This is a genomic window from Paenirhodobacter sp., assembly GCF_041916475.1.
Lineage (GTDB): Bacteria > Pseudomonadota > Alphaproteobacteria > Rhodobacterales > Rhodobacteraceae > Rhodobacter.
This window is the reverse complement of the sequence record NZ_JAYRZN010000015.1, coordinates 37586-81799: the sequence shown is the minus strand read 5'-3', so window position 1 is coordinate 81799 and position 44214 is coordinate 37586. Positions and strand designations below refer to the sequence as shown.

44 protein-coding genes and 3 pseudogenes are annotated in these 44214 nt (G+C 66.7%); 34 read left to right on the top strand and 13 right to left on the bottom strand.

The features are described from left to right. The coding region (locus ACOMG5_RS08485; RefSeq protein ID WP_420343359.1) for an integrase core domain-containing protein at window positions 1–265 on the top strand (265 nt) is incomplete at its 5' end. A 40-nt stretch (window positions 266–305) separates the two neighbouring features. Continuing rightward, window positions 306–431: a Mu transposase domain-containing protein gene (locus ACOMG5_RS08480; RefSeq protein WP_420343363.1), complete on the top strand. Its 126-nt coding sequence runs from the start codon at window positions 306–308 to the stop codon at window positions 429–431. On the opposite strand, the gene ACOMG5_RS08475 is transcribed toward ACOMG5_RS08480, so the two are convergent. From ACOMG5_RS08475 to ACOMG5_RS08455, 5 genes are all read right to left on the bottom strand, one after another. Then, a complete protein-coding gene (locus ACOMG5_RS08475) occupies window positions 410–532 on the bottom strand; it encodes an HTH domain-containing protein (RefSeq protein WP_420343358.1) in 123 nt (40 codons plus the stop codon). The genes ACOMG5_RS08480 and ACOMG5_RS08475 overlap by 22 nt on opposite strands. A gap of 816 nt (window positions 533–1348) precedes the next feature. Continuing rightward, window positions 1349–1555, bottom strand: coding sequence for a cold-shock protein (locus ACOMG5_RS08470; RefSeq protein WP_420343357.1), 207 nt, complete (start codon window positions 1553–1555; stop codon window positions 1349–1351). Window positions 1556–1668: 113 nt separating this feature from the next. Next, window positions 1669–1890 (bottom strand): hypothetical protein, encoded by a 222-nt coding sequence (locus ACOMG5_RS08465; protein ID WP_420343356.1) that lies wholly within the window; start codon window positions 1888–1890, stop codon window positions 1669–1671. A 106-nt stretch (window positions 1891–1996) separates the two neighbouring features. Continuing rightward, window positions 1997–4411 (bottom strand): endopeptidase La, encoded by a 2415-nt coding sequence (lon, locus tag ACOMG5_RS08460; RefSeq protein ID WP_420343355.1) that lies wholly within the window; start codon window positions 4409–4411, stop codon window positions 1997–1999. A gap of 168 nt (window positions 4412–4579) precedes the next feature. Continuing rightward, window positions 4580–5923, bottom strand: a complete 1344-nt coding sequence (locus tag ACOMG5_RS08455; protein ID WP_420343354.1) for an ATP-binding protein — start codon at window positions 5921–5923, stop codon at window positions 4580–4582. Window positions 5924–5966: 43 nt separating this feature from the next. Between ACOMG5_RS08455 and ACOMG5_RS08450 the strand changes: the two genes are divergently transcribed. The 4 genes from ACOMG5_RS08450 to ACOMG5_RS08435 all read left to right on the top strand — a co-directional run bounded on the left by ACOMG5_RS08450 (window position 5967) and on the right by ACOMG5_RS08435 (window position 9641). Beyond that, window positions 5967–6866: an MBL fold metallo-hydrolase gene (locus ACOMG5_RS08450; RefSeq protein WP_420343362.1), complete on the top strand. Its 900-nt coding sequence runs from the start codon at window positions 5967–5969 to the stop codon at window positions 6864–6866. A gap of 448 nt (window positions 6867–7314) precedes the next feature. Further along, the gene (locus ACOMG5_RS08445) at window positions 7315–8343 is read left to right on the top strand and encodes an IS110 family transposase (protein WP_420343353.1); all 1029 of its coding nucleotides are present in this window, start codon (window positions 7315–7317) and stop codon (window positions 8341–8343) included. 648 nt (window positions 8344–8991) lie between these two features. Then, window positions 8992–9258, top strand: coding sequence for a DUF6429 family protein (locus ACOMG5_RS08440; RefSeq protein ID WP_062563512.1), 267 nt, complete (start codon window positions 8992–8994; stop codon window positions 9256–9258). Beyond that, complete coding sequence (locus tag ACOMG5_RS08435) at window positions 9255–9641, top strand: hypothetical protein (protein ID WP_420343352.1); 387 nt, start codon at window positions 9255–9257, stop codon at window positions 9639–9641. The genes ACOMG5_RS08440 and ACOMG5_RS08435 overlap by 4 nt, the downstream gene beginning before the upstream one ends. A 46-nt stretch (window positions 9642–9687) precedes the next feature. Here ACOMG5_RS08435 and ACOMG5_RS08430 read toward each other — a convergent pair. Then, window positions 9688–11474: pseudogene (locus ACOMG5_RS08430) on the bottom strand (restriction endonuclease); the annotation flags it as partial. A gap of 304 nt (window positions 11475–11778) precedes the next feature. Here ACOMG5_RS08430 and ACOMG5_RS08425 point away from each other — a divergent pair. The 4 genes and pseudogenes from ACOMG5_RS08425 to ACOMG5_RS08410 all read left to right on the top strand — a co-directional run bounded on the left by ACOMG5_RS08425 (window position 11779) and on the right by ACOMG5_RS08410 (window position 16945). After that, a complete protein-coding gene (locus ACOMG5_RS08425; RefSeq protein ID WP_420343351.1) occupies window positions 11779–12078 on the top strand; it encodes a transposase in 300 nt (99 codons plus the stop codon). A gap of 399 nt (window positions 12079–12477) precedes the next feature. Beyond that, window positions 12478–13809, top strand: a complete 1332-nt coding sequence (locus tag ACOMG5_RS08420; protein WP_420343350.1) for a capsule biosynthesis protein — start codon at window positions 12478–12480, stop codon at window positions 13807–13809. Between the two features lie 111 nt (window positions 13810–13920). Continuing rightward, a pseudogene (locus tag ACOMG5_RS08415) lies at window positions 13921–14993 on the top strand (polysaccharide biosynthesis/export family protein). Continuing rightward, window positions 14993–16945, top strand: a complete 1953-nt coding sequence (locus ACOMG5_RS08410) for a capsular polysaccharide biosynthesis protein (RefSeq protein ID WP_420343349.1) — start codon at window positions 14993–14995, stop codon at window positions 16943–16945. Before ACOMG5_RS08415 ends, ACOMG5_RS08410 begins: the two are co-directional and overlap by 1 nt. Here ACOMG5_RS08410 and ribD read toward each other — a convergent pair. Together ribD and nrdR are read right to left on the bottom strand one after the other, a co-directional pair. Next, the gene (ribD, locus tag ACOMG5_RS08405) at window positions 16942–18030 is read right to left on the bottom strand and encodes a bifunctional diaminohydroxyphosphoribosylaminopyrimidine deaminase/5-amino-6-(5-phosphoribosylamino)uracil reductase RibD (RefSeq protein ID WP_420343348.1); all 1089 of its coding nucleotides are present in this window, start codon (window positions 18028–18030) and stop codon (window positions 16942–16944) included. The two genes, ACOMG5_RS08410 and ribD, sit on opposite strands and share 4 nt — an antisense overlap. After that, a complete protein-coding gene (gene nrdR, locus ACOMG5_RS08400; RefSeq protein ID WP_420343347.1) occupies window positions 18027–18494 on the bottom strand; it encodes a transcriptional regulator NrdR in 468 nt (155 codons plus the stop codon). Before nrdR ends, ribD begins: the two co-directional genes overlap by 4 nt. 321 nt (window positions 18495–18815) lie before the next feature. On the opposite strand from nrdR, the gene ACOMG5_RS08395 reads away from it, so the two are divergent. Further along, the gene (locus tag ACOMG5_RS08395) at window positions 18816–20357 is read left to right on the top strand and encodes a glucan biosynthesis protein (RefSeq protein ID WP_420343346.1); all 1542 of its coding nucleotides are present in this window, start codon (window positions 18816–18818) and stop codon (window positions 20355–20357) included. Here the strand turns inward: ACOMG5_RS08395 and ACOMG5_RS08390 are convergent. Next, a complete protein-coding gene (locus tag ACOMG5_RS08390) occupies window positions 20324–20713 on the bottom strand; it encodes an ArsR/SmtB family transcription factor (RefSeq protein ID WP_420343345.1) in 390 nt (129 codons plus the stop codon). The genes ACOMG5_RS08395 and ACOMG5_RS08390 overlap by 34 nt on opposite strands. A gap of 216 nt (window positions 20714–20929) precedes the next feature. Here ACOMG5_RS08390 and ACOMG5_RS08385 point away from each other — a divergent pair, with 216 nt between their 5' ends. From ACOMG5_RS08385 to ACOMG5_RS08360, 6 genes are all read left to right on the top strand, one after another. Then, on the top strand, window positions 20930–21271 hold the full coding sequence (locus tag ACOMG5_RS08385) for an AtpZ/AtpI family protein (protein ID WP_420343344.1): 342 nt from the start codon (window positions 20930–20932) through the stop codon (window positions 21269–21271). A 2-nt stretch (window positions 21272–21273) separates the two neighbouring features. Further along, window positions 21274–22038, top strand: coding sequence for a F0F1 ATP synthase subunit A (locus ACOMG5_RS08380; protein WP_420343343.1), 765 nt, complete (start codon window positions 21274–21276; stop codon window positions 22036–22038). A gap of 53 nt (window positions 22039–22091) precedes the next feature. Beyond that, entirely contained in the window at window positions 22092–22328 is a 237-nt protein-coding gene (locus ACOMG5_RS08375; RefSeq protein ID WP_420343342.1) for a F0F1 ATP synthase subunit C, read from the top strand. A 74-nt stretch (window positions 22329–22402) separates the two neighbouring features. After that, window positions 22403–22939, top strand: coding sequence for a F0F1 ATP synthase subunit B' (locus ACOMG5_RS08370; RefSeq protein ID WP_420343341.1), 537 nt, complete (start codon window positions 22403–22405; stop codon window positions 22937–22939). A 4-nt stretch (window positions 22940–22943) separates the two neighbouring features. Next, complete coding sequence (locus tag ACOMG5_RS08365) at window positions 22944–23498, top strand: F0F1 ATP synthase subunit B (RefSeq protein WP_420343340.1); 555 nt, start codon at window positions 22944–22946, stop codon at window positions 23496–23498. Window positions 23499–23659: 161 nt separating this feature from the next. After that, entirely contained in the window at window positions 23660–24346 is a 687-nt protein-coding gene (locus ACOMG5_RS08360) for a GntR family transcriptional regulator (RefSeq protein WP_420343339.1), read from the top strand. A gap of 1 nt (window position 24347) precedes the next feature. On the opposite strand, the gene ACOMG5_RS08355 is transcribed toward ACOMG5_RS08360, so the two are convergent. Beyond that, window positions 24348–25661 carry an amidohydrolase family protein gene (locus tag ACOMG5_RS08355; RefSeq protein WP_420343338.1) on the bottom strand — a complete coding sequence of 438 codons (1314 nt, stop codon included), beginning with the start codon at window positions 25659–25661 and terminating at the stop codon, window positions 24348–24350. 194 nt (window positions 25662–25855) lie between these two features. Here ACOMG5_RS08355 and ACOMG5_RS08350 point away from each other — a divergent pair, with 194 nt between their 5' ends. From ACOMG5_RS08350 to ACOMG5_RS08300, 11 genes are read left to right on the top strand one after another with little or no spacing between them, the layout of a single operon-like run. Then, on the top strand, window positions 25856–26896 hold the full coding sequence (locus ACOMG5_RS08350) for an extracellular solute-binding protein (RefSeq protein WP_420343337.1): 1041 nt from the start codon (window positions 25856–25858) through the stop codon (window positions 26894–26896). Next, entirely contained in the window at window positions 26896–27993 is a 1098-nt protein-coding gene (locus tag ACOMG5_RS08345) for an ABC transporter ATP-binding protein (protein WP_420343336.1), read from the top strand. Before ACOMG5_RS08350 ends, ACOMG5_RS08345 begins: the two co-directional genes overlap by 1 nt. After that, window positions 27983–28807, top strand: a complete 825-nt coding sequence (locus ACOMG5_RS08340) for an ABC transporter permease (protein ID WP_420343335.1) — start codon at window positions 27983–27985, stop codon at window positions 28805–28807. The genes ACOMG5_RS08345 and ACOMG5_RS08340 overlap by 11 nt, the downstream gene beginning before the upstream one ends. Further along, the gene (locus ACOMG5_RS08335; RefSeq protein WP_420343334.1) at window positions 28804–29601 is read left to right on the top strand and encodes an ABC transporter permease; all 798 of its coding nucleotides are present in this window, start codon (window positions 28804–28806) and stop codon (window positions 29599–29601) included. Before ACOMG5_RS08340 ends, ACOMG5_RS08335 begins: the two co-directional genes overlap by 4 nt. Next, a complete protein-coding gene (locus ACOMG5_RS08330; RefSeq protein WP_420343333.1) occupies window positions 29598–30470 on the top strand; it encodes a polysaccharide deacetylase family protein in 873 nt (290 codons plus the stop codon). Before ACOMG5_RS08335 ends, ACOMG5_RS08330 begins: the two co-directional genes overlap by 4 nt. Beyond that, a complete protein-coding gene (locus tag ACOMG5_RS08325) occupies window positions 30467–31816 on the top strand; it encodes an amidase (RefSeq protein WP_420343332.1) in 1350 nt (449 codons plus the stop codon). Before ACOMG5_RS08330 ends, ACOMG5_RS08325 begins: the two co-directional genes overlap by 4 nt. Before the next feature lie 10 nt (window positions 31817–31826). Further along, window positions 31827–32576, top strand: a complete 750-nt coding sequence (locus ACOMG5_RS08320; protein ID WP_420343331.1) for an aspartate/glutamate racemase family protein — start codon at window positions 31827–31829, stop codon at window positions 32574–32576. Further along, window positions 32573–33430, top strand: coding sequence for a peptidase (locus tag ACOMG5_RS08315; RefSeq protein ID WP_420343330.1), 858 nt, complete (start codon window positions 32573–32575; stop codon window positions 33428–33430). Before ACOMG5_RS08320 ends, ACOMG5_RS08315 begins: the two co-directional genes overlap by 4 nt. Continuing rightward, on the top strand, window positions 33420–34817 hold the full coding sequence (gene hydA / locus ACOMG5_RS08310; protein WP_420343329.1) for a dihydropyrimidinase: 1398 nt from the start codon (window positions 33420–33422) through the stop codon (window positions 34815–34817). The genes ACOMG5_RS08315 and hydA overlap by 11 nt, the downstream gene beginning before the upstream one ends. A gap of 53 nt (window positions 34818–34870) precedes the next feature. Beyond that, window positions 34871–36052, top strand: coding sequence for an FAD-dependent oxidoreductase (locus ACOMG5_RS08305; protein ID WP_420343328.1), 1182 nt, complete (start codon window positions 34871–34873; stop codon window positions 36050–36052). After that, a complete protein-coding gene (locus tag ACOMG5_RS08300) occupies window positions 36049–36423 on the top strand; it encodes a YbaN family protein (protein WP_420343327.1) in 375 nt (124 codons plus the stop codon). Before ACOMG5_RS08305 ends, ACOMG5_RS08300 begins: the two co-directional genes overlap by 4 nt. Here ACOMG5_RS08300 and ACOMG5_RS08295 read toward each other — a convergent pair. Further along, a complete protein-coding gene (locus ACOMG5_RS08295; RefSeq protein ID WP_420343326.1) occupies window positions 36420–37103 on the bottom strand; it encodes a GntR family transcriptional regulator in 684 nt (227 codons plus the stop codon). The genes ACOMG5_RS08300 and ACOMG5_RS08295 overlap by 4 nt on opposite strands. A gap of 226 nt (window positions 37104–37329) precedes the next feature. Here ACOMG5_RS08295 and ACOMG5_RS08290 point away from each other — a divergent pair. From ACOMG5_RS08290 to ACOMG5_RS08270, 5 genes and pseudogenes are all read left to right on the top strand, one after another. Beyond that, a pseudogene (locus ACOMG5_RS08290) lies at window positions 37330–38304 on the top strand (ABC transporter ATP-binding protein). A gap of 25 nt (window positions 38305–38329) precedes the next feature. Beyond that, the gene (locus ACOMG5_RS08285) at window positions 38330–39595 is read left to right on the top strand and encodes an ABC transporter substrate-binding protein (protein WP_420343325.1); all 1266 of its coding nucleotides are present in this window, start codon (window positions 38330–38332) and stop codon (window positions 39593–39595) included. Between the two features lie 94 nt (window positions 39596–39689). Further along, complete coding sequence (locus tag ACOMG5_RS08280; protein ID WP_420343324.1) at window positions 39690–40544, top strand: ABC transporter permease; 855 nt, start codon at window positions 39690–39692, stop codon at window positions 40542–40544. Beyond that, a complete protein-coding gene (locus ACOMG5_RS08275; RefSeq protein ID WP_420343323.1) occupies window positions 40545–41354 on the top strand; it encodes an ABC transporter permease in 810 nt (269 codons plus the stop codon). Then, entirely contained in the window at window positions 41351–41992 is a 642-nt protein-coding gene (locus ACOMG5_RS08270; RefSeq protein WP_420343322.1) for an aspartate/glutamate racemase family protein, read from the top strand. The genes ACOMG5_RS08275 and ACOMG5_RS08270 overlap by 4 nt, the downstream gene beginning before the upstream one ends. Window positions 41993–41999: 7 nt before the next feature. Here the strand turns inward: ACOMG5_RS08270 and ACOMG5_RS08265 are convergent, their stop codons facing one another. Then, a complete protein-coding gene (locus ACOMG5_RS08265; RefSeq protein ID WP_420343321.1) occupies window positions 42000–42164 on the bottom strand; it encodes a hypothetical protein in 165 nt (54 codons plus the stop codon). 114 nt (window positions 42165–42278) lie between these two features. Then, complete coding sequence (locus tag ACOMG5_RS08260; RefSeq protein WP_420343320.1) at window positions 42279–43193, bottom strand: O-antigen ligase family protein; 915 nt, start codon at window positions 43191–43193, stop codon at window positions 42279–42281. 594 nt (window positions 43194–43787) lie between these two features. On the opposite strand from ACOMG5_RS08260, the gene ACOMG5_RS08255 reads away from it, so the two are divergent. Further along, window positions 43788–44214: LacI family DNA-binding transcriptional regulator (locus ACOMG5_RS08255; protein WP_420343319.1), on the top strand; the 427-nt coding region annotated here is incomplete at its 3' end.

The window sequence follows — 44214 nt, the reverse complement described above, 5'->3', positions numbered from 1 at the left end:
CAGGATGCGGGACGAGTTCTTGAACGAGACGCTGTTCCGCAACCTTCCCCATGCCCGTGATATGATCGCGGCCTGGGTCACCGACTACAACACCGCAAGGCCCCACTCGGCCCTCGGCTACCAGACCTCCGCAGGCTTCGCCCGGCACCTGACCACCGCAATCGCCCGACCCGCTGCACGCGATGAGGGTTCCGCGCGCCGGGCGATTGCTCATCCCACGCCGAAAGGCGTAAATCAGCTACCGGCTCCGGTCGCGGCTGGATGAAAGACCAGTGGCAGGTCACGAACGCTTCCGAACCCGCGAAATGGCGTGTCTGCAGCCGCTGCCCGCAACCTCTTACGATTATGGCAGCTGGCGCCTCGGCCTCAGGATCCAGCGTCACTACCACGTCAACGTCGAAGGGCGGGATTACAGCGTGCCTTCCACCTGATCGGTGACCCCTGTCTCCTCGGCCAGAATCCGGCCGCTCACCGGCCGCCGATGCCGGCGCAGGGCTTGCAAGAGGTCGAAGAGGCGCTCAGAGCGGGACATGCGACACCAACGAAATATCTCGCCGGATAATGCCAGTATGGCGGCCCATTGTCTTTAGCCGCGCAGCCGGGGGTTTCCGATTGCGCTCGCCTTTAGCCCTTGCGGGGATGTCTGGTATATCCCGTGTATCATTTGCGAGCATCTCGCAAGACAGGGAGGCCATGGCGTCCTTCTAACGAGAAACCCGTGTGAGGGCCGATACCAGCTCAAGAAGCGCAGCTGAAGCCGCGCATTTTGATGCTTGCGCCCCAAGGCGAGGAAGACGATAGGCTCCGAATGCCGCGATAAGGAATCCGCCAATGCCGCTGCGAGACCGGCGATAAGGCTGAATTGGGGAAGCCAGAGCGGCGATTTAACCCTTGCATGAATGAATGCGGCGGGAAGGCCGAAGCGGGCGGACATTCAAGCCGGGAAGAAGAAGACGCCGGAGCGAGAGGCCTGCGGCAGGTGCGCGAGATCCCGCGCGAGGCGCCGTCTGCTCTTGCCGTGATCGAAGGCACGGCTTTGGCACTGCCGGAGACCCTTGGATTTGGCCGACTTGGAGGGTGAATCTATCTCTGCCCGGGAGGCCCGTCATGATCATCAGGCCGGAACCGATTTGGCAGATCTTGAAAAGCCCGCCGTGAGGGAAGGCGCTCTCTTCCAAGATATCCATGGCGCAAAATCAGCGTCAGGTGACCACTAAAGATCAGGCGGTCCTCCAACACTCGCAGGCCTCCCTCCCGCACGGAAGGCTTGCCTCGAGGCCAAACAGCAAGTCTAATGGAAATGGTGAGGCAAAACGCCGCCCGCCTCACCGGTCGCTGTGGAAAGCGCTCAGGCCAGAGCCAGATTGACCGCCGAAACCTTGCCATTGCGGCCGGTTTCCGCATCGTAGGTGATCTTCTGACCGTCGTTCAGACCACGGAGGCCAGCACGCTCAACCGCCGAGATGTGAACGAAAACGTCAGCGCCACCGGCTTCCGGCGCGATGAAACCATAACCCTTGGTTGCGTTGAACCATTTCACGGTGCCTGCGGCCATCGTGATATCCTTTTTTAATCATGCCGCCCGCGACATTGCGGCGGCCCGGCACAGCGAGAAATCGAAGCTGGCCGTGAAGGATCAGAGACGAGATTGGCGATGCACCGCTATCCTTAGCATAACTGTTCGCTGAAGGCAAAATCTCCGCTGCCTTCCGGAACCGCATCGCGCGAAACATCAGGAATGCCCTGCAAGCCATAGTTAAAACAGCATTTTATTCGCTTGCGCAGGGCAAAAACCAACCCGCGCCGCACAGAAACGTGAGACATGGCCCCGCGAATCTGCAGCGGCCTGGCCACCTCTAGAGCGTAGCGATTCAGCTTGCACGCCGCCATCTGTCGGCGCATTCGGTGAAGCGAATCCGGCGCAATGGCCAGCTTTCCGCCAGCCATACAGGCCGCAAACACAAACGCGCCCCGGAGGGCGCGTTCAGGTTTTTCATCAGTGGGCTACGGCGCCCAATCCCTCGCGGGCCGCGGCGGCCCTGGCGGCCGCGGCAGCCTCCTCGGCCGCCTCATCCCACTCGACCGGCTCCGGCATCCGCACCAGCGCGCGCGGCAACACCTCGCGCACATGGCTCACCGGGATGATCTCGAGGCCCTGCTTCACATTCTCCGGAATATCCGCCAGATCCTTGGCGTTCTCATCCGGGATGAGCACGGTCTTGATCCCGCCTCGCAGCGCGGCCAGCAGCTTCTCCTTCAGCCCGCCGATCGGCAGCACATTGCCGCGCAGCGTCACCTCGCCGGTCATCGCCACGTCCTTGTGCACCGGGATCCCGGTCAGGACGGAGACGATGGAGGTGACCATCGCGATGCCCGCGCTCGGCCCGTCCTTGGGCGTTGCGCCTTCGGGGACGTGCACGTGGATGTCCAGCGCCTCGAATTTCGGCGGCTTGATGCCCAGATCCGGCGAGACCGAACGCACGTAGCTCGACGCAGCCTCGATCGATTCCTTCATCACCTCACCGAGCTTGCCGGTGGTCTTCATCCGGCCCTTGCCCGGCAGGCGCAAGGCTTCGATCTGCAGCAGGTCGCCCCCGACCGAGGTCCAGGCGAGGCCGGTGACGACACCCACCTGATCCTCCTTCTCGGCCAGACCGTAGCGGAACTTCTTCACGCCCAGATAGTCCTCGGCCTTGGCAGCATCCACCGAGACATGCTTGACCGCACCCTTGGATTTCAGGATCTCGGTCACCGCCTTGCGCGCCAGCTTCGCGATCGAGCGCTCCAGCGACCGCACCCCCGCCTCGCGGGTATAGTAGCGGACGATGTCGCGCAGCGCGGCTTCGGAAACGTCGAATTCCGCGGCCTTCAGGCCATTGGCCTTCATCTCCTTCGCCACCAGGTGCTGCTTGGCGATCTCGATCTTCTCGTCCTCGGTATAGCCCGAGAGCGGGATGATCTCCATCCGGTCCATCAGCGGCTCCGGCATGTTGTAGCTGTTCGCCGTGGTGATGAACATCACGTTGGACAGGTCGTATTCGACCTCCAGGTAATGGTCGACGAAGGTCCCGTTCTGTTCCGGATCCAGCACCTCCAGCAGCGCCGAAGCCGGATCGCCGCGGAAATCCTGCCCCATCTTGTCGATTTCATCGAGCAGAATGAGCGGATTGGTGGTCTTGGCCTTCTTCAGCGCCTGGATGATCTTGCCGGGCATGGAGCCGATATAGGTGCGCCGGTGGCCGCGGATCTCGCTCTCGTCGCGCACACCGCCAAGGGCGATGCGGATGAACTCGCGCCCCGTGGCCTTCGCCACGCTGCGCCCGAGCGAGGTCTTGCCAACGCCGGGCGGGCCGACGAGGCACAGGATCGGGCCCTTCAGCTTGTCCGACCGCGCCTGCACCGCCAGATACTCGACGATCCGCTCCTTGACCTTGTCGAGGCCATAGTGATCGGCATCCAGTACGGTTTCGGCCGCCGTCAGGTCTTTCTTGACCCGCGACTTGATCCCCCACGGCAGGCTCAGCAGCCAGTCGAGGTAATTGCGCACCACGGTGGCCTCGGCCGACATCGGCGACATCGTGCGCAGCTTCTTCAGCTCGCCCTCGGCCTTTTCCCGCGCCTCCTTGGAGAATTTGGTCTTGCGGATCCGCTCCTCGAGCTCGGTCAGCTCGTTCTGGCCATCGTCGCCATCGCCGAGCTCCTTCTGAATGGCCTTCATCTGCTCATTCAGATAGTACTCGCGCTGCGTCTTCTCCATCTGGCTCTTGACGCGCGATTTGATCTTCTTCTCCACCTGCAGGACAGATACCTCGCCCTGCATCAGGCCATAGACCTTCTCCAGCCGCTCCGAAACGTCGAGCGTCTCCAGAAGCTCCTGCTTCGCCTTCACATCGAGCCCGAGATGCCCGGCGACGAGATCCGCCAGCTTCTCGGCCTCCTTCGTCTCGGCCACGGCGGCCAGCGCCTCCTCGGGCACGTTCTTCTTGATCTTCGCGTACCGCTCGAATTCCTCGGCGACAGACCGCAGCAGCGCCCGGATCGTGTCCTGATCGCCCTCGGTTTCGGTCAGCGGCTCCACATGCGCCTCGAAATAGGCGTCATTGGGCAGGAATTCGGTGATCTGCACCCGCGTCTTGCCCTCGACGAGCACCTTCACGGTGCCATCGGGCAGCTTCAGCAGCTGCAGCACATTGGCGAGAACGCCGGTGCGGTAGATGCCGTCCTCGCTCGGCTCGTCCACGGACGGGTCGATCTGGCTCGCCAGAAGGATCTGACGATCGTCCGACATCACCTCTTCCAGCGCGCGGACGGATTTCTCCCGGCCCACGAACAGCGGCACGATCATGTGGGGGAACACCACGATGTCGCGCAGCGGGAGGACCGGATAGGTGGTCGAGAGGGTCTCGGTCATATGTTTTCCTCTGTGGCGAAAGGGCGGGGCCCCGCCCCTGCGGCAGCCATGTCCCTTCCCGGTTTGACGATATCTAGGGGGTGTGCGCCCCCCGTTCAACCAGTGCTCCCACCGGCGCTGTCATCTTGACTTCACATTGACGGCGACTCGATGCGGGGGCAAGCCCCCTCAACGTGGCAACACCAGCTCTGCCAGCAGCCCGCCCATCCGGGCACTCTCGCCGAGCTTCAGCCCGCCTCCGTGGCGGCGCAGGATATCGGCCGCGATCGCGAGGCCGAGACCGACCCCCTGCCCCCGGTTCTGGTTGCGCGACGGATCGAGCCGGGTGAAGGGCTTCATCGCCTCCTCGCGCTGCCCGGGCGGGATCCCGGGCCCATCGTCCTCCACCAGGATCCGGACGGATTTCGCCGAGACCAGCAGCGAGACTTCGGCCCGCGTGCCATAGCGCACGGCATTGCCGATCAGGTTTTCCATCACCCGGCGGATGCCATCGGGCCGCACTGCGATCACGACCTCCTCCTCCGGCGCCGCGGCCAGCGTGACCGGCTTGCCCGCGCGCTGCGCATCCTCGACAAGGCGCCGCACGAAAGCACGCAGGGGCACCGGCTCCGGATCGCCCGCGATCGCGCCCTCGCGCGAGAACTCCAGGAAAGCGTCGATCATCTTGCCCATCTCGGACACGTCGCGCTCCATCGCCTGGATCTCGTCGCGGGTCTCGGCATCTTCGGGCAGCATCGAAAGCCCGAGCCGCAGCCGCGTCAGCGGCGTGCGCAGATCGTGGCTGATCCCCGACAGCATCAATGTGCGCTGCTCGATCTGCCGCTCGATGCGCGCGCGCATATCGTTGAAGGCCCGCCCGGCGGTGCGCACCTCCGCCGCCCCCGACGGATGATAGGGCAGGTTCTGGCCCTTGCCGAAAGCCTCCGCCGCCCGCGCGAGCCGCATGATCGGGCGCAGCTGATTGCGCAGGAAGATGAAGGCCACCAGCGTCATCAGGATCGAGACCATGAGCATCAGCACCAGAAGCTGATGCGGATTGCTGGCCGACACCAGATCGCGGATGAAGCTGATCCGCATCGCGCCCCAGCGGCCATCGACATAAATCGTGACCCGCGCGCCGTTCGAGAGGTCGATCGCGCGCACCTCGGGCAGGGTCTTGCGCACAGTGTCGATCACGACGATGCCGGTCAGGTCGATCGGCCGGCGCCGGTCTCCGCCGAGCTGGCGCGGGCTTATATCCGGCAGTACAACCGTCAGCCCCAGCGGCTCGGCCAGATCGCCGATCACGCCACGCGCCGCCTCGAGCGTCGGCGCGCGGTCGACCCGGTCCACCAGCATGGATACCTCACGCATCATCGTTTCCGTCATCTGACGGGTGACGCGTTCGAAATGGCGCTGAATGAAGACGACGGACACCACAAGCTGGATCGTGATCACCGGGACGACCAGGATCAACGCGGCCCGGCCGTACAGGCTGCGCGGCATCATCTGTTTGAGCCAGGCGAAATTCATGGCAAAACCCTATCCGGGACCGCGGCGGAGGAAAAGCGCGATGATGCAGGAACTGGAACCGGGCATCCGGCGCATCGTGGCGCCGAACCCCTCGCCGATGACGGCCGCGGGCACCTGCACCTATGTTCTGGGCGAAGGCGCGGTGGGCATCATCGACCCGGGCCCGGCAGATCCTGCGCATATCCGCGCCATTCTGCAGGGCTTGAACCCCGGCGAGCGCGTCGCCGAGATCCTGGTCACCCATGCCCATCTGGACCATTCGCCCGGCGCGCGCCTGCTCGCGGAGGCGACCGACGCCCCGGTGCTGGCCTTTGGCCCTCCGGAGGCGGGCCGCTCCGCGGTCATGGCCGAGCTGGCCCGCAAAGCGCCGCTCGGTGGCGGCGAAGGCGTCGATGCCCTGTTCCGCCCCGACGCCTGCCTGGCCGATGGCGCCGAGACGGGCGCTGCCACCTGGCAGGTCCGTGCGCTGCACACGCCCGGGCATTTCGGCAATCACCTCAGCTTCGCCTGGGGCGCGCGGATCTTTTCGGGGGATGTGGTGATGGGCTGGTCTACGACGCTGATCTCTCCACCGGATGGCGATCTCGGCGATTATTTTCGCTCGCTGCGCCGCCTTTCTTCGGAAAATCCGGCTGTGCTGTTTCCGGGCCATGGCGATCCGGTCCCTTCGCCGCTTGCGCGCATGTCCGAACTGGCGGCCCACCGTCACGCGCGCTCCGCCCAGATCCGTGCTGCGCTGGCAGATGGCCCGAAAGATGCCGCATCCCTGACCGCCGCGATCTATCAGGACCTGGCGCCAGCCCTGATCCCCGTCGCGCAGCGCAATGTCCTCGCACATCTTCTGGAAATGGTCGCCAACGGCGAGGCTCAGCCGACCGAGGCGCTGGCGCCGCATGGGCGATTTGCATTGTCACATGCCGTTTCTCGCTCAGCCGTATTATGACCCGCTTCCGGTTTTGCGCCCATCTTGCCCGGCTGGGCCGGCACGGGGTTCGCGCTCCACGGGGCTGATGCCGCCCGGTTGCGCGTGCCGCCGGCGCGGGTTGCAGGGGCGTTCGATATGGTCGGACATGCCGGCGCGGGCGGCATCGGGATGCGGAGAGCTTGCGGGCAGTGCCTTCGGTCTTCCGCGCGGAATTGTCCCAGCTGTTGCCCGCCCGGCGCATCGCGCAGGTGATCGCGCTCCGGCCATAAGGCATTGAAACTGCGCGCTTGTGTGGTGCGGTCGCTGGCCCGGGCGATGCAGCAGAGCCTCGGCCCCACCGAGTATCGCGCCCGTGGCTTGCTGCTCATGCTGCAATGGAGATGGGGTGGATGCCGCTCTCACCCTGACGGCATCGCGATGTGCCATACTCGTGGTGTCGAAGCACAAGCTGAAGGAGAGTGCATCCATGGAAGAAGTTAGCATTATCGGGGTCGATCTGGCAAAGAACGTGTTCCAGCTGCACGGGGCGGCAGCGGATGGGGTGGTTGTTTTCCGCAAGAAGCTGTCGCGACTGCAGTTTGCGCGATTCATGACGGACCATCCCGCATGCGACGTGGCGATGGAGGCGTGTCCCAGCGCGCACCATTGGGCGCGGGAATTGTCCGCCTACGGGCACAGCGTCCGGCTCATTGCGCCGCATTACGTCAAACCGTTCATCAAGCGCCAGAAAAACGACGCCGCCGACGCGGAAGCAATCGTTGAGGCAGCGATGCGTCCGACCATGCGGTTCGTCGAACCCAAGACCGAAGCCCAACAGGCCCGGGCGGTGGCGTTTCGCGCCCGCGAGCAGATCGTGAAGCAGCGGACCGAAGCGATCAACGCCCTTCGCGCGCACCTCTATGAATTCGGGCATGTGGCGCCGGAAGGGGTCGGATATATCCCGCGGCTGGCGAAGGTGGTCGAGGATCCTGGTTCGGGCCTGCCTGACCTGGCGCGAGACATCTGCCGCATGGTTCTGGAGCAGATCGAACTGTTGACGTCCCGCCTTACCGCAGTCTCGGCAAAGCTCGCCGCCGCGTCCAGGGCGGCCGCCATGCCCCGGCAGTTACAGACCATGCCGGGTGTCGGACCGATCACTGCGCTCGCAGTCGAAACCTTCGCGCCGCCGATGGACCAGTTCCGGCGTGGCCGCGATTTTGCAGCTTGGCTCGGGTTGGTGCCGCGGCAACATTCTTCTGGCGGAAAACAGAGGCTGGGGAAAACATCGAAGATGGGGCAGCGGGACATCCGGCGACTGCTTGTCACCGGCGCGATGGCGGTGGTCCGCTGGGCGCTGCGCCGTGGCGCACCGCAAAATCCCTGGCTTGAGCGCATGCTGGAACGCAAGCCGCCGATGGTCGCAGCCTTCGCGCTGGCCAACAAGATGGCGCGCGGCATTTGGGCGATGCTGACGCACGGCGAGGACTATCGCGATCCGGTGATGGCCACCGCCTGATCGGGCGCGTCGGCAGGAACGGAACGCAGAGTTGTGAGGAAGGCATGATCCGAATGGGCAAATGATCGACATGATCCGGGTTGGGCAAACCAGGAACCTTCTCAGAGCTTCGAGCTCGCTGTTGGAGATTTGGCCCCGGTCCGCGCATCACCATCCCGGCCAGCGGCATCTATCGGGCCGCACTAACAGGCCTGACAAGAGTCCGCACTCGATCACATGTCTAATGTTCAGAAATTCCTTGCAAATGAGGGCGGCATCCACAAGAGAAGGTTGGATATCAGACCCATCCCCTCCGCCACTTGCCCTCGCGAAAGCGTTCTCCCGATCCGGCTGTGGCCGGATTTTTCCGTTGTTTTCGAGGGTTATGCGGGTGTGGCTTTGCACTGGCGTCCTCACTACAGAGACCGAACACGTTCTCTTGAGCCCGACATTCTCCGGACCTCTCGACTGCGCGCATTCGGTGTAGAGCCCGTAACCAGAGGAAAACATTGGACCAATTCCGCGCGCCACCTGAACACTTCGATGCCAGTGGCGTTCACGGAAAGGAACGGAAATCCAACCAGCTCTTTTTCCTGAAGCCTCGCAAGTCCCTTCCGCCATTGAGAATTTCCGCCGACGACGGCATCCTGTCGGTGAAGGAGGCTATACATGGCGGAACCGGACCTCGACACCGATAAGCTCGACGACGCGGCGCTGGCGATCCTCAGCCTGACGCTGCATGACGGCAATCGCGTCTGGAAAGGGATCGACTGGTCGATCACCGACCGGCTGCACGCCAAGGGGCTGATCCACGATCCCATCGGCAAGACGAAATCGCTCGCCCTAACGGAAGATGGACTGGCGCGAGCGGAGGCGGCTCTCGCCGAGTTGTTCGTGAAGCCGCAGTCGAAGAATCCAGCAAGGTCCGAACCATGAAATCGACCGATGAAGACCGCATCGCGGCGCGTCTGGCCAAACTGATGGCGATGATCTGTGTGCGCAACACGGGGATCGAGGAATTGCACGCGGGGACCGTCCCGGTCACCCACACGGGCGATTATTCGGACGTGTTCATCGCCGACGCCGACGGCCGCCAGATTCGATGGTCTGACGCGTCCCATCTCGACGACGACCAGATGCGAAGCCTGATGCGGCAGATCGTCGACCGGCTCTACACCTTTCACCTCAAGGCTGACGATCAGGGGTTCCGCGACCACCTCGACCGTTGGCTGACCGTCGCCGAACGATGGGACGAACCGAAGCTGGATGAGTCATTCCTTGCGACCATCTCCCGCGGGGAAGCCAAACTGCCCAGTTAGCCATTCGCGGTCAGGTCGGGCTTCGACGGATGGTCGCCGGATCCAACTATGAAACGGGTTCCACAACGGCCGAGTGCTTCGTGACAATGTCCTGAATTTCCGCGGGCTTGAACGCGACATCCCATGCCCAGTGGCCGAAGCCGCCCGCCGCGTTGACCGCCTTCACCCACTCGTTCAACGCGTCCCGCTTGGCCTTGTTCTGGGGGCTGTCGGTGCCCTTGATCTCAAGCGCCAGAATGGTGCCGCTGGTAAGGCGCACGAGGAAGTCCGGAACATACCGGCGCCGTGAACCGGCCCACATGTAGTAGATCTGGAACCCGAGGTGATCGTTCTTGGCATAGGCGATGACGTCTTCGCGCTTCTCGAAGATATTCGCTGCATGTCCCTCCCAAGACGAATCCCCGACCAGGTGGCTGATATGCGACTTGGTGGTCGGAAAGCACGGCTTGGTGGTGTACCAGGTCCGCATCTGGCCGGTGGCGCCGATGGCGTTTTCCTCGTCGAACACCGGCGTCAGACGCTCCGTGTTCTGCTCGGTCACGTTGCTCAGCACATGCTGAACGACAAGGTCGATGTTGAGCGCGATCAGAATCCGCCGCCGAAGCGGGTCGGAGTGGAACAGCGACGGGATGTCGAGGCGGTCGGAGTTGAGGAACGCCTCAACGATCCTGACCAGCTGCGCCGCCAGATACTCGTGGCTACCCGAAAAGCCGTGGCTGAGTTCGGCGAAGGCCTTCCGTGCCGCCTGAAAGACGAGACGTTGCAGGCGGAAGCCGTCTGGCAGCTTCTCGAGGTCGATGGCGGTCACCTTGCCCATGTCCGTCGCGCCGCCGAGCGCCGGAGCCAATTCCGCGCTGATTGGCGTGCTGGCAGGGTCGAGCACAAGCGGCGCTACCTTGCCCCAGTCCATGGCAAGTTGCGGTCTCACGACCGTTTCAACTTCATCCCCGCCATCTTCGAGACCGTCTCGACCACGTCCATGGCAAGTTGCGGTCTCACGACCGTTTCAACCCGCAGCACGTTCGGCCAGCGAAGTTCCAGATGGGCCCGCTCGGGCACGACTTCGATCTGCGTGGTCGGCTTGGGAGGCGGCGGAGCCTCCCCGCCTTCGCCTGTTTCCGAAATGGAAAGCGGCACACCGAAGACGTTGACGTATTCGGGCAGGAACAGGCCATTCTCGTCAGTGTCGTAGGACACCCTACGCAATCCTCGCCCGACGACCTGTTCGCAGAGTAGCTGGGATGTGAAGGCGCGGAGACCCATGATGTGCGTGACGTTCTTGGCGTCCCATCCCTCCGACAGCATCGCGACCGATATGACGTTCTGCAGGTCTTGTCCGGCCGCTCCCCGCTTCCCGACATTGTCCACGATCTCGCGCAGCAGTTCTTCCTTCTTCAGGGCGCGGAACTGTTGGCGGCGGGTCTCGGGGATGGTCGCGGCGTCGATGATTGCCTTCAGCCGCGCCTCGTAATCCTTGTCGGATGTCGCGGTCTCGCCGATCTCAGCCTTTTCCAGCACCTTGGAATCGACCCGGAGCGTTCGGGTCGGTGCGTGCAGTTCGGGCCAGTGCGCATCGCCCTTGTTGAAATAGGTCTCGATGCGGGCTGCGGTTTCGGTGCGGTTGCAGACCGTCAACATGACCGGCGGGGAATGATGCCCGGCCTCCTGCCATTGCGCCCGGGTTTCCCGCCAGTCGGCACCGAGCAACGTATACGCGTCCTGGACCAGCTTTGGCAGCGCCTCGTGCGCTTCGGCCTTGCGGTTCAGGTCTTCGGAAACGGTCGGGTCGCGGTAGATGTGGTAGAGCTTGGAACGCAGCGTCTTGGCGTCCGGACCGTCCATGTACTTCGCCATCGATAGAGCGAAACGCACCGCAGCGTCTATCTTTGCGATGGGCTGCGTGCCCAGCAGGCGGCGTCCGTTTGGCGATAGGAAGTAGGTGGCACCACAGTGTCGGACGGGAGCGGTATCCCGACGATGACATGGTTCCGGCCGGTGCAGATCATCGGCATCAGCGGATCTCCTTCGCTTCCAGTTGAATGATGCGGGCTTCCATGAGCTCCCCCCCCGAGAATTGGACAGTTACGGAAGCTACGATCTGACGTCTGCTGATCTCCACACCCGAGGAGATCAGGGCATGTGGAAACGCAGGAACCGCGATGCGGCGTTCAAGGCTCGCGTGGCTCTGGAAGCCGTGAAGGGGGAGCGCACGGTGTCGGGACTGGCCGCCGAGCATGGCGTGGATCCAACGATGATCCATCACTGGAAGCGATCGCTGCTGGAGGGTGCCGCAGGCATCTTTGAGCGCGGTGGCACGGCCGCTGTGGCGGCGGAGGGTGCCGAAGAAACGGTCCGTGACCTGCATGCCAAGATCGGAGAGCTGGCCGTCGTCAACGATTTTTTGTCCCGAAAGCTCAAGCCCTGGATCGGCACGTGAGGCGGGGCATGATTGATCGCGACCAGCTTCGTGACCGAAAGCAAGCTGTTGCGTCGGCGCTCGAGGATGTGCGCTTTGCGCACATTTATTTTTCCCTGCACTGATTTCATTGAATAACTTCTGGCCAGACAGGTGCTGCAGGTGCCGCTTTCGCCGGGACGTGTCAAACCAAGTGTCACAGAACTTCCGTAACTATTATGAAAATATAGAAAAAAGCGGATAATCTTCAAATCGAATGTCTCCGCTGGCTGTCGGCTCCGCTCCCCCTCCCGCATTTGCGCCCTTTCGGCCCGTTCCGGGCACGATTCGGCCACAATCCGCGGTGCGCACGCTGGTATCTCGCGAAATCGCGTGACAATCGGCGCCGCGCGTCGCACAGCAGGGCCAGAGGCCCACCCCATGACAGACCGTACCTACCTTCTCCTGCAGGGGCCGCACGGGCCCTTCTTCCGGCAGCTCGGCCAAGCGCTGCGCGCGACCGGCGCGCGGGTGCTGCGGGTGGGGTTCAACCGCGGGGATGCCGTGTTCTGGGGCCGCGCGCCGGGCTATATTCCGTATGGTGGGCGGCCGGAGGACTGGCCGGCCTGGATCGCGGCGCTGATGGCGGGGCAGGGGGTGACGGACCTCGTCCTCTATGGCGACACCCGGGCGATCCACGCCCAGGCGATCCGCGCGGCCCACGCCCGCGGCATCACCGTGCATATCTTCGAGGAAGGCTACCTGCGCCCTTACTGGGCCACCTACGAGCGCGGCGGCTCCAATGGCCATTCGCGGCTGATGCAGACCTCCGTCGCGCAGATGCGCGCAGCCCTTGGCGGCAGCGCCCGCCCGCTGCCCGAGGCGCCCGCGCTCTGGGGCGATCTGCGCCATCATGTCCTCTATGGCGCGCTCTATCATTTCTGCGTGCTGTTCAATGGCCAAGCCTATCCGCATTTCGTGGCCCATCGCGGGGTTTCGGTGATGCAGGAGTTCGGGCTGTATCTGAAGCGCCTGCTCTCCATGCCGCTGCGATGGGCGCGGCGGGTGGCAGAGACGCGCCGGGTCCTGAGCGGTGGCTCCGCCTACCATCTGGTGCTGCTGCAGCTGGAGCACGATTCCAGCTTCCGCAGCCATTCCGGCTTCGCCTCGCAGACGGAGTTCATCGACCTCGTGCTCGCAGGCTTCGCCGCGGGTGCGCCGCCGGATCACCATCTGGTGCTGAAATCGCATCCGCTGGAAGATGGCCGCGCCCCGATCGCGCGCGCGATCCGCGAGGGAATCGCGCGCCACGGGCTGCAGGGGAGGGTGCATTTCCTGCCCGGCGGCAAGCTTGCGGCGCTGCTCGCGCAGGCGCGCTCGGCGGTGACGGTGAATTCCACCGCCGCGCAGCAGGTGCTGTGGCGCGGGCTGCCGCTGCGGATCTTCGGCCGTGCCGTGTACGACAAGCCGGAATTCGTGTCGCGCCAGCCGCTTGCGGCCTTTTTCGCCGCGCCGAGGCCGCCCGACCCGCAGGCCTATCGCGCCTATCGGGCCTATCTGCTGGAGACCAGCCAGCTCCCCGGCGGCTTCTATGCGGCGCGCGCGCGCCGCGTGCTGCTCGCCCGGGTCGTGGGCATGATGCAGGCGGTGGAGGACCCGTATGACCGGCTCCGCTCGGGCACCGCGGCGCCGCGGCCACAGTTGCCTGCCGCGCGCCCGGCTTCGCCGCCCGGCACGCGAGACGGACTCGCCAAGGAAAACGTGCTCGGATAGGTTGCGCGAAATCAGCGATCGCCCTTCGCGGGCGTCCAGCATGGGGCCCGCGCAGTGACCGTATTCTCCTCCCGCCGATCCGTGGTCTTCGGCCTGAGCGCCGCACTGCTGATGCCCGGCTGCAGCCTGCCGCGCTCGGGCCCGCGCCGGAGCGAGATTTTTGCGGGGGCGGTCGAGCAGGGCGGCAATGCCTTCGTGGTGCCGGTGGATGCCCGGGTCGCGCGGCTTGCGGCGCAGCAACCTGCGCTCGGCTTCGGCTCGGATTTACCGGAACCGGCGTCATGGGCTCGGATACGATCAGCGCCGGCGATACGCTGACGCTGACCATCTGGGAGAACGTCGAACAGGGTGTGATGAGCCAGAAGGGCACGCCGACGCAGCTCACCGAAGTGCAGGTGGATGGCAATGGCAACATCTTCATTCCCTATGCCGGGCGGATCAAGGCGGCGGGCAACACGCCCGAGGCCCTGCGCGGCATCATCACCGAAAAGCTCGCGAGCCAGACGCCCAATCCGCAGGTCGCGGTGGCCCGCGCACCGGGCGATGGCGCGACCGTCTCCATCATGGGCGAGATCGCGGCGCAGGGGGTCTATGCGATCGAGCGCCCGACCCGGACCCTGTCTGCGATGATCGCGCGGGCGGGCGGGGTCAAGATCAAGCCCGAGGTGGCGAAGGTGACCGTGACCCGCGGCAGCCGCACCGGCACGGTCTGGCTGAAGGACCTGTACAAGAACCCGAAGCTCGATATCGCACTGCGTCCCGGAGACGTGATCCTGGTCGAGAAAGACACCCGCGCCTTCACCGCGCTTGGTGCCACCGGGGCGCAGGCGCGCGTGCCCTTCGAGACGCAGAGCCTCTCGGCGCTGGAGGCGCTGGCATCGGTGGGCGGGCTGCAGACCAATCTGGCGGATCCGACCGGCGTTTTCGTGTATCGTAACGAAACCGCGGCCATCGCCAATGCCGTTCTGGGGCGGAGCGACCTCAGCGGCGATCAGCGTATCGCCTATGTGCTGAACCTGACCGAGCCCGATGGAATGTTCGTCGCGCGGTATTTCCTGATCCGCGACGATGATACGATCTATGTCACCGAAGCGCCCTATGTGCAGTGGCAAAAGAGCCTTTCGGCGCTGGCGGCCCCGGTCACCACGGCAAATTCGGTCGACAGCCTGGCCTCCGGCGGCTGATGGCCGGGCGGCCCCGGCTGTATCCGTATACCGCGGGGTTTCTGCGCCGCGATGTGCGGCGGATCCTGGAGGCCTCGGGCTGGGCGCTGGCGCTCGGCCTGCCGGGGCCAGAAGATCGTGTGGCGGTCTGGGGGCGGGGCGGGCGCGCCTGGCGCGGCGAGGCTGTGGCCCGGCGGACGGGCGCGGGCATCGTGCGGGTGGAGGATGCGTTCCTGCGCTCCGTCCATCCGGGGCGAGACCGGCGCGCCCGGGGGCCGCTCGGCCTGCTGATTGATCCTGTGGGGCTTCATTACGACGCTTCGGCCCCTTCGCTGATCGAGACACTGGCGCTGGAGGCTGTGCATGAGCCTGCACTTATCGAACGCGCGCAGGACGGAATCGCGCGGCTGGTCGCGCTCGATCTGTCAAAATACAACATTCACCACGAAGCACCGCCTGCGCCCGGCTATGTTCTGGTGGTGGATCAGGTCCGCGGCGATGCCTCCGCGCCGGATCCGGGGCTGTTCGCGGCGATGCTTGCCGCCGCGCGGCGCGCCCATCCCGATGCGCGGATCGTGATCAAAACCCATCCGGAGACTCAGGCAGGCCTGCGCGCAGGCCATTTCGGCAGGGCGCAGTGCGATGCCCGTACCGAAATCTGCGCGGGGGCGGTATCGCCCTGGCGGCTGCTGGAGGGGGCGATCGCGGTCTATACTGTGTCGTCACAGCTGGGCTATGAGGCGATCCTGGCGGGGCATCGGCCGCATGTGTTCGGAACGCCGTTCTATGCCGGATGGGGGCTCAGCACCGATGCCGTGCCGGTCCCGCGCCGCCTGCCGCGCAGTGCGGCGCAGCTGTTCGCAGCGAGCCATCTGCTGGCCCCGAGCTGGTATGATCCTTGCCGCGCGCGCGCCTGCAGTTTTGAAGACGCCGTGGATCAGCTGGAGGCCGAGGTGCGGGCTTGGCGGCAGGACCGGGCCGGGCATGTCGCCTCCGGCATGCGGCTCTGGAAGCGGCGGCACCTGCAGAGGTTTTTCGGCACCGAGCGGCCGGTGCGTTTCGTCGAGCCGCCGTCGCGGGCGGCGCGCGTGGCGGCGCGTTCCGGGCGCGGGTATATGGTCTGGGGCGGGGCGGGGGAGGCATTGCATGTCGAGGACGGGTTTCTGCGCTCGCGCGGGCTTGGCGCGGCGCTGGTGCCGCCGCTGTCGCTGGTCGTGGACGGGCTGGGCATCTATTACGATTCGACGCGCCCATCGGAGCTGGAGCGGCTGATCGCGGCGCCGTTGCCGCCCGGCGGGCGGGCGCGGGCGCAGCGGCTGATCGCGGCGATCCGGGCCGGGGGGCTCTCGAAGTACAATCTCGGCGGCGCGGTGCCGGAGCTGCCACTGGGCCATCGGATCCTGGTGCCCGGGCAGGTCGAGGATGACGCTTCGCTGCGCCTTGGTGGCGGCGAGACTTGTACAAACCTGTCTTTGCTGCGCCTCGTTCGCGCCAAAAATCCCGAAGCAATTATCTTTTTCAAACCTCACCCGGATGTGGAGGCTGGCTTGCGCCCGGGCGCGGTGCCGCGGGGCGAGGCGCTGCGCCATGCCGATGCGGTGCTGGATGGGGCAGATCCTGCGGCGCTTCTCGATGCGGTGGACGAGGTCTGGACGATGACATCGCTTCTCGGCTTCGAGGCGCTGCTGCGCGGCATCCCCGTCACCGTCACCGGCGCGCCGTTCTATGCGGGCTGGGGCCTCACGCGGGATCTGGGCGCGGTGCCCGCGCGGCGATGCGCGCGGCCGGATCTGCTGCATCTGGCCCATGCGGTCCTGATCGCCTATCCGCGGTATCTGGATCCGCTGTCGGGGCGGGCCTGCCCGCCCGAAGTGGTGGTGGAGCGGCTGATCCGGGGCGGCCTGCCGCGCGAGAACCGGGTGCTGGCGCGGCTGCAGGGGCTCATGGCCAGCCGGGCGCATCTGTGGCGCTAGCGGCGCCACCGGTGCAGGATATCGCCGCCGAGGGTTTCCACCGATTGCAGCGTGAAGCGGGGCGCATCGGCCAGATGCTCGAGCCGCAGCGGGCCGAGCGCCGCCCGGCCATCGCCGCCAAGCGCCACGCCGGCGGTGAAGCCTATCAGCTCATCGACGAGCCCCGCGCGGAGCAGCGCCGCCCCGAACACGCCGCCCCCCTCGCAGAACACCCGGGTCAGCCCGCGCGCACTGAGGGACGTCAGCATCGCCTCCGGGTCGAGCTGGTTTTCGCGCTCGGGCACTTCGATCACCTCTGCGCCGAGATCGCGCCAATAGGCGCGCTCGGTTTCGGGCGCATGTGGCCCGTGCAGCAGCCATAGCGGAGCCTCCGGCACCGATGCCGCCAGCCGCCCATGCGGCAGGCCCAGATGCGCCGCCGCCACCACCCGTACCGGCGGCCGCAGCGGGGCGAAGCTGCGCACGGTGAGCAGGGGGTCATCGGCCCGTGCGGTGCCGCCGCCCACCAAGACCGCATCAAAGCGCGCGCGCAGGGCATGGACCCGCACCCGCGCCTCGGGCGAGGTTATCCACTGGCTCTCGCCATTGCCGAGCGCGATGCGGCCATCGAAACTGGTGGCGAGCTTCAGTGCGACCCAAGGCCGGGCGCGCGTGATCCGGCTCAGGAACCCGGCCTGCAGCGCCCGCGCCTCGGCCTCCATCACCCCGGTCTCCACCGTGCCGCCCGCCGCCCGCAGCAGCGCATGGCCGCGCCCGGCCACCCGCGGGTCCGGGTCCTCATGGGCCGAGACCACCCGCGCCACCCCGGCCGCGATCAGCGCTTCGGAGCAGGGCGGGGTCTGCCCGTGATGGGCACAGGGCTCCAGCGTCACATAGGCGGTGGCGCCTGCCGCAGCCGCGCCCGCCTGATCCAGCGCGCGGCGCTCGGCATGGGGGCGCCCGCCCGGCTGGGTCCAGCCACGGCCGACGATGCGCCCTTCATTCACGATCACGCAGCCCACTGCCGGATTGGGCCAGACATTCCCCAGCCCCCGCGACGCCAGCGAAAGCGCCAGCGCCATGTAGCGCCGGTCGGCCTCGCTCACTCGCTTTCCCCGGTATGGGGGCGCAGCTCGGAGACGAATTTGTCGAAATCGCCCGCGGCCTGGAAGTTCTTGTAGACGCTGGCGAAGCGCACATAGGCGACGGTATCGATCCGGGCCAGGGTTTCCATCACGATCTCGCCGATGGTGCGCGAGGGGATGTCGGTCTCGCCGAGGCTTTCCAGCCGCCGCACGATGCCGGAAATCATCTGGTCGATCCGCTCGGGTTCGATCGGGCGTTTCTGCATGGCGATGCGGATCGAGCGTTCCAGCTTGGCGCGGTCGAAATCCTCGCGCTTGCCGGAGGATTTCACCACCACCAGGTCGCGCAGCTGCACCCGCTCATAGGTGGTGAAGCGCCCGCCGCAGGCCGGGCAGAAGCGCCTGCGCCGGATGGCCACGTGATCCTCTGCCGGACGGCTGTCCTTCACCTGCGTATCGACATTGCCGCAAAATGGGCAGCGCATCGCGATCCCTCTCCAAATTTTCCGCCGGATATGGGGTCTTACGCCCCGTTTGCGACGAGACTATAGGGAGGCACCGATGGCTTGGGTAGCACAATTATCCACATACCAGATGCAGGGGTGTGGGTGTGGCCGGTGGGACTCAATCCGCCCAAACCCATGCATCTGCGGCAACACTCTGCCCGCACTCGCAGAATCCCCGTTTTCAAGGCCCGCGTTCGCGCATATGGAGGGATCGAGGCCGGGGTGGTCCCGGTAATGGAGAGTCCCTTCATGTTGAGCAGGAGAGCCCTTCTGCAGGGAGCCACCGCGATTGCGGGCGCGATGCTCCTTCCGGTCCGTCTGACGGCACAGACCGCCCCCGTTCCCTTCAGCTACGAAGCGCTGGTGCAGGATGCGCAGCAGCGTGCGGCAACGGCCTATGTGCCGCCCTATCAGCCGATGCCGGAGGTGACGAAGCAGATCGATTACACCCAGCATGGCAAGCTGAAGTTCCGCCCCGATAAGGCGCTGTTTGCGGGCCAGGCCGGGTCCGGGCTGCCGGCGGGCTATCCGCTGGAGTTCTTCCACCTGGGCCAGTATTTCACCAAGCGCGTGCGGATGCACAGCGTGGTGAACGGCCAGGCGACGGAAATCCCCTACAGCACCGAATTCTTCGAGATGCCCGAAGACAGCCCGGCGCGGCAGCTGCCGCCGGATGCGGGCTTCGCGGGCTTCCGCCTGCAGGAATGGTACACGGAGGCCGACTGGCCGCGGCAGGACTGGGTGGCCTTCCTCGGCGCCTCCTATTTCCGCGCCATCGGTGCGGCGGGGCAGTATGGGCTTTCGGCCCGCGGGCTCTCGCTCAATGCCGCCGACCCGAACGGGCCGGAGGAATTCCCCGATTTCACCGATTTCTACATTCAGGAAGCCACCGATCCGAACGCGCCGGTGGTGATCTGTGCGGTGCTGGACAGCCCGAGCGCCACCGGCGCCTACCGCTTCCACATGATCCGCGGGCTCGACCGCTCGGGCGGCGTGCAGATGGAGATCGAGGCTTCGGTGTTCCTGCGCAAGGATGTGGCCCGGCTCGGCCTGACGCCGCTGACCTCGATGTTCTGGTTCGGCGAATATGGCAAGCTGCGGCTGTCGGACTGGCGCCCGGAAGTGCACGATTCCGACGGCCTCGCGATGTGGACCGGCTCCGGCGAGCGGATCTGGCGCCCGCTGAACAACCCGGCCTTCACCCGCGTTTCGGCCTTCACCGACGAGAACCCGCGCGGCTTCGGCCTGCTGCAGCGCGACCGCAACTTCGACCACTTCCTCGATGGCGTCATGTACGACCGCCGCCCGAGCCTCTGGGTCGAGCCGATCGCGCCCTTCGGCCGCGGCACCGTGCAGCTGCTGGAAATCCCGACCGACGACGAGATCCACGACAATATCGGCGCCTTCTGGGTGCCGGAGGCGCCGGCCACCGCGGGCAGCCGCTACGACCTGCACTACCGGCTCTACTGGCAGAACACAGAGCCGCATCCGGCCGAGAACATCGCCCAGACCATCGCGACCCGGATCGGGCGCGGCGGTACGCCGGGCCTGCCGCGGCCGCCGGGGGTGTATCACTTCGGCGTCGAATTCGACCGGCCGACGGTGATGCAGCGGATCCCGTGGGGCGTGTTCCCGGAGGTGGTGGTCACCTCCAGCGCCGGCACGATCAGCCGGGTCTTCTCCGAGCCGGTGCCCAACGGCAACGTCTGGCGCGCGAATTTCGACATCGAGATCGGCGCGGACGAGACCGCCGAGCTGCGCATGTATATGGCGATGGATGGCGTGCCGCTGACCGAGACCTGGACCTATCAGTTCTCGCCGCGCACGGCGATGGACATCTGATCCTCCATAGGCCCCGCTTCGGCGGGGCCTTGCAATTCCTGCTCCAGGAAGCGCTCGAAGGCATCGAGGTCCAGTGGCTCCAGCAGGCCGAAGCTCTGGATCCAGGTGATCGCGCCCGCCATCGCCTGCGGCTCCAGCTTGCACCATTTCACCCGGCCGCGTTTTTCCTGGGCGATCAGCCCCGCTTCCGCCAGGATCTGCAGGTGCTTCGAGATCGCCGCCAGCGACATCGCGAAGGGCTCCGCCACATCGGTGACGGCCATGTCATCCTCCAGCAGCATCGTCAGGATCGCCCGGCGGGTCGGGTCGGCCAGGGCCGAGAAGATCGTGTCGAGAGGGGAGGGCGCGGATGTCATGGCCTCAGTGATGCGGGGCGGGGCGGAAAACGTCAACCTTCCGGTTGAATATGCGAAACCGCCCCGAATCCGGCGCAGGCCCCGCCGCGGCTGCGCGCGAAATTCGGAAATATGGCTGTTTCAATGGGTTATGGCGTTTTCTGCGGGCGCTAACGGAATTGACTCACGCGGCCGTGACGACTATCAAGCGCAAGAGTTGTCGCGGGGGTGGTTGTCATGGCCGAACGTCCGACGGACGAGCCGGATCCCGAGCGCCTGAAAGCGCTGGAGGAGAAGCTCGCCGCAAGGCGCAGGGCCGAGGCGCCGAAGCCCGCAGCCGATGACCGGTTCCGTCAGGCCGATATGGCATGGCGGATGGTGATCGAAATGGTTTCGGGGCTGGGGATCGGCTTCGGTATCGGATACGGGCTCGATGTGCTTCTGGGCACGCAGCCCTGGCTGATGCTGGTGTTCACGATCCTGGGCCTGGTGGCGGGGGTGCGCGTGATGATGCGCACGGCCGCCGAAATGAACAAGGCGAGGGCCGCTTCCGGGGCGGCCGATGAAGAGGGAAGATAAACGTGGCTGAGAGCGGCGAAGGTCTTGCGTTCCACCCGATGGATCAGTTCACCGTCAAACCGTTGTTTGGCGAGGGCCCGATCCACTGGTACACGATCACCAACGTGACCCTGTGGATGGCGATCGGTATCGTCGCGATCATCCTGCTGATGGTCGTGGGCTCCGCGCGCCGGTCGATCGTGCCGAGCAAGGGCCAGTCCCTGGCCGAGCTGATCTACGGTTTCGTCCACAAGATGGTCGAGGACGTGGCGGGCAAGGACGGGCTGAAGTTCTTCCCCTATATCCTGACCGTGTTCCTGTTCATCCTGTGCTCGAACATCCTCGGCCTGCTGCCGAAAGCCTTCACGCCGACCTCGCATATCGCCGTCACTGCGGTGCTGGCGGTTCTGGTCTTCGTCTCGGTCACGGTGATCGGCTTCGTGAAGAACGGCGCGCATTTCCTCGAGCTGTTCTGGGTCAAATCGGCGCCGCTGGCGCTGCGCCCGGTGCTCGCGGTGATCGAGATCATCTCCTACTTCGTGCGCCCGGTCAGCCACTCCATTCGTTTGGCTGGCAACATGATGGCGGGCCACGCGGTGATCAAGGTCTTCGCCGCCTTCGCGCCGCTGATCCTGATGTCCTTCGTCGGCGTGATCGTCACCCCGCTCTCGGTCCTGGCGATCACCGCCATGTATGGCCTCGAGATCATCGTGGCGGTCGTGCAGGCCTACGTCTTCACCATTCTCACCTGCGTCTATCTGAAGGACGCGCTGCATCCGGCCCACTGAGGGCCGGATCCGAGAAACCCTTGTAACCCTTTCAATCCTTAAGGAGCATCCAAATGGAAGGCAGCATCTCCGAATTCGGTCAATACCTCGGCGCGGGCCTGGCCTGCATCGGCATGGCGGGCGCCGCCATCGGGGTGGGCAACGTCGCGGGCAACTTCCTGAACGGCGCCCTGCGCAACCCGTCGGCCGCCGCCGGCCAGACCGCCACGTTGTTCATCGGCATGGCCTTCGCCGAAGCTCTGGGCATCTTCGCGTTCCTCGTCGCGCTGCTGCTGCTGTTCGCAGTCTGATCCCTGATCACTACCTTTCCGTCGGATGGGTCCTGTAGGGCCCATCCGGTGTTATGAGGGTCCAGGGGGACGATATGGAACAAACACACCAAGCGGTCGAGGGAGCCCACGCAGCGTCGGGCGCCGGGATGCCGCAACTGGATATCTCGACCTTCCCGAACCAGATCTTCTGGCTTCTGGTCGCCTTGGTCGTGATCTATCTGGTGCTGTCGCGCATCGCGCTGCCGCGCATCGCGGCGATCCTGTCGGAACGTCAGGGCACCATCGCGGGCGATATCGCCGCCGCGGAGGACTACAAGCTGAAGGCGAAAGACGCCGAGGCCGCCTATGAAAAGGCGCTGGCCGACGCGCGCGCCCAGGCGCAGAAGATCGTGGGCGAGACCCGCGCCGAGATCCAGAAAGACCTCGACGCTGCGACCGCCAAGGCCGATGCCGAAATCTCCAAGCGCGCCGCGGAGTCCGAGGCGAAGATCGCCGAGATCCGGGCCGGCGCGGTTGCTGCGGTGGAAGCCGTCGCGAAGGATACCGCCGAAGCCATCGTTGCCGCCCTCGGTGGCAAGGTTGATGCCGAGGTTGTCGCCGCTGCGGTCGGTGCGCGGGTGAAGGGGTAAGGACATGAAGAAACTTTCGCTTCTGCTGATCCTTGCCGCCCATCCGGCGCTGGCTGCTTCGGGGCCGTTCTTCTCGCTGCACAACACCGATTTCGTCGTGCTGATCGCCTTCCTGGTGTTCGTTGCGATCGTGCTGTGGGCGAAGGTTCCGGCGAAGATTTCCGGCCTGCTGGACAAGCGCGCTGCGGGGATCAAGTCGGATCTGGACGAAGCGCGCGCGCTGCGTGAGGAGGCCCAGTCGATCCTGGCCACCTATGAGCGCAAGGCCCGTGAAGTCCAGGCGCAGGCGGATGCCATCGTCACCGCGGCCAAGCGCGATGCGCAGGCGGCGGCCGATCAGGCGAAGGCCGATCTGCAGACCTCGATCGCACGCCGCCTGAAGGCTGCGGAAGATCAGATTGCTTCGGCCGAATCCCAGGCCGTCAAGGCGGTCAAGGATCAGGCGGTTCAGGTTGCGGTTGCGGCGGCAGGCGAAGTCCTGGCGAAGCAGCTGAGCGCTTCGGAGAAGGGCAAGACCATCGACGCCGCCATCGCCGAGGTGAAGGCGCGCCTGCACTGAGCCCAAGGTGCTGCTGAGATCTGGAAGCCCGGCCCTTCGGCCGGGTTTCTTTATATCTGCACCCGCTGCCCGGGCACTGCGCCCGATGAACGCCGCCGTTGACGGCGCGCTGCGGATCGGCTCTATCCTTGAATGGAATGCCATCTATGGTCAGGTGTGCCTTGAGTGAACTCGATCCCGTAACGCCCGCTGCGGCGGATGCCCATGCGGCGGCGCTTCATGTCGCGCAGGTGCTGCGTGACCGGATCGTGCACGGGCAGATCCGTGCGGGGGACCGGATCGTCGAGCGCCGCGTTTCGGCCGAGCTCGCGGTCTCGCGCACGCCGGTGCGCGAGGCTCTGAAGCTGCTGGAGGCGGACGGGCTGATCCGCATTTCCCGCAACAAGGGCGCGCAGGTCACCGGCCTCACGGCGGAGGAGGCGCTGCACCTGTTCCAGGTGATCGGTGTGCTTGAAGGGCTAGCGGCGCGGCGGCTGGCCACCGAGGCGGATGCCGGCGTGATGGAGCGTCTGGAGGGGCTGCATGACCGCATCCTGTTCCATTATCGGCGCTCGCAGATCGAGCCCTATTTCGAGGCGAATTCGGCCGCGCATGATCTGATCGTTGCGTCCTGCGGCAATCCGGTTCTGGTGGGGCACCACCAGCGCACGATGCTGATGGCGCGCAGGGGCCGGTTCATGGCGATCATGAGCCCCTCGCGGTGGGCGCAATCGGTGGAGGAGCACGAGATCCTGATGCAGGCCCTGCGCGCGCGCGATGCGGATGCCGCCGCGGCGATCTGGGCCACGCATCTGCGCCATACCGGCGAGACCCTCGCCGCGGTGCTTCGCGACGAGGGCAGGCCCTGAGCTAGGCCCGGGCGCGCGCCCAGAGCCGCTCGGCCACCCGCTGCGCCTCGGCGATGACTTCGGCCGGGTCCGCCCTTGTCGGGCGCCCGTCGCGCACCAGGATCTCGCCGTCGCAGACCACCGTCCGCACATTGGCCGCCGATCCGGAGTGGACGATGATGCCATAGCCGTCGATCGCCGGGCGCAGGTTCGGCGCATCCGGGTCGAGCAGGATGAAATCCGCAGGCCCGCCCTCCGCGATGCGGCCGCTGGCGCCGTGCCCGCGCAGGGCATCCGCCCCGGCGGCCGTGCCCCAGCCGAAGACCTGCCGCGCACCCAGCACAAATTCCATCTCCGCGCGGCGGCGCGCCGAAGCAATGGCGGTGCGCATCGCCTCGAACATATCGGCGGATTTCGTGTCGGTGCAGAGCGTGATCCGGGCGCCCGCGGCCTCCAGCGCCAGGATCGGCGCGGCTGCGCCGAAGCTCGCATTGCCGATCGGGGCATGGGCGACGACGACCTTGTTGCGGCCCATCCGGGCGATGTCGTCGTCGCTCAGGAAGATGCAATGCGCGGCGATCAGATCCGCGTTCAGCAGCCCCACATCCTCTAGCAGCTGGACGGGGCTCATGCCCTCTCGCGCCTGAATCTGCGCGACTTCCATGCGGGACTGGGCCAGATGAGTGTGAACCTGCTTCCCGGTCTCCTCTGCCAGCCGGGCAAAAGTGCGCAGCATCCCACGCGAGCAGGTGTCGGGCGCGTGCGGCGCGAGGATGGTCGAGATCCGCCCTCCCGCCTTGCCCTCCCAGTGCGCGATCAGATCCAGCGCATCGCGCAGCGTGGTCTCGCCAAGCGCCGGATCGTGCACGAAGCGCCCCTCGGCCAGCGCCGCAGTATCGGCATCCATCACCCGGCCCCCGATCAGCGCCCGCGGCCCGAGCTCGGCTGCGGCACGCGCCAGCGCATCGGGCTTGCGGTAGTAGTCCACAATCGTCGTGGCGCCAGCCATCAGCATCTCCATCACCCCAAGCCGCGCCAGCGCCAGCGTCTCCTCCCCGGACAGCCAGTGCCCCTGCGGCACCCCCGGCGTATAGGCGGGCGCGAAGCCCAGGTCCTCGACCATGCCGCGCACGATCATCAGCGGCGAATGGTTGTGCGTGTTCACCATCCCGGGCAGGCAGAGCGCCCCGCGCGCATCGATGACCTCTGTTCCCTCGGGTGGCATGCCCAGATCGCCAATCCGCTCGATCCGGCCGCCGCGCACCGACAGGCTCGTGGGCGCGGACAGATCCGAATCGCCGGTCAGCAGGCGCAGGTTCTTAAAATGGAATGCCATTTGTATAGTCACAGAGGTCTCCTCTTCAGCATGGGCGCATGTTTTGCGCCCATTATTTGCGCGTTGTGGAATTTCTGGCGCGGACGGCCGCGCCGTCGTTGCCATTGCTGCCCTTTGGTCTAGGACATGTCAAATGGAATGCCATTTTGCTGCACGCTGAACCGCGCGCCCGAAATCAGAGCCGAGAGGACCCGATGACCCGTTTGCTGACCCGCCGCTGCCTGCTGCAAAGCTCCGCTCTGGCCGCCTCCGCCCTTGCCATGCCCTCGATCCTGCGTGCTGCCGGCACGCAGGAGCTGGTCGTTGGCTGCGCGGGCAGCCACACCGCCTGGATGGAGCAGATCGTCGTTCCGCATATGAAGAAGGCGATCGGGGCCGAGGTTATCTTCGAGGGGACCAAATCCTCGGTGAACCTGGAGAAGATGGCGTCGAACCGCGACAAGCCCTACCTCTCCGTGGTGCAGATGGATGACCCGGTGATGATCCAGGCGGTGGAGGAGGGGCTGCTCACGCAGATGAGCCGGGCCTTGGTGCCGAACCTCGGCGCGCTGCGGCCGGATGCGGTGCATATGGAGGGGATGTGGGCCAATTATGTGCAGCCCTGGGCGGGGGTTGCGTATAATTCCGATCTGCGCAAGGGCGTGGCCTCCTGGGAAGACCTCTGGGCGCCGGAGGCGAAGGGCAAGGTGATCGTGCCCTCGCTGCAGAACACCGAAGGCATGTGGACCCTGTTCGCGGCGGCGATGCTGGCGACGGGCAAGCCCTTCGCCGAGGCGCAATACGAGGTCGATGCCGCCTTCGAGAAGCTCGCGGCGCTGAAGCCCAACGTGCTGACCGCCTATTCGGTGATGAGCCAGGCGTTCAACCTGCTGGAGCAGGGCGAGATCACCATGCTCGCAGGCAACTTCTCCTCCTATACGCTGCCGCGCAAGGCCGAGGGCGTGCCCGTCGATCTGGCGGCGCCGAAGGAAGGGATCTTCGCGATGCCCTCCGGCATCTGCCTCGTGAAGGGCGGGCCGAACCCGGAGCTGGCGGCAGCTTATGTGAACGAGATGCTCGGCGCAGACCTGCAGACGACGCTGGCCGAATTCACCCAGTCTCTGGCGGCGAACACGGCGGTGAAGGTGGCGGCGGGCGTGCCCGAGGGCGTCGCGGTGCATTCGCCGGACTGGGCCTTCGTCGCGAAGAACCGCAAGGCCTGGAACGACCGCTTCGACAAGCTGATGGCGGTGTGATGCAGCCCGCGACCGAGACGAGCTATGGCGACAGCCGCTACCTGGACGTGGTGGCAGTGCAGAAGGCCTTTCGCGGCGTGACCGTGATGGACCAGATGAACTTCCGGATGGCGCGGGGCGAGCTCGTCTCGCTCCTCGGCCCTTCGGGCTGCGGCAAGACCACCTTGCTGCGCATCATCGCCGGGCTGATGACGGCCGATCAGGGCTCGGTGATCCTGTCGGGGCGCAACATCACGGCGCTGCCGCCGCACCGGCGCAATGTCTCGGTCGTGTTTCAGAACTACGCGCTGTTCCCGCATTTGAGCGTGGCGGAAAACGTGGCCTTCGGGCTGCGCGCCCGGGGGCGGGGGCGGGCGGAAACGGCGGCGCCGGTGCGCGAGGCGCTGGCGCTGGTGCGGATGGAGGCCTTCGCCGACCGGCCGGTGGCCCGGCTTTCGGGCGGGCAGCAGCAGCGCGTGGCGGTGGCGCGGGCGCTGGTGGTGCAGCCAGACCTGCTGCTGCTCGACGAGCCCTTTTCCGCGCTCGACCGCAAGCTGCGCGAGACGATGCAGGTGGAGCTGAAATCGCTGCTGCGCGACCGTGGCATCACCGCGATTTTCGTCACCCACGACCAGGAGGAGGCGATGGCGGTCTCGGACCGGATCGCGGTGATGAATGCCGGCCGGATCGAGCAGTTCGCCGATCCCTCCATGCTCTATTCCCGGCCTGCATCGCCCTTCGTGATGGATTTCGTCGGGCTGTCCACGCGGCTTGCGGGCAAGGTGCTGGCCGCGGAGGGCGGCCGGGTGCGCATCGCGACCCGGCTCGGGGAGCTCTCCGCGCGGGCCCGGGTGCCGGTCGGGGCCGAGGTTCTGGTGGGCGTCCGGCCCGAGCTCGTCGGGCTCGATCCGGTGCCGGGCGGCAACCGGATCCCCGTCACGCTGGAGGATGTCGCGGTGCTGGGCGCCAAGACGGTGCTGCATGGCCGCGCGGCGCCCGGCGAGCGGCTCATGTGCGAGCTGCCCGGCATCCGCGCGGGCTTCGCGCGCGGCGCGGAGGTGGCGCTGTGCTGGCCGGTCGAGGATACGCTGGTCTATGAGGCGAGCCATGAGCCGTGATCGCATCGGGCTTCTGGTTGTGCCGGCGCTGGCCGTTCTGGCGGTGGTCTATGCGCTGCCTCTGGTGCTGCTGCTGGCCAAGAGCCTGCGCGGGCCGGAGGGGCTGTCGCTCGCGGCCTATGCGGCCTTCTTCGCCGATCCGTTTCAGATCGAGGTGCTGGCGCGCACGCTCCGCGTCGCCGCGCTGGTGACGGCGCTGGCGCTCTTCATCGCCTGGCCGACCGCGGTCGCGATGCGGCGCGCGCAGGGGGGCTGGCTCACGCTGTTCCTGGTGGCGCTGGTGCTGCCGATGTCGCTCGGCGTGGTGGTGAAGGCGTTTGCCTGGTCGATCCTGTTCCGCAGCAATGGCATCGTGAACCAGACCATGATGGGCCTCGGTATCGTCGATGCGCCAGTGCGGATGCTGTTCACGGAATCCGCGCTGGTGGTCGGGGCGGCGAATGTGTTCCTGCCGTTCATGGTGCTCCCGATCTATTCGGTGCTGCGCCAGCAGAACCCGAGCCTGCCCGATGCAGCGGCGAGCCTTGGGGCCGGGCCGCTCTACCGGTTCTTCCACGTCGATCTGCCGCTCACCCTGCCGGGGCTGGTGGCGGGGGCGGCCTTCGTGTTTTCCATGGCGATATCCATGTATGTGATCCCGAGCCTGATCCTGGGCGAAACGCAACAGACGCTGCCGATGCTGGTCGCGCGCTCGTTCCTGTACCTGCGCAATGAAACCCTGGGCTCGACGCTCTCGGCCGTGCTGTTGATGATCGCAATCGCGGTGGTGCTGGGCAGCAGCTGGCTCGCCAGCCGTCTGGGGGGCAGGGCATGACCGGGACCGATCGCTTCTTCCGCCTGTTCGCCTGGGGCATGGGCCTGTTCTGTGTCCTGTTCCTCCTGCTGCCGATCGCGATCACGCTGGTGGTCTCGTTCTCGGGCTCCCCGGTCTATACGCTGCCGCCGCCGGACTGGTCCTTGCGCTGGTATCTGGCGCTCGGGCGCAAGACCGGGCTGATCGAGGCGGTGGGCCTGTCGCTCAATCTCGCACTGGTGTCCACGGTGGTGTCCCTTGTGCTGGGCACGGCCGCGGCCATCGGCGTCGCGCGCGGCAATTTCCGTGGCAAGGCGGCGATTGCCACCTTCGCCGTTTCGCCCTTGATGATGCCGGGGCTGGTGCTGGGCGTGGCGATGCTGCAGTTCTTCCGCGACATGGGCCTGCGCGATGCCTATGGCAGCCTGCTGCTCGCCCATGTGGTGATCACGCTGCCCTTCATCCTGCGCACGCTGCTGGCGGCGTTGGGGGCGTTCGATTTCTCCATGATCGATGCGGCGCGCACGCTCGGGCTCAGCTATCCGCGCGCGGTGCTGAAGGTGCTGATCCCGAACCTCGCGCCGGCCTATCTCACCGGGGGGCTGTTCGCCTTCCTCGCCTCGATGGACAATTACCCGATTTCCATCTTCCTCACCGATGCCCGCAACAAGACCCTGCCGATCAAGATGCTGCAGATCCTGGAGGAGCAGCCGGATCCCTCCATCGCGGCACTGTCGAGCGCGCTGATCCTGCTCGCGGTGGCGGTGCTGGTCTTTGGTGCGCGCACGGTGGGCCTGAACAGGATGATCCAATGACGGACCGGCGGAATTTCATCGGCTCCGAGGCGGCGCCCTGCTGGCCGGGCGGGGCGCGGCTGGCGGTCTCCTTCGTCGTCAATGTCGAAGAGGGGGCGGAGCTGTCGATCGGCGATGGCGATGGCGCAAACGAATCCGTCTACGAGATCCGCGAGGAGGTCGCGGGCGTGCCCGATCCCTGCATGGAGACCCATTTCGCCTATGGGCCGCGGCGGGGCTATGCGCGGATCGTGGAGGCCTTCGCCCGCCATGGTGTCTGCGCGACCTTCTCCGCCTGCGGCCGGGCGGCCGAGCGCCTGCCCTGGCTGATCGCCGATGCCGCCGGGCGCGGCCATGAGATCAGCTGCCACGGCTGGCGGTGGGAGCGCCACGCCAATATGGACCGCGCCCTCGAGGCCGGGGTTATCGCCCGCACCCATGCCGCCATCGCCCGCGTGGCCGGGGTGGCGCCGGTGGGCTGGCACACGCGCTCGGCCGCATCGCCAGCCACCCGGGCGCTGCTGCAGGCGCATGGCGGCTTCCTGTACGATTCCGATGCCTATGACGACGACATGCCGCGTATTGTGCCGGGTACGCGCCATGTGATCCTGCCCTATGCCTTCGATACCAACGACATGCGCTTTTCGCCGGGCGGCGGCTTCGTGCAGGCCGAGGATTTCACCCGCTATGTCGCGGGCGCCTTCGACCGGCTCTGGGCGGAGGGGGCGGGGCAGGCGCGGATGCTGTCGGTGGGGCTGCATCTGCGTATCATCGGGCGGCCGGGCCGGATTTCCGGGCTGGAGGCGCTTTTGGCGCATATGGACCGTCCGGGCGTATGGTTCGCGACCCGGCGGCAAATCGCGGAATGCTGGCTGGAGGCTCATGCATGACCCTGATGGATCTGAGCGCGCGCGAGATTGCGGCGCGGGTGCGGGCGGGGCTTTCGCCGCTGGAGGTGGCGGAGGCGGCGCTGGCGCGCGTGGCCGAGCGTAACCCGGCGCTGAATGCGCTGTGCCATGTGGATCCGGAGGCCGTGCGCGCGGAGGCTGCCGCCGTGGCCGCGCGGCTGCCGCAGGAAGATCTGCCGCTCGCCGGGGTGCCGGTGGTGATCAAGGACAACATCTGGGTGGGGGGCATGCCCATCACTCAGGGCTCGCGCGCCTATGCGGGCTTCGTAGCGCCTGAGGATGCGCGCGCGGTGGCGCTGCTGCGCCGGGCAGGGGCGGTGGTGCTGGGCATCGGCACCTGCTCCGAGCTTGCATGCCGCGGCGTGACCACGACCGAGCTTCATGGCGCGACCCGGCATCCGGCGGACCCGCGGCTGACGCCCGGCGGCTCTTCCGGCGGGCCGACGGTGGCCGTGGCGGCCGGGATGGCGCCGATCGCGCTCGGGACGGATGCGGGGGGCTCCTCGCGGCGCCCGCCCGCGCATGTGGGGGTGGTGGGGTTCAAGCCCAGCCAGGACGCGATCCCCTATGGCCCCACCTTCACCGAGCCGTTCTGGGGCGTTTCGGTTCTGGCGCCGATCGCGCGCGACGTGGCCGATGCGCGGCTGATGTTCTCGGTGCTGGCAGGCGCGGAGGAGGCCCCGGAGGCGCCGCTGCGCATCGCCTTCGCGCCCACCATGGGCCTCGCGCAGCCGATGGACGGGGCCGTGGCGGCGGCTGTATCTGCGGCGGTTGCGGCGCTGCGGGCGGCGGGGCTCGAGGTGGCCGATGAGGCCCCCCTCTGGCCCGAGGGCGCGACGCAGATGGGCGTGATGCCGATCCAGACGGCCGGCCTCGCCATGATCCATGGCGCGCGCTGGCGGGCGGACCCGGGCCTCTATTCCCGCGATCTGGCGGGCACGCTGGAGGCGGGGCTTGCGCTCAGCGGCGTCGTTGTGGCCCACGCCCTCGAGAACAGCCATCAGATGAAGGAAACCCTGTGCGGCTTCCTTGCGCGGCACGACCTGCTGATCTCTGCCACCAGCTCCGCTCTGGCCTGGCCGCATGACCGGCTCGGCCCCGAGACCATCGGCGGCCATCCCGCACAGCCGCGCGACCATGCGGCCTTCACTCCGCAATACAATCATGCCGGGGCGCCGGCGATTTCCATCCCCTGCGGGCGCGCGCCGTGTGGCCTGCCCGTGGGGTTGCAGATCGGCGCGGCGCCCGGGCGCGACGCGATGCTGCTGCGCGCAGCCGCCCTCTTCGAGACGATCCTTGCCGATGCCGGCCTCTGGCCCGCCACCTGAAAGACCAGCCATGCGACTTCTTCTCGTCAACCCGAACATGACCGAAGCCATGACCCGCGACATGGCCGCCATCGCCCGCCGGATCGCGGGCACGGCGGCCGAAATCGTGCCGCTCACCGCGCCGCGCGGCTTTCCCTATATCGCCTCGCGCGCAGAGGCGCAGATCGGCGGCGGCATTGCGCTCGAAATGATCGCGGACAACCTGGAAGGCGCGGATGCGGTCATCATCGCGGCCTTCGGCGATCCGGGCCTGCGCGGGGCGCGCGAATTGTTCGACCTGCCGGTGGTGGGCATGGCCGAAGCCGCGATGATGAGCGCCAGCATGCTGGGCGAGCGGTTCTCCATCGTCACCTTCTCGCCGGTGATGCGGCGCTGGTATCTCGATTGCGTGGCCGACAGCGGCCTCTCGGCGCGCTGCACCGGGGTGCGCACGCCGCCTGGTCATCCGCTCGATGTCTCGGGCCTGCGCGAGACCCTGCGCGATGATCTGGCCGATCTCGCGCGGCGCGCGGCGCTGGAGGATGGCGCGGATGTGGTGATCCTGGGGGGCGCGCCGCTCGCCGGGCTCGCGGGAGAGATCGCGGAGGAGGTGCCCGCGCTGGTGATCGACCCGATCGCGGCGGCGGTCTCGCAGGCGATGGCGCTGGCCCGGATCGCGGCGCGGCGCAGCTTCGGCGCGCGGGCCTGCAAGCCGGTCGCGAAGCCTTCGGTCGGGCTCGGGCCGGCACTCGGGCGCATCGTCGCGCAGGTGGGGGCATGAGCGCGGGCCTGAGGGTGGCGCTCGGCGCGCGCCGCTACCGCACCGACCGCGCCTTCTACAGCCCGCAGGCCGGCGGGGTGAGCGATGTGGCCGTAGGGCCGGATGGCCGCATCCATGTGCTGCTGCGCCGCGACCCGCTGGCCGATCCGCCCTGTGCCACGCTGGTGACGCTGGACGCCGCGGGCCGGGTGCTGCAGGAAACAGATCCGGGCATTGCCGATGCGCATATGCTGGCCGCCGCGCCGGACGGGCGGCTCTATGTGGTTGACCGCGATGCGCATGAGGTCCTGATCCTGCGCGACGGGCTCCGGGTGGGAGGGCTTGGCGGGCGGCACCGGCCGGGGCAGCCGTTCAACCACCCGACAGGTATCGCCATCGGCCCGGACGGGTCGATCTATGTTTGCGAGGGGTATGCGGGCCATACCGTCTGGCGCTTTGCCCCGGATGGGACCGAGCTTGCCCGCTGGGGCAGCTATGGCACCGGGCCGGGGCAGTTCCGCAACGCGCATGGGCTCTGTGTCCTGCCCGATGGCCGCGTGGCCGTGGCCGACCGCGAGAACGACCGCGTGCAGATCTTCACCCCCGATGGCGGCCTGCTGCGGGTGATCGCGCTGTTTCGTGGCCCGATGGATATCTGGGGCGATGCCGAGGGGGTGCTGCATGTGAGCGACAGCATGCCCGCGCTGAGCCGCGTCACCGCCGAGGGCGCGGTGCTGGGCCGGGCGCGGCCGGTGCTGAACGGGGCGCATGGCCTGTGCGGCGCGCCGGACGGCACGATCTATTTCGCCGAAATGAACCCGAACCGGGTCAGCCGGATCCTGCCGCTGACCGAGGAGGCCCCTGATGGACTATGACCTGATCATCCGCAACGGTGCCGTCGCCACCACCGATGGCAGCTTCGAGGCCGATATCGGGGTGCGCGGTGGCGTGATCGTGGCGCTGGCGCGGGGCCTTGCGGGCACGGCTGCGGAGGAGGTGGATGCCGCGGGGATGCTGGTGCTGCCGGGCGGGGTGGATACGCATACCCATATCGACCAGCCGCCCGAAGGCGCCGTCCGCCAATGCGACGATTTTGCCGCAGCCACCACCTCCGCCGCGGCGGGGGGCACGACGACGGTCGTCTGCTTCGCCTGGCAGCTGCCGGGCACGTCGCTTGCCGCGGAAGTGGCGGCCTATCACCAGCGGGCGGCGGCGGCGCGGGTGGATTACGCCTTTCACCTGACCATCACCGACCCCACGGACACGGTGCTGCGCGACGAGCTGCCCGCGCTGATTGCGGCGGGCAACAGCTCGATCAAGATCTTCATGACCTATGCCGGTTCGCGGCTGAGCGATGCGCAGGTGCTGGAGGTGCTGGAGGCTGCGCGGTCCAATGGCGCGCTGGTTTGCGTCCATGCGGAGGATGACGCGCTGATTGGCCATCTGACGCGCCGGCTGATTGCCGAGGGCAAGGCATCGCCGAAGTATTTCCCGCAGTCGAAACCGATCCTGGGCGAGGCCGAGGCGATCCGGCGGATCGCGACCTATGCCGAGTTGCTCGATGTGCCGGTGCATATCTTCCACGTCTCGGGGGCGGAGGCCGCGGCCGAGGTGGAGCGCGCGCAGCGGCGCGGCGTGCGCCTGAGCGCCGAAACCTGCCCGCAATACCTGACCTTCACCGCCGCGGATCTGGACCGGCCGGGGTTCGAGGGCGCGAAGCTGATGTTCGGCCCGCCGCCGCGCAGCCCGCAGGACCACGAGGCGCTGTGGCGCGCCCTGCGGCGGGGCGTGCTGTCGGTGATTTCCTCGGATCACGCGCCGATGCGGTTCGACGATCCGCAGGGAAAGAAGGTCGCGGGCGAGGGCGCCCCGTTCGACAGGGTGCCGAATGGCGTGCCGGGGATTGCCACGCGGATGCGGCTGATCTTTTCCGAAGGGGTCTCCAAGGGGCGGATCGGCATCGGCGAATTCGTCGCGCTGACGGCCACGCGTCCGGCGAAGCTGTTCGGCCTCTATCCGCGCAAGGGGGCGATTGCGATCGGCTCCGATGCCGATCTGGTGCTGTGGGACCCGGCGCATCGCGGCATTCTGACCCATGCCGAGCTGTGGGACGCGAATGATTACAGCCCCTATGAGGGCATGGAGGTCACGGGAAAGCCGATGATCACCTGGCTGCGCGGGCGCCGCGTGTATGCCGGGGGCCAGCCCGTGGGCGGCCCGGGCGGCGGGCGCTTCCTTGCGCGGGGCATTATGCGCCCTTGACCTTCGCCCGTGCGGAGACAACTACGAGGGGGCCGCGCAGGACGGGGAGCGATATGGAGCAGCTGGAGAGCGATTGCATCATCGTCGGGGGTGGGCCCGCGGGGATGATGGCGGGGCTGCTTCTGGCGCGGGCCGGGGTGCGCGTGGCCGTTTTCGAAAAACACCCGGATTTCCTGCGCGATTTTCGGGGCGATACGATCCACCCGTCTACCCTGCAGCTGATGCAGGAGCTGGGCTTTCTGGAGGAATTCCTGCGCCTGCCGCATCAGAAGGCGCCCACGCTCCATGCCGAAATCGGCGGGCGGCAGGTGGCGATTGCGGATTTCCGTCGGCTGCCGCTTGCGTGCCGCTACATCGCCTTCATGCCGCAATGGGACTTTCTGGATTTCCTGGCGCGCAAGGCGCAGGCGCTGCCGGGCTTCAGCCTGCATATGGGCGTGGAGACGACCGGGCTGATCCGCGCGGCGGACCGGATCGCCGGGATCCGCTGGCAAGGGGGCGCGGCGCGCGCGGCCCTGGTGATCGGCGCGGACGGACGGCAGTCGGTCGTGCGGCGGGAGGCGGGGCTGGTGGTGCGGGATTTCGGCTCGGCGGTGGATGTGCTCTGGCTGAAGCTCTCGCGCCGCCCGGATGATCCGGCTCCGGCGATGAGCCATGCCGGCCCGCAGCAGGGCCTCGTGCTGATCGACCGCGGCGACTACTGGCAATGCGGCTATGTGATCCGCAAGGGCAGCCATGAGGAGCTGAAGGCGCGCGGGATCCTGGCGTTCCGGGCGGCATTGGCGGCGCTGGCGCCGCTGCCTGCGGAGCGGTTCGACGAAATCACCAGCTGGGATCAGGTGCATCTGCTGCAGATCCGGATGGACCGGCTGGAGCAATGGTGGGCGCCGGGCGTCCTCTGCATCGGGGATGCGGCGCATGCGATGTCGCCGGTGGGGGGCTTCGGCGTCAATCTGGCGATTCAGGATGCGGTGGCGGTGGCGCGGATCCTGGCGGGGCCCTTGCGCGCGGGGCAGGTGGGTACGCGCGATTTGGCGGCCGTACAGGCGCGGCGCCTGTTCCCGACCCGCGCCACGCAGGGGCTGCAGCGGATGATGCGGCGCAAGCGCAACGACCGCGGCGAGGCCGCACCCCGCCCGCCGGGCTTCGTGCGCGCCATCGCGCGGATGCCGGCGCTGGCGCATCTGATGGGGCGGCTGATTGGGATGGGCTTCCGCACGGAGCGGATCCGATGATCCAGACCACGATCCTGGTGCGGGTGGTGTTTGCGGCGCTCGGGCTTCTCTTTACCGGGCTCGGGTTCATCGGGCTGTTCCTGCCGGTGGTGCCGACGGTGCCGTTCCTGATCGTGGCGGCGGCCTGTTTCGCGCGATCCTCCCGGCGGCTGGAGGCCTGGCTGCTGGCGCAGCCGCATTTCGGGCCGCTGCTGCGCAACTGGCGCGAGCGCGGCGCGATCCCGCGCTATGCGAAATGGATGGCGCTGGTGGGCAGCGGCTCGGGCTTCGTGATCTTCCTGTTTGCGGCGCCGCCGTGGCCGCTGGCGCTGCTGGTGGCGGCGGGGATCGCGGGGGCGATGGCGTTCGTCTTCACCCGGCCCGACAGCTAGGGCCGCAGCGCCTCGCGCAGCGATTGCGGCGCCGAGGTGGTGTTGCGCAGATCGAGCGAGCTGAGCAGATCCAGCAGGTGGCTTTTCATCAGGTCCTCGGCGCGGGCGCCGTCGCCCTGCACCAGCGCATCGAGCAGCGCATGATGGGCATGGCTTTCGCACATGGCCGCGCGCCGCTGCCAGTAGAGCGCGATGATCAGCGACGAGCGCGCCACCAGCTGCGTGACGAAGGCCTCGATCGTCGCCTGATTGGCGATGCGGGCGATTTCGACGTGAAACTGACCCGACATATAGAGCGCACGGCCCAGATTGCCGGCGGCCATCGCCGCATGTTCCTCGACGATATGGTGGCGCAGGATCGCCACATCGGCCTCGGTGATCCGCTCGGCCGCGGAGCGGGCGGTCCGGGGCTCCAGCAGGGCGCGCGCCTCGAACACTTCGCGCGCCTCGCGCACCGTGGGCTGCGCGACATAGGCGCCGCGATTGCGGCGCAGCTCCACCAGCCGGTCATGCGAAAGCCGCTGCAAGGCCGCCCGCACCACCGTGCGCGACACGCCGAAAATCTCGCCGACCTCATCCTCCGAGAGCTTCGCCCCGGGGGCGAGGCGGTGCTCGTGGATGGCCAGCGCCAAATCCGTGGCGATGCTCTCGGCTGTATTGTCCTGTCCGACCGCGTCCATTGGGCCTCCTTGAAGCGATTCTGCGATCTGGGGCGGGCCGATGCAAGGCGCCGTCTGTGGCCACAAGATTGTATACGATTCTGTCGATAAAAATGTGCACAGACTTCCTGCGATCGCTGAAACATTCAGCAGACCCTGTTCCGGGCGGGCTCCGGCGCGGATTTGGCTGGGGCTTTGCGCGGAATCACAGCAGCTTCGGGGCAGCGCAGAGCAAAAGGGGTGTCGGATGCGGACCAGAAGCGACCTTGAACTCGTCCACCTGACCAAGGCCTATGGGGCGACGGTGGCGGTGAACGATGTCAGCCACGTTTTTCCGCCGGCAAGCTACATCTGCCTGCTGGGGCCCTCGGGCTGCGGCAAATCCTCCACGCTGCGGATGATCGCCGGGCATGAGAGCGTGACTTCGGGCGCGATCCTGCTCGATGGCGCCGATATCGCGCATCTGCCGCCTGCGAAGCGCGGCACGGCGATGATGTTCCAGAACTATGCGCTGTTCCCGCATCTGACAGTGAAGGACAATGTGGCCTTCTCGCTCCGGATGAAGGGGGTGGACAAGGCCGCCCGGCACGCCAAGGCGATGGAGCTGCTGAGCCTGGTGGCGATGGACCATCTGGCGGAGCGGCTGCCGGCGCAGCTCTCGGGCGGGCAGCAGCAGCGCGTCGCGCTGGCCCGCGCGCTGGTGAACGAGCCGAGCGTGCTCTTGCTCGATGAGCCGCTCTCGGCGCTGGATCCGTTCCTGCGGATCCGGATGCGGGCGGAGCTGAAACGGCTGTAGCGCGAGCTCGGCATCACCTTCATCCACGTCACCCATGGCCAGGACGAGGCGCTGGCGCTCGCCGATGAATGCGTGGTGATGAACAATGCGGTGATCGAACAGGCCGGCCCCCCGCGCGAGGTCTGGGCGCAGCCGCGGACCGAATTCGTGGCCCGCTTCATGGGCGGGCACAATGTCATCACCTGGGAGGGCGCGCGCTATGCGATCCGCTCGGACGAGGTGCGCGTGGATGCGGCGGGCCTCGCCGCGACGGTGACCGGGGTCGAGTATCAGGGCGACCGCGTCGCCGTGACCACGAAGAACGACGCGGGCGAGGAGATCGTGGCCCTCGTGCCCGAAGGCCGCTTCTTCGCGGCGCCGATAAACCCGGGCGAGGCGGTGTGCCTCGACTGGGACGCAGGGCGGATGCACCGCCTGCAAGCCTGAAACATCCGACACAGAGGGGAACACCATGTCGAAAATGCGTTATTCGCGCCGTTCGCTGCTGAAGACCGGCGTCGCGGCCGCCGCCGCCTCGGCCCTGCCCGCGCCGATGATCTGGGCGCAGGAGATCAAGGACATCACCATCCGCCAGTTCGGCACCGGCGTGTCGAACCTCAACGAGGTGGCGCAGAAGGTGAAGGAAGACCTCGGCTTCACCCTGGAGATGACCGCGCTCGACAGCGACAGCGTCACGCAGCGCGCCGCGACCCAGCCCGACAGCTTCGACGTGGCCGATATCGAATACTGGATCTGCAAGAAGGTCTGGCCCACCGGCAACCTGCAGGCGATGGATACCAAGAAGATCAAGAATTACGACAAGATCGTGGGCATCTTCCGCGACGGCAAGCTTACGCCCGACAGCGTCATCGCGCAGGGCACCGCGCCGCATACGGTGAGCTTCGTCGAGGAGCCGGGCGCGACCAAGTTCGCCAAGGAACAGACCCAGTGGATGACGCTGATCCCGACCATTTACAACGCCGATACGCTGGGCATCCGCCCCGACCTGATCGGCCGGCCGATCGGGAGCTGGGCGGAGCTGCTGAACCCGGAATTCAAGGGCAAGGCCTCGATCCTCGACATTTCCTCAATCGGGATCATGGATATGGCCATGGTCTGCGAGGCGATGGGCAAGATCAAATACGGCGACAAGGGCAACATGACCCGCGCCGAGATCGACCAGACTATGGCGATTTTCACCGAGGCGAAGAAGGCCGGCCAGTTCCGCGCCTTCTGGAAGAGCTTCGATGAATCCGTGAACCTGATGGCCTCGGGAGAGGTGGTGATCCAGTCGATGTGGTCGCCCGCGGTGACGGCGGTGAAGACCCGCGGCATTCCCTGCGTGTTCCAGCCGCTGAAGGAGGGCTACCGCTCCTGGGGCGGCGGGCTCGGCCTGTCGAAGTCGCTCACCGGGGCGAAGCTGGACGCGGCCTATGAATACATCAACTGGTACCTCTCGGGCTGGGTTGGCGGCTTCCTGATGCGGCAGGGCTATTATTCGGCGGTGCCGGAGACCTCGAAGGAATTCATGGACGCCAACGAATGGGGCTACTGGTTCGAGGGCAAGCCCGCGACCGCCGATATCGCCAACCCCTTCGGCCAGGTCATGGCGAAGGCGGGCGACGTGCGCGATGGCGGCTCGTTCTATGAGCGGATGGGCCACGTTGCCTGCTGGAACTCGGTGATGGACGAGAACCAGTACATGGTCCGCAAATGGAACGAGTTCATCGCCGCCTGATGCACTGAGGCGCCGCCGCCATGCTTGGCGGCGGCCCGCTCCTGCGGGGGGCCGAGCGCCCCCGCACCCCACGCCCGCCCAATGGAGGGATCGCATGATCCGCAGATCCGACGTGATAGGATGGCTGCTCGCCTCGCCGCTGCTCTTGGTGCTGCTGGCTTTCCTGGTGGTGCCGATCGGCACGATCTTCGTCGTCAGCTTCTGGCAGGCGACCGAATTTTCCATCATCCCGGCCTTCACGCTGGAAAACTACGAATTCCTGTTCACCTCCGCGGTGACCTGGCAGGTGTTCCTCGCAACCTTCCGCTATGCCTTCATCGCCTGGGCGCTGACGCTGCTGATCGGGTTCACGGTGGCCTATTACCTGGCCTTCCATATCCGCTCGGCCACCGCGCAGATGGCGCTGTTCCTGCTGTGCACCATCCCGTTCCTGACCTCGAACATCATCCGGATGATCTCCTGGATCCCGTTTCTGGGCCGCAACGGGCTTGCGAACCAGGCGCTGATGGGGGTGGGGGTGATCGACCAGCCGCTGGAATGGCTGCTCTATTCCGATTTCGCGGTGCTGCTGGCCTTCGTGCACCTCAACACCCTGTTCATGATCACGCCGATCTTCAACACGATGATGCGCATCGACCGTTCCCTGATCGAGGCCGCGCGCGACAATGGCGCCTCGGACTGGCAGATCCTGCGCAGCGTGATCATCCCGCTCTCCAAGCCCGGGATCATGATCGGCACCATTTTCGTGCTGACGCTGGTGATGGGCGATTTCATCACCGTGCGGTTCATGTCGGGCTCGCAGAGCGCCAATGTCGGGCGGCTGATCTCCAACGACATCGCCTTGCTGCAATATCCCTCCGCCTCGGCCACCTCCATGGTGCTGCTCGTCACCGTCCTCATGATCATCGGGGTGCTGATGCGCTTCGTGAACATTCGCAAGGAGCTCTGAATGGAACCGCGTCCGCGCAGCTTCTGGTGGCTGACCGCCTTCTTCGCGCTCTTCGTGCTTTTCCTCTATGGGCCGACGCTGACCATCGGCATCCTCTCCTTCCAGGGGCCGGAGGGGGGGCTCACCTTCCCGATGCGGGGCGTGTCCACCTACTGGTTTCACAACCTGTTCGAGCAGCAGGCGGTGGGCGATATCTGGGGGGCGTTCCGGCGCTCCTTCGTGCTCGGGCTGATGGTGATGGCGGCGACGGTCGTGGTCGCGATCATGGGGGGGCTGGCGTTTCGCAAGCGGTTCCTGGGCTCGGGCGCGCTGTTCTACCTGGCGATCGCGTCGCTGGTGATCCCCTCGATCCTGGTCTCGCTGGGTACCGGGCTGGTGTTCGACCGGCTGGGACTGAAGGTGCATTGGGCCACCTCGGGCTTCGGCGCGCAGCTGACCTGGACGCTGCCCTTCGGCCTTCTGGTGATGTTCGCGGTCTTCAACCGCTTCAACCCCAGCTTCGAGGAGGCCGCGCGCGATCAGGGCGCCACCGCCTGGCAGACCTTCGCCCATGTGGTGCTGCCGATCATCCTGCCCTCGGTGATCGGGGTGGCGCTGTTCGGCTTCTCGCTCAGCTACGATGAATTCGCCCGCACCCTGCTCACGGCGGGCAGTTACAACACCCTCCCGCTCGAGATCTTCGGCATGACCACGAATGTAACGAAGCCGGTCATCTATGCCCTGGGCACGCTGACCACGATCTTTTCCTTCGTGATGATCGGCGGCTTCCTGGGCGCAGTCTGGCTGCTGGGGAAACGGCGCAAGGCATGAAACTCCTGTACATGAACCCGAATTCGACCGAGGCGATGACGCGATCGGTCGTGGAGGTGGCGCGCGCTGCGGCCCCGGGCGTGGAGGTCATCGGCTGGACCAATGCCGATGGCCCGCCCGCGATCCAGGGCGCGGCCGATGGCGATGCGGCGGTGCCGGGCCTGCTCGCGATGCTGCCGCGGGCGGCACAGGAGGGGGTGGATGCCATCGTCATCGCCTGTTTCGACGATACCGGCCTCGGCGCGCTGCGGGCGGCGGCGCATTGCCCGGTGCTGGGCATCGGGCAGGCGGCCTATCTCATGGCCGGGCTGCTGGGGGCGCGGTTTTCGGTGGTGACGACGCTCGCCGTCTCCGTGCCGGTGATCGAGGGCAATATTGCGCGGCTCGGGGCGCAGGGCTGCGTGCGGGTGCGCCCGAGCGGCATTCCGGTGCTGGAGGTCGATGAGGGGCGCGAGGAGACCCGGGCCGATCTTGCGCGCCAGATCCGGGCGGCGGCGGAAGAGGATGCGGTGCCGGTGGTGGTACTGGGCTGCGCCGGGATGGCGGCGCTGCGCGCGGATCTGGCGGCGCGCAGCGGCATCACTCTGGTGGATGGCGTTGCCGCAAGCGCGCGGCTTGCCTGGGCGGCGGCGGGATAGCCCCTGCTCAGGGGGCTGCGGCCTGCTTTGCCTGCAGGGCGCGGCGCGTGGGCAGCGCGCAGGCGATGCCGATGGTGATCCATCCCCCGAAGAAGCGGAAGCTGTCGATGCTGAGGCCGAGCAGCAGCCAGCCGACCAGCACCATGACCACCGCGAGATGCACCCGGCCCATGGGCGAGAAGGCATCGGCACTGGCCAGCGAGCGCAGGCTCAGGAAAACAACCAGCCCGAGCCACAGGCTGTAGCCGATCAGGCCGGTTTCCGCGAGCAGGCGGATATGGATCGATTAGGTCGGCGACCAGCCGTAGGAATCGTCTCCGGCGAGCACATATTCGCGCACCTCCCAGCTGCGGAAATCCTCGGCGCGCAGATGCTGCGGGTAATTGAACCCGTATTGGCCAAGGCCGACGCCCAGCCAGGGATGCTCCTTGAACATCTCCAGCCCGGCACGGATCGCGGCCAGGCGGGTGACGTTGGACACGTTCTCATAAACCCGGTCGGTCTCGACGCTGCCGCTCATTGAGCCGTATTCGATGATGTTCGACACTTTCTCGGTGAGAACCGGGCCCACGCCCGGGGTCACCATGCCGGCGAAGGCGAGGCAGCTGATCAGGGTCAGGCCATAGACCACCTTATCCAGCCGCGATTTGAGCAGGAAGAACAGGTAGATCGCGCTTTGCAGCCCGATGACCAGAAAGGCCGTGCGCGACTGCGCCAGCGCCATGATCGCATAGACAGCGAAGAACAACACGAGCCGCGTGCGCTTCTTCATCTCCAGCGAGGCGATGCTGAACGGGAACAGGAAGGTCAGGATCACGGCCGCCCAGGAGACCTCGAAGGCCGTGGTGCGCAGGCGGATCGGATAGTAATCGCTGGTTTCGTCGTGAATGATCAGCGACAGCGCCTCGTAGAGCTGGCTCGTGCCGGGGATATGGTACCAGGTGGAGAATTCGAGCAGCCCGACGCCGCCCATCACCAGCACGGCGAGGGTCGCGCCGCGCAGGATCGCCGAGAGGTATCCGCGCAGGGCGAAATTATAAAACATCAGCGCCACGAAGAAGCCGAAGCCGATGGTCATCGTCTGCGTGATGACGCGGCTCATGCCGGAGCGCTTGCGGAAGAAGGCGACAGAAATGTCGCTGAAATTCGCGGCGACGCCGATGATCATGACCGAGAGGAACAGAATGACGAAAATCGTCACCCCGACCGGGCTGTCGGGAGCGTTGGCCGTTACGGCGGGCTCTGCGGGCGCTGATAAGGCACGGAGCCGAGTCGGGCTGAGCAGTGCCGGCCACGGCATTTCATTTTATCCGGGTGGCTCTGCTGCCTTGGGCAGTCTTTCGTGCGTAGCCGGCGCGCGCGGTCAGGGCCAAGTGGGGCTGGGGGAGGTGGACGGCGTGCGTCTGTGCGCTTCAGCCTGCGCGGCCGGGATCGCCGGGTGCTACCGCAAACGGGCGGGGGCTATGCCTATGCGCTCTGCGCCCCTGATACTGTCCGGTCATGTGCTGATGATCATGCGAAAAGGGGGAGCAGTGGCCCTTAGCTCCCCCTCTCGAAAGTCCGCATCGCGATCGGAGTCTACACGCGAAGCAGCTCTGGCCGGCGTCGGGTTTTTCGGAGTCTGGCCCTTCGCCGTTATCGCTAACATAGGCGCGTTCTGATCCTTGCGCAACAGAAATGTTTGGCGGTAAGGAGAAAGGGAACAGTGAAAGGTTTCCGATTGGCCCGTCCTCCCGTCGACCCCCGCCGTCCGCTGACCCTGCGCGATGTTTCCGAAGCCTCTGGTGTTTCGGAGATGACCGTGAGCCGCGTGCTGCGCAACCGGGGCGATGTTTCGGATGCCACGCGCGAGAAGGTGCTCGAGGCCGCGCGCGCGCTCGGCTATGTGCCGAACAAGATCGCCGGTGCCCTTGCCTCGCAGCGGGTGAACCTCGTGGGGGTGGTGATCCCGTCCCTGTCGAACCTGGTTTTCCCCGAGGTGCTCACCGGTATCTCCGAGGAGCTGGAGGATACCGGGCTGCAGCCCGTCGTCGGGGTCACCAATTATTCCTCCGAGAAGGAAGAGGCGGTGCTTTACGAGATGCTGTCCTGGCGGCCTTCGGGGATCATCGTGGCCGGGATCGAGCATTCCGAGGCGGCGCGGGCGATGCTGCTCAATGCCGGTGTGCCGATCGTCGAGATCATGGATGTGGATGGCGAGGGCGTCGATTCCGTCGTCGGCA

Bases quoted from the DNA above. Each gene is read 5' to 3' on its own strand.
- ACOMG5_RS08480 (WP_420343363.1), top strand. From the start codon at position 306: ATGGCGTGTCTGCAGCCGCTGCCCGCAACCTCTTACGATTATGGCAGC.
- ACOMG5_RS08475 (WP_420343358.1), bottom strand. From the start codon at position 532: ATGTCCCGCTCTGAGCGCCTCTTCGACCTCTTGCAAGCCCTGCGCCGG.
- ACOMG5_RS08470 (WP_420343357.1), bottom strand. From the start codon at position 1,555: ATGGCCGCAGGCACCGTGAAATGGTTCAACGCAACCAAGGGTTATGGT.
- ACOMG5_RS08465 (WP_420343356.1), bottom strand. From the start codon at position 1,890: ATGGCGGCGTGCAAGCTGAATCGCTACGCTCTAGAGGTGGCCAGGCCG.
- lon (WP_420343355.1), bottom strand. From the start codon at position 4,411: ATGACCGAGACCCTCTCGACCACCTATCCGGTCCTCCCGCTGCGCGAC.
- ACOMG5_RS08455 (WP_420343354.1), bottom strand. From the start codon at position 5,923: ATGAATTTCGCCTGGCTCAAACAGATGATGCCGCGCAGCCTGTACGGC.
- ACOMG5_RS08450 (WP_420343362.1), top strand. From the start codon at position 5,967: ATGCAGGAACTGGAACCGGGCATCCGGCGCATCGTGGCGCCGAACCCC.
- ACOMG5_RS08445 (WP_420343353.1), top strand. From the start codon at position 7,315: ATGGAAGAAGTTAGCATTATCGGGGTCGATCTGGCAAAGAACGTGTTC.
- ACOMG5_RS08440 (WP_062563512.1), top strand. From the start codon at position 8,992: ATGGCGGAACCGGACCTCGACACCGATAAGCTCGACGACGCGGCGCTG.
- ACOMG5_RS08435 (WP_420343352.1), top strand. From the start codon at position 9,255: ATGAAATCGACCGATGAAGACCGCATCGCGGCGCGTCTGGCCAAACTG.
- ACOMG5_RS08425 (WP_420343351.1), top strand. From the start codon at position 11,779: ATGTGGAAACGCAGGAACCGCGATGCGGCGTTCAAGGCTCGCGTGGCT.
- ACOMG5_RS08420 (WP_420343350.1), top strand. From the start codon at position 12,478: ATGACAGACCGTACCTACCTTCTCCTGCAGGGGCCGCACGGGCCCTTC.
- ACOMG5_RS08410 (WP_420343349.1), top strand. From the start codon at position 14,993: ATGGCCGGGCGGCCCCGGCTGTATCCGTATACCGCGGGGTTTCTGCGC.
- nrdR (WP_420343347.1), bottom strand. From the start codon at position 18,494: ATGCGCTGCCCATTTTGCGGCAATGTCGATACGCAGGTGAAGGACAGC.
- ACOMG5_RS08395 (WP_420343346.1), top strand. From the start codon at position 18,816: ATGCTCCTTCCGGTCCGTCTGACGGCACAGACCGCCCCCGTTCCCTTC.
- ACOMG5_RS08390 (WP_420343345.1), bottom strand. From the start codon at position 20,713: ATGACATCCGCGCCCTCCCCTCTCGACACGATCTTCTCGGCCCTGGCC.
- ACOMG5_RS08385 (WP_420343344.1), top strand. From the start codon at position 20,930: ATGGCCGAACGTCCGACGGACGAGCCGGATCCCGAGCGCCTGAAAGCG.
- ACOMG5_RS08375 (WP_420343342.1), top strand. From the start codon at position 22,092: ATGGAAGGCAGCATCTCCGAATTCGGTCAATACCTCGGCGCGGGCCTG.
- ACOMG5_RS08370 (WP_420343341.1), top strand. From the start codon at position 22,403: ATGGAACAAACACACCAAGCGGTCGAGGGAGCCCACGCAGCGTCGGGC.
- ACOMG5_RS08365 (WP_420343340.1), top strand. From the start codon at position 22,944: ATGAAGAAACTTTCGCTTCTGCTGATCCTTGCCGCCCATCCGGCGCTG.
- ACOMG5_RS08355 (WP_420343338.1), bottom strand. From the start codon at position 25,661: ATGGCATTCCATTTTAAGAACCTGCGCCTGCTGACCGGCGATTCGGAT.
- ACOMG5_RS08350 (WP_420343337.1), top strand. From the start codon at position 25,856: ATGACCCGTTTGCTGACCCGCCGCTGCCTGCTGCAAAGCTCCGCTCTG.
- ACOMG5_RS08345 (WP_420343336.1), top strand. From the start codon at position 26,896: ATGCAGCCCGCGACCGAGACGAGCTATGGCGACAGCCGCTACCTGGAC.
- ACOMG5_RS08340 (WP_420343335.1), top strand. From the start codon at position 27,983: ATGAGCCGTGATCGCATCGGGCTTCTGGTTGTGCCGGCGCTGGCCGTT.
- ACOMG5_RS08335 (WP_420343334.1), top strand. From the start codon at position 28,804: ATGACCGGGACCGATCGCTTCTTCCGCCTGTTCGCCTGGGGCATGGGC.
- ACOMG5_RS08330 (WP_420343333.1), top strand. From the start codon at position 29,598: ATGACGGACCGGCGGAATTTCATCGGCTCCGAGGCGGCGCCCTGCTGG.
- ACOMG5_RS08325 (WP_420343332.1), top strand. From the start codon at position 30,467: ATGACCCTGATGGATCTGAGCGCGCGCGAGATTGCGGCGCGGGTGCGG.
- ACOMG5_RS08320 (WP_420343331.1), top strand. From the start codon at position 31,827: ATGCGACTTCTTCTCGTCAACCCGAACATGACCGAAGCCATGACCCGC.
- ACOMG5_RS08315 (WP_420343330.1), top strand. From the start codon at position 32,573: ATGAGCGCGGGCCTGAGGGTGGCGCTCGGCGCGCGCCGCTACCGCACC.
- hydA (WP_420343329.1), top strand. From the start codon at position 33,420: ATGGACTATGACCTGATCATCCGCAACGGTGCCGTCGCCACCACCGAT.
- ACOMG5_RS08305 (WP_420343328.1), top strand. From the start codon at position 34,871: ATGGAGCAGCTGGAGAGCGATTGCATCATCGTCGGGGGTGGGCCCGCG.
- ACOMG5_RS08300 (WP_420343327.1), top strand. From the start codon at position 36,049: ATGATCCAGACCACGATCCTGGTGCGGGTGGTGTTTGCGGCGCTCGGG.
- ACOMG5_RS08295 (WP_420343326.1), bottom strand. From the start codon at position 37,103: ATGGACGCGGTCGGACAGGACAATACAGCCGAGAGCATCGCCACGGAT.
- ACOMG5_RS08285 (WP_420343325.1), top strand. From the start codon at position 38,330: ATGTCGAAAATGCGTTATTCGCGCCGTTCGCTGCTGAAGACCGGCGTC.
- ACOMG5_RS08280 (WP_420343324.1), top strand. From the start codon at position 39,690: ATGATCCGCAGATCCGACGTGATAGGATGGCTGCTCGCCTCGCCGCTG.
- ACOMG5_RS08275 (WP_420343323.1), top strand. From the start codon at position 40,545: ATGGAACCGCGTCCGCGCAGCTTCTGGTGGCTGACCGCCTTCTTCGCG.
- ACOMG5_RS08270 (WP_420343322.1), top strand. From the start codon at position 41,351: ATGAAACTCCTGTACATGAACCCGAATTCGACCGAGGCGATGACGCGA.
- ACOMG5_RS08265 (WP_420343321.1), bottom strand. From the start codon at position 42,164: ATGGGCCGGGTGCATCTCGCGGTGGTCATGGTGCTGGTCGGCTGGCTG.